This is a genomic window from Limnohabitans sp. Jir72 (assembly GCF_003063575.1).
GTDB lineage: Bacteria > Pseudomonadota > Gammaproteobacteria > Burkholderiales > Burkholderiaceae_C > Limnohabitans_A.
On sequence record NZ_NESC01000001.1, the window covers coordinates 461,374 to 516,924 of the forward strand.

Annotated in this window: 58 protein-coding genes, 1 other RNA gene and 1 riboswitch (2 of these 60 cut by a window edge); of the genes, 24 read left to right on the forward strand and 35 right to left on the reverse strand. The window is 60.8% G+C overall.

The window, feature by feature from the left end; genetic code table 11:
* Positions 1-1,411, forward strand: partial view of a DUF3857 domain-containing protein gene (locus B9Z52_RS01895; protein WP_158270492.1) — the 3' portion only. 485 nt of this gene lie to the left of the window's left edge; only the last 1,411 of its 1,896 coding nucleotides appear in the window; its start codon lies off the left edge, out of view; its stop codon occupies positions 1,409-1,411.
* Positions 1,412-1,438: 27 nt separating this feature from the next.
* Here the strand turns inward: B9Z52_RS01895 and ispF are convergent, their stop codons facing one another.
* Complete coding sequence (gene ispF / locus B9Z52_RS01900; protein ID WP_108412345.1) at positions 1,439-1,918, reverse strand: 2-C-methyl-D-erythritol 2,4-cyclodiphosphate synthase; 480 nt, start codon at positions 1,916-1,918, stop codon at positions 1,439-1,441.
* Positions 1,919-1,926: 8 nt separating this feature from the next.
* Positions 1,927-2,640 (reverse strand): 2-C-methyl-D-erythritol 4-phosphate cytidylyltransferase, encoded by a 714-nt coding sequence (ispD, locus tag B9Z52_RS01905; protein ID WP_108412156.1) that lies wholly within the window; start codon positions 2,638-2,640, stop codon positions 1,927-1,929.
* 325 nt (positions 2,641-2,965) lie between these two features.
* On the opposite strand from ispD, the gene mfd reads away from it, so the two are divergent.
* The 10 genes from mfd (at position 2,966) to B9Z52_RS01955 (ending at position 12,326) form a co-directional block, all read left to right on the forward strand.
* The gene (mfd, locus tag B9Z52_RS01915) at positions 2,966-6,472 is read left to right on the forward strand and encodes a transcription-repair coupling factor (protein ID WP_108412158.1); all 3,507 of its coding nucleotides are present in this window, start codon (positions 2,966-2,968) and stop codon (positions 6,470-6,472) included.
* Positions 6,473-6,503: 31 nt separating this feature from the next.
* Positions 6,504-7,244: a phosphoserine phosphatase SerB gene (gene serB / locus B9Z52_RS01920; protein ID WP_108412159.1), complete on the forward strand. Its 741-nt coding sequence runs from the start codon at positions 6,504-6,506 to the stop codon at positions 7,242-7,244.
* Positions 7,245-7,407: 163 nt separating this feature from the next.
* Entirely contained in the window at positions 7,408-7,728 is a 321-nt protein-coding gene (locus B9Z52_RS18060) for a twin-arginine translocation signal domain-containing protein (protein ID WP_233251768.1), read from the forward strand.
* Positions 7,691-8,035, forward strand: a complete 345-nt coding sequence (locus B9Z52_RS18065) for a hypothetical protein (protein ID WP_233251769.1) — start codon at positions 7,691-7,693, stop codon at positions 8,033-8,035. The genes B9Z52_RS18060 and B9Z52_RS18065 overlap by 38 nt, the downstream gene beginning before the upstream one ends.
* 48 nt (positions 8,036-8,083) lie before the next feature.
* On the forward strand, positions 8,084-9,652 hold the full coding sequence (locus tag B9Z52_RS01930; RefSeq protein WP_108412160.1) for a GMC family oxidoreductase: 1,569 nt from the start codon (positions 8,084-8,086) through the stop codon (positions 9,650-9,652).
* Between the two features lie 53 nt (positions 9,653-9,705).
* A complete protein-coding gene (locus tag B9Z52_RS01935; protein ID WP_108412161.1) occupies positions 9,706-10,080 on the forward strand; it encodes a ribbon-helix-helix domain-containing protein in 375 nt (124 codons plus the stop codon).
* 116 nt (positions 10,081-10,196) lie between these two features.
* Positions 10,197-10,730 (forward strand): lactoylglutathione lyase, encoded by a 534-nt coding sequence (gloA, locus tag B9Z52_RS01940; protein ID WP_108412346.1) that lies wholly within the window; start codon positions 10,197-10,199, stop codon positions 10,728-10,730.
* Positions 10,731-11,033: a c-type cytochrome gene (locus B9Z52_RS01945; RefSeq protein ID WP_108412162.1), complete on the forward strand. Its 303-nt coding sequence runs from the start codon at positions 10,731-10,733 to the stop codon at positions 11,031-11,033. It begins immediately after the preceding gene.
* 16 nt (positions 11,034-11,049) lie between these two features.
* Positions 11,050-11,469, forward strand: coding sequence for a VOC family protein (locus tag B9Z52_RS01950; RefSeq protein WP_233251770.1), 420 nt, complete (start codon positions 11,050-11,052; stop codon positions 11,467-11,469).
* A 32-nt stretch (positions 11,470-11,501) separates the two neighbouring features.
* The gene (locus B9Z52_RS01955; protein ID WP_108412164.1) at positions 11,502-12,326 is read left to right on the forward strand and encodes a 2OG-Fe(II) oxygenase; all 825 of its coding nucleotides are present in this window, start codon (positions 11,502-11,504) and stop codon (positions 12,324-12,326) included.
* Positions 12,327-12,332: 6 nt separating this feature from the next.
* Here B9Z52_RS01955 and B9Z52_RS01960 read toward each other — a convergent pair whose 3' ends face one another.
* The 3 genes from B9Z52_RS01960 to B9Z52_RS01970 all read right to left on the reverse strand — a co-directional run bounded on the left by B9Z52_RS01960 (position 12,333) and on the right by B9Z52_RS01970 (position 14,765).
* On the reverse strand, positions 12,333-12,548 hold the full coding sequence (locus B9Z52_RS01960) for a DUF3820 family protein (RefSeq protein WP_108373537.1): 216 nt from the start codon (positions 12,546-12,548) through the stop codon (positions 12,333-12,335).
* Positions 12,549-12,582: 34 nt separating this feature from the next.
* On the reverse strand, positions 12,583-13,380 hold the full coding sequence (locus B9Z52_RS01965; protein WP_108412165.1) for an alpha/beta fold hydrolase: 798 nt from the start codon (positions 13,378-13,380) through the stop codon (positions 12,583-12,585).
* 188 nt (positions 13,381-13,568) lie between these two features.
* The gene (locus B9Z52_RS01970) at positions 13,569-14,765 is read right to left on the reverse strand and encodes a PLP-dependent aminotransferase family protein (protein ID WP_108412166.1); all 1,197 of its coding nucleotides are present in this window, start codon (positions 14,763-14,765) and stop codon (positions 13,569-13,571) included.
* Positions 14,766-14,831: 66 nt separating this feature from the next.
* Between B9Z52_RS01970 and nth the strand changes: the two genes are divergently transcribed.
* The 5 genes from nth to B9Z52_RS01995 all read left to right on the forward strand — a co-directional run bounded on the left by nth (position 14,832) and on the right by B9Z52_RS01995 (position 19,916).
* Positions 14,832-15,464 (forward strand): endonuclease III, encoded by a 633-nt coding sequence (gene nth / locus B9Z52_RS01975; protein ID WP_108412167.1) that lies wholly within the window; start codon positions 14,832-14,834, stop codon positions 15,462-15,464.
* Between the two features lie 93 nt (positions 15,465-15,557).
* On the forward strand, positions 15,558-16,466 hold the full coding sequence (locus B9Z52_RS01980; protein ID WP_233251771.1) for a DUF3348 family protein: 909 nt from the start codon (positions 15,558-15,560) through the stop codon (positions 16,464-16,466).
* Positions 16,463-18,631 carry a DUF802 domain-containing protein gene (locus B9Z52_RS01985; RefSeq protein ID WP_233251772.1) on the forward strand — a complete coding sequence of 723 codons (2,169 nt, stop codon included), beginning with the start codon at positions 16,463-16,465 and terminating at the stop codon, positions 18,629-18,631. Before B9Z52_RS01980 ends, B9Z52_RS01985 begins: the two co-directional genes overlap by 4 nt.
* Positions 18,631-19,266 carry an OmpA family protein gene (locus B9Z52_RS01990; protein ID WP_108412168.1) on the forward strand — a complete coding sequence of 212 codons (636 nt, stop codon included), beginning with the start codon at positions 18,631-18,633 and terminating at the stop codon, positions 19,264-19,266. The genes B9Z52_RS01985 and B9Z52_RS01990 overlap by 1 nt, the downstream gene beginning before the upstream one ends.
* On the forward strand, positions 19,263-19,916 hold the full coding sequence (locus B9Z52_RS01995) for a DUF2894 domain-containing protein (RefSeq protein WP_108412169.1): 654 nt from the start codon (positions 19,263-19,265) through the stop codon (positions 19,914-19,916). Before B9Z52_RS01990 ends, B9Z52_RS01995 begins: the two co-directional genes overlap by 4 nt.
* A gap of 3 nt (positions 19,917-19,919) precedes the next feature.
* Here B9Z52_RS01995 and B9Z52_RS02000 read toward each other — a convergent pair whose 3' ends face one another.
* Genes B9Z52_RS02000 through B9Z52_RS02025 form a run of 6 tightly spaced genes read right to left on the reverse strand, consistent with a single transcriptional unit; the run spans position 19,920 to position 25,541 of the window.
* Positions 19,920-20,162, reverse strand: coding sequence for a glutaredoxin (locus B9Z52_RS02000; protein ID WP_108412170.1), 243 nt, complete (start codon positions 20,160-20,162; stop codon positions 19,920-19,922).
* A 21-nt stretch (positions 20,163-20,183) separates the two neighbouring features.
* Positions 20,184-20,972, reverse strand: a complete 789-nt coding sequence (locus B9Z52_RS02005; RefSeq protein WP_108412171.1) for an ABC transporter ATP-binding protein — start codon at positions 20,970-20,972, stop codon at positions 20,184-20,186.
* Positions 20,969-21,967: an iron ABC transporter permease gene (locus B9Z52_RS02010; protein WP_108412172.1), complete on the reverse strand. Its 999-nt coding sequence runs from the start codon at positions 21,965-21,967 to the stop codon at positions 20,969-20,971. The genes B9Z52_RS02005 and B9Z52_RS02010 overlap by 4 nt, the downstream gene beginning before the upstream one ends.
* Positions 21,964-22,863, reverse strand: a complete 900-nt coding sequence (locus B9Z52_RS02015) for an ABC transporter substrate-binding protein (RefSeq protein ID WP_108412173.1) — start codon at positions 22,861-22,863, stop codon at positions 21,964-21,966. The genes B9Z52_RS02010 and B9Z52_RS02015 overlap by 4 nt, the downstream gene beginning before the upstream one ends.
* Positions 22,856-23,659, reverse strand: a complete 804-nt coding sequence (locus tag B9Z52_RS02020; protein ID WP_108412174.1) for a cobalamin-binding protein — start codon at positions 23,657-23,659, stop codon at positions 22,856-22,858. Before B9Z52_RS02020 ends, B9Z52_RS02015 begins: the two co-directional genes overlap by 8 nt.
* A 19-nt stretch (positions 23,660-23,678) precedes the next feature.
* Entirely contained in the window at positions 23,679-25,541 is a 1,863-nt protein-coding gene (locus B9Z52_RS02025) for a TonB-dependent receptor domain-containing protein (RefSeq protein WP_108412175.1), read from the reverse strand.
* 68 nt (positions 25,542-25,609) lie between these two features.
* Positions 25,610-25,857, reverse strand: a riboswitch (cobalamin riboswitch).
* Positions 25,858-25,930: 73 nt separating this feature from the next.
* Here B9Z52_RS02025 and B9Z52_RS02030 point away from each other — a divergent pair.
* The 4 genes from B9Z52_RS02030 (at position 25,931) to B9Z52_RS02045 (ending at position 27,541) form a co-directional block, all read left to right on the forward strand.
* On the forward strand, positions 25,931-26,161 hold the full coding sequence (locus B9Z52_RS02030; RefSeq protein ID WP_108412349.1) for a DUF904 domain-containing protein: 231 nt from the start codon (positions 25,931-25,933) through the stop codon (positions 26,159-26,161).
* Positions 26,158-26,487: a cell division protein ZapA gene (locus tag B9Z52_RS02035; RefSeq protein ID WP_108412176.1), complete on the forward strand. Its 330-nt coding sequence runs from the start codon at positions 26,158-26,160 to the stop codon at positions 26,485-26,487. Before B9Z52_RS02030 ends, B9Z52_RS02035 begins: the two co-directional genes overlap by 4 nt.
* 34 nt (positions 26,488-26,521) lie before the next feature.
* Positions 26,522-26,702, forward strand: a non-coding RNA gene (gene ssrS, locus B9Z52_RS02040) — 6S RNA.
* A gap of 23 nt (positions 26,703-26,725) precedes the next feature.
* Complete coding sequence (locus tag B9Z52_RS02045) at positions 26,726-27,541, forward strand: sulfite exporter TauE/SafE family protein (RefSeq protein WP_108412177.1); 816 nt, start codon at positions 26,726-26,728, stop codon at positions 27,539-27,541.
* Positions 27,542-27,559: 18 nt separating this feature from the next.
* On the opposite strand, the gene B9Z52_RS02050 is transcribed toward B9Z52_RS02045, so the two are convergent.
* The 3 genes from B9Z52_RS02050 to hemN form a co-directional block, all read right to left on the reverse strand.
* On the reverse strand, positions 27,560-28,285 hold the full coding sequence (locus B9Z52_RS02050) for an SIMPL domain-containing protein (protein ID WP_108412178.1): 726 nt from the start codon (positions 28,283-28,285) through the stop codon (positions 27,560-27,562).
* Positions 28,286-28,363: 78 nt separating this feature from the next.
* Positions 28,364-29,041, reverse strand: coding sequence for a sulfite exporter TauE/SafE family protein (locus tag B9Z52_RS02055; RefSeq protein ID WP_108412179.1), 678 nt, complete (start codon positions 29,039-29,041; stop codon positions 28,364-28,366).
* Positions 29,042-29,088: 47 nt separating this feature from the next.
* The gene (gene hemN, locus B9Z52_RS02060; RefSeq protein ID WP_108412180.1) at positions 29,089-30,471 is read right to left on the reverse strand and encodes an oxygen-independent coproporphyrinogen III oxidase; all 1,383 of its coding nucleotides are present in this window, start codon (positions 30,469-30,471) and stop codon (positions 29,089-29,091) included.
* Positions 30,472-30,679: 208 nt separating this feature from the next.
* On the opposite strand from hemN, the gene fnr reads away from it, so the two are divergent.
* Entirely contained in the window at positions 30,680-31,402 is a 723-nt protein-coding gene (gene fnr / locus B9Z52_RS02065) for a fumarate/nitrate reduction transcriptional regulator Fnr (RefSeq protein ID WP_108412181.1), read from the forward strand.
* Between the two features lie 28 nt (positions 31,403-31,430).
* Here the strand turns inward: fnr and B9Z52_RS02070 are convergent, their stop codons facing one another.
* The 9 genes from B9Z52_RS02070 to B9Z52_RS02110 form a co-directional block, all read right to left on the reverse strand.
* Positions 31,431-31,727, reverse strand: a complete 297-nt coding sequence (locus tag B9Z52_RS02070; RefSeq protein ID WP_108412182.1) for a hypothetical protein — start codon at positions 31,725-31,727, stop codon at positions 31,431-31,433.
* A 21-nt stretch (positions 31,728-31,748) separates the two neighbouring features.
* Complete coding sequence (locus B9Z52_RS02075; protein WP_108412183.1) at positions 31,749-32,015, reverse strand: nitrogen fixation protein FixH; 267 nt, start codon at positions 32,013-32,015, stop codon at positions 31,749-31,751.
* 22 nt (positions 32,016-32,037) lie between these two features.
* Complete coding sequence (ccoG, locus tag B9Z52_RS02080) at positions 32,038-33,504, reverse strand: cytochrome c oxidase accessory protein CcoG (protein ID WP_108412184.1); 1,467 nt, start codon at positions 33,502-33,504, stop codon at positions 32,038-32,040.
* Between the two features lie 58 nt (positions 33,505-33,562).
* Entirely contained in the window at positions 33,563-34,477 is a 915-nt protein-coding gene (gene ccoP / locus B9Z52_RS02085; protein ID WP_108412185.1) for a cytochrome-c oxidase, cbb3-type subunit III, read from the reverse strand.
* 36 nt (positions 34,478-34,513) lie between these two features.
* A complete protein-coding gene (locus B9Z52_RS02090) occupies positions 34,514-34,654 on the reverse strand; it encodes a cbb3-type cytochrome c oxidase subunit 3 (protein ID WP_108412186.1) in 141 nt (46 codons plus the stop codon).
* 12 nt (positions 34,655-34,666) lie between these two features.
* The gene (ccoO, locus tag B9Z52_RS02095) at positions 34,667-35,293 is read right to left on the reverse strand and encodes a cytochrome-c oxidase, cbb3-type subunit II (RefSeq protein WP_108412187.1); all 627 of its coding nucleotides are present in this window, start codon (positions 35,291-35,293) and stop codon (positions 34,667-34,669) included.
* 13 nt (positions 35,294-35,306) lie between these two features.
* Positions 35,307-36,743, reverse strand: a complete 1,437-nt coding sequence (gene ccoN / locus B9Z52_RS02100) for a cytochrome-c oxidase, cbb3-type subunit I (protein WP_108412188.1) — start codon at positions 36,741-36,743, stop codon at positions 35,307-35,309.
* Between the two features lie 71 nt (positions 36,744-36,814).
* Complete coding sequence (gene ccoS / locus B9Z52_RS02105; RefSeq protein ID WP_089960903.1) at positions 36,815-36,952, reverse strand: cbb3-type cytochrome oxidase assembly protein CcoS; 138 nt, start codon at positions 36,950-36,952, stop codon at positions 36,815-36,817.
* A 10-nt stretch (positions 36,953-36,962) separates the two neighbouring features.
* The gene (locus B9Z52_RS02110) at positions 36,963-39,359 is read right to left on the reverse strand and encodes a cation-translocating P-type ATPase (RefSeq protein WP_233251774.1); all 2,397 of its coding nucleotides are present in this window, start codon (positions 39,357-39,359) and stop codon (positions 36,963-36,965) included.
* A gap of 61 nt (positions 39,360-39,420) precedes the next feature.
* On the opposite strand from B9Z52_RS02110, the gene B9Z52_RS02115 reads away from it, so the two are divergent.
* Complete coding sequence (locus B9Z52_RS02115) at positions 39,421-39,864, forward strand: universal stress protein (protein WP_108412189.1); 444 nt, start codon at positions 39,421-39,423, stop codon at positions 39,862-39,864.
* Positions 39,865-39,958: 94 nt separating this feature from the next.
* Positions 39,959-41,266: an ABC transporter substrate-binding protein gene (locus tag B9Z52_RS02120; RefSeq protein WP_108412190.1), complete on the forward strand. Its 1,308-nt coding sequence runs from the start codon at positions 39,959-39,961 to the stop codon at positions 41,264-41,266.
* A 64-nt stretch (positions 41,267-41,330) separates the two neighbouring features.
* Here B9Z52_RS02120 and B9Z52_RS02125 read toward each other — a convergent pair whose 3' ends face one another.
* The 12 genes from B9Z52_RS02125 to B9Z52_RS02180 all read right to left on the reverse strand — a co-directional run bounded on the left by B9Z52_RS02125 (position 41,331) and on the right by B9Z52_RS02180 (position 54,753).
* Positions 41,331-42,893, reverse strand: coding sequence for a malonyl-CoA synthase (locus B9Z52_RS02125; protein ID WP_108412191.1), 1,563 nt, complete (start codon positions 42,891-42,893; stop codon positions 41,331-41,333).
* Between the two features lie 65 nt (positions 42,894-42,958).
* Positions 42,959-43,954 carry a tripartite tricarboxylate transporter substrate binding protein gene (locus B9Z52_RS02130; RefSeq protein WP_108412192.1) on the reverse strand — a complete coding sequence of 332 codons (996 nt, stop codon included), beginning with the start codon at positions 43,952-43,954 and terminating at the stop codon, positions 42,959-42,961.
* Positions 43,955-43,998: 44 nt separating this feature from the next.
* On the reverse strand, positions 43,999-45,483 hold the full coding sequence (locus tag B9Z52_RS02135) for a malonyl-CoA decarboxylase (RefSeq protein ID WP_108412193.1): 1,485 nt from the start codon (positions 45,481-45,483) through the stop codon (positions 43,999-44,001).
* The gene (locus B9Z52_RS02140) at positions 45,480-46,184 is read right to left on the reverse strand and encodes a GntR family transcriptional regulator (protein WP_108412194.1); all 705 of its coding nucleotides are present in this window, start codon (positions 46,182-46,184) and stop codon (positions 45,480-45,482) included. The genes B9Z52_RS02135 and B9Z52_RS02140 overlap by 4 nt, the downstream gene beginning before the upstream one ends.
* A gap of 118 nt (positions 46,185-46,302) precedes the next feature.
* Positions 46,303-46,959 carry an HAD-IA family hydrolase gene (locus tag B9Z52_RS02145; RefSeq protein WP_108412195.1) on the reverse strand — a complete coding sequence of 219 codons (657 nt, stop codon included), beginning with the start codon at positions 46,957-46,959 and terminating at the stop codon, positions 46,303-46,305.
* Positions 46,956-48,197 carry a Tm-1-like ATP-binding domain-containing protein gene (locus B9Z52_RS02150; protein WP_108412196.1) on the reverse strand — a complete coding sequence of 414 codons (1,242 nt, stop codon included), beginning with the start codon at positions 48,195-48,197 and terminating at the stop codon, positions 46,956-46,958. Before B9Z52_RS02150 ends, B9Z52_RS02145 begins: the two co-directional genes overlap by 4 nt.
* Positions 48,194-49,558, reverse strand: a complete 1,365-nt coding sequence (locus B9Z52_RS02155) for an aminotransferase class III-fold pyridoxal phosphate-dependent enzyme (RefSeq protein ID WP_108412197.1) — start codon at positions 49,556-49,558, stop codon at positions 48,194-48,196. The genes B9Z52_RS02150 and B9Z52_RS02155 overlap by 4 nt, the downstream gene beginning before the upstream one ends.
* Before the next feature lie 19 nt (positions 49,559-49,577).
* A complete protein-coding gene (locus B9Z52_RS02160) occupies positions 49,578-51,062 on the reverse strand; it encodes an aldehyde dehydrogenase (protein ID WP_108412198.1) in 1,485 nt (494 codons plus the stop codon).
* A gap of 42 nt (positions 51,063-51,104) precedes the next feature.
* Positions 51,105-51,419, reverse strand: a complete 315-nt coding sequence (locus B9Z52_RS02165; protein ID WP_108412199.1) for a 2Fe-2S iron-sulfur cluster-binding protein — start codon at positions 51,417-51,419, stop codon at positions 51,105-51,107.
* Between the two features lie 18 nt (positions 51,420-51,437).
* Positions 51,438-52,730: a glutamine synthetase family protein gene (locus B9Z52_RS02170; protein ID WP_108412200.1), complete on the reverse strand. Its 1,293-nt coding sequence runs from the start codon at positions 52,728-52,730 to the stop codon at positions 51,438-51,440.
* Positions 52,731-52,753: 23 nt separating this feature from the next.
* On the reverse strand, positions 52,754-54,019 hold the full coding sequence (locus B9Z52_RS02175) for a cytochrome P450 (protein WP_108412201.1): 1,266 nt from the start codon (positions 54,017-54,019) through the stop codon (positions 52,754-52,756).
* A complete protein-coding gene (locus B9Z52_RS02180; protein WP_108412202.1) occupies positions 54,016-54,753 on the reverse strand; it encodes a type 1 glutamine amidotransferase in 738 nt (245 codons plus the stop codon). The genes B9Z52_RS02175 and B9Z52_RS02180 overlap by 4 nt, the downstream gene beginning before the upstream one ends.
* Before the next feature lie 155 nt (positions 54,754-54,908).
* On the opposite strand from B9Z52_RS02180, the gene B9Z52_RS02185 reads away from it, so the two are divergent.
* Positions 54,909-55,551, forward strand: partial view of a helix-turn-helix domain-containing protein gene (locus tag B9Z52_RS02185; protein ID WP_158270493.1) — the 5' portion only. Its footprint extends 335 nt past the window's final position; only the first 643 of its 978 coding nucleotides appear in the window; the start codon lies at positions 54,909-54,911; the stop codon falls past the right edge of the window.

Consider the following 55,551-nt stretch of genomic DNA (forward strand, 5'->3'; position numbering starts at 1 on the left):
TCACTTTGATTATTTGGGTAACGCAATCGACATCCTGTCTTACAAGGTCCAGCTGTCAGCCCCTATAGAGATGCCGCTTGAACTCTCAAGCCAAGGGCTGAAGCAGCAAGTATCGATTGAAAATGGCCGCAAGCATTGGCTGCTTGAAGGCAGTAGTTCAAGCACCAGCGATGAACCCCAAATGGCCAACGGGCTCAAACGCTTGCCTTATTGGATGTATTCCACCCTGCCCTCACGTCTGGCATTGGGCGACGCATTCACGCAAGCCACACGGCAAAAAATGGTGATCACCCCGGACATACAAACCTTAGCCAATCAGATCACAAAAGGACTGAATCAGGATTTTGACAAAGCGCAAGCCATTGCCCGCTGGATCGCCAAAGAAATGCGCTATGTGGCCATCTTTGTGGGTGCTGGCGGCTTCATACCCAACGATTTACCCCACATCCTGAAAAATCGCTATGGCGATTGCAAGGACCACACACTGCTCATGATGAGTTTGCTCAAGGCCGTGAACATTGATTCGGCACCTGCGCTGATCAACACTGCCAACGCAGACTGGGTGCCACCCGTTGCTGCCGCCGTCTATAACCATGTGCTGGTTTACATACCCAGTCTGCAACTGTTTTACGACCCCACGGCCTCACAAATCCCATTTGGCAGATTGCCTTGGTCTGACAGCGCCAAACCCGTGGTGGTTGGCTTGTCCAATGGCAGTCAAGACATGCACACACCCGCCTTTGATGCCAAGGACAACCGGGTTCAAATTCGATCGATATGGCGTCTGGATGCCCAAGGCCATGCACAAGCCGACCTCAAGGTTGACACTTGGGGTGAAGCTGCAACCACCATGCAAAATCAACTGTCACAAATTCCGGCGGGATTGTCTGGCGCTGCCGTTCAGCACTTTCTCAGACAAGCAGGCCTCAAAGGCAAGGGCTTTGTCCAATATCCGCCTGTTCAAAGACAGACCCAAGAACAAAGCTTCAGCACGCAAATCGAACTGCCCCATTTTTTAGCGACACCGGAGGCCGCCAGCGTGAACCCACACCCCATGATTTCAAGCTTGCCCATGTATGTGCTGAACAACATTGGACCGCAATTGGACAAAGATCGCCGCTTCGACATGCTTTGCACCCCGATCAGCGTTGAAGAAAGCTTTGAATTGCACCTGCCCAAAGACGCTCAAGTGTTGTCCATCCCCAAAGACACCGTGCAAAACCAGTCAGGCATCACCTACCGCAGCAGTTACAGCCATGAAGGCACCAGCATCGTGGGACAACGCCACTTTGAACGCGCACCCAGCGCTTCGGGGCACATTTGTACAGTTGCGGAGTTGGAAAAAAGGCGTGATGCGCTTGAAGCCGTGCGCAAAGATGTACGCAGTACCGTCCTGTTCAAACTGCCCTGACATCTTTCAGGAGCAGCCCGGTCCCATTCACAGTTGCCGTAACAAAGCCACCGCCCGCGCTTCCATGCTCTGGCCCATGCCCACGGGACCGAGCTTTTCGGCCGTTTTGGCTTTCACATTGACCTGATCGGCTTGCACGCCCAGCGCTTTGGCCACCGAGGCATTGATGGCGGCCATGTGCGGGGCCAGTTTGGGGGCTTGGGCCACGATGGTGCTGTCCACGTTCACCAGTTCCCAGCCTTTGGCACGCACGCGGCGCATGGCCTCGGTCAGCAACACCGACGAATCGGCGCCCTTGAACTGCGCATCGGTGTCCGGGAAGTGCCGCCCGATGTCGCCCAGGCCTGCCGCGCCAAGCACCGCGTCGGTGATGGCGTGCAACAACACATCGGCGTCTGAATGGCCGAGCAGGCCCGAGGTGTGGGCAATCTCGATGCCGCCCAAAATCAGCTTGCGCCCGGGCACCAGGGCATGGACGTCCCAGCCTTCACCGATTCTGAAATTCATGCCAGCGCTCATGTTCTGCTCCTGATGATGGCCTCGGCCAGCGCGAAATCGGCCGGGTAAGTGACTTTGAAATTTTGCGCCGAGCCCTCGATCAGGCGCGGCTTGAGACCCAGCCGTTCGATGGCACTGGCCTCGTCGGTGATGCCCGCAAAGCCACTGCCCGCCACATCGGCCAGCGCATCGTGCAGCATCTGCAATCGGAACATCTGCGGGGTTTGCGCGAGCCATTTGTGTTCACGCGGTACGGTGGCCGCCACGCGCCCACCCTCTTCGGTTTTGAGCGTGTCGGGCAAAGGCAGGGCCAGCAGGCCGCCCACTGCATCGTGCTGGCAGGTGTCGATCAAGCGGCTCACCGACTCGGGCGACACCAAACAACGCGCCGCGTCGTGCACCAGCACCCAGTCTTGCGGGTCAAGGCCTGCGGCCAGCATGGCTTGCAGGCCGTTGAACACGCTCTCGGCACGGCTGGCACCACCACAGGCCAGGCGCTTGAAACGCTGGGGCCAGCCTTGCTCGACCCAGACATGGTCATCTCCGGGCGACAAAATCACCCAACCACTGGCCAGTTGAGGCACCTGCGCCAAAGCCTGCAGCGTGTGCATGACCATGGGTTGTCCGGCCACCTGTTGGTATTGCTTGGGTTGTACCGTGCCCGCACGGCTGCCCGTGCCCGCACAGGGGATGAGGACATGGAAACATGTTGAGATGCTGCGGTCGGTCATAGGCTGAGATTGTAGTTTTGCAAGTCGGGGGCTTCGGCCTCGGCATTGCCCACTGCGCCACAGGCCGCATGTCGGGGCTTAAGCCACCGACCTACCAATACCGTGGCTCGTCGTCGGCAGCTTCAGCTCCGACATCACACGGTGCGCCACAGGCCCGGTGACGCGGCCCAATCCGACCCACCGACGACTGTGCTTAACGACCACCATCGGCCTGCCCAAGGTCACAAAGACTCTAAAATCACCTCCGACTTCCATTTCCACACCCCCCTCCATTTCGGCAGGGGGTGTTTTGCTTTTTTCATCGCCATTGCCCAGCGCACACACCATGCAACTGCCCAGCCTGATTTCCGGCAAACGATTCACCCTGCCCCGCCCCGCCGGATCGGCCGATGCTGTGCTGCTGGCCCAACTGGCCGAACGCGAGAAAAAAGCAGGCAAGCTCACCGCCATCGTCACCAGTGACGCGGCCGACGCCCAGCGCCTGATGGACGAGCTGGTGTTTTTTGCGCCCGATCTGCGCTGCGTGATGTTTCCGGACTGGGAAACCCTGCCGTATGACACCTTCTCGCCGCACCAAGACTTGATCTCTGAGCGCTTGGCCACGTTGTGGCGCATCAAGCAACGCAACCATGCCGAGAGCGCCGACGTGGTGCTGGTGCCCGCCACCACGGCGCTGTACCGGCTGGCGCCGCCGTCTTTTTTGGCGGGCTACACCTTCGAGTTCAAGGTCAAGCAAAAGCTGGACGAAGCCCAGCTCAAGGCCCAGCTCACGTTGGCGGGCTACTCGCACGTCAGCCAGGTGGTCAGCCCCGGCGAATATGCGGTGCGCGGCGGCTTGATCGACCTCTTCCCCATGGGCTCGCTGGTGCCTTACCGGGTGGACCTGTTCGACGACGAGATCGACAGCATCCGCACCTTCGACCCCGACAGCCAGCGCAGCCTCTACCCCGTGCCCGAGGTGCGTTTGCTGCCCGGGCGCGAGTTCCCGATGGACGAGGCGGCCCGTGCGCGCTTTCGCAGCCGCTGGCGCGAACTGCTGGAGGGCGACCCCACCAAAAGCCGCATTTACAAGGACATGGGCAACGGCGTGGCCACGGCGGGCATCGAGTACTACCTGCCGCTGTTTTTTGAAGAAACCGCCACGGTGTTTGATTACCTGGGCGCTGGCCCGAATGCGTCACAAAGCGATGCGGCCACCGTGGTGCTGCATGGCGATCTGGAACCTGCCTTCCAGCGTTTTTGGCAAGACACCCGCGACCGCTACCGCCTGGTACAAGGCGACCCTGAGCGGCCCGTGCTGCCGCCCGATGCCCTGTTTTTGAGTGCCGAGCAGTTCTACACCCTGACCAACGGCCACGCCCAACTGGCCCTGCGCGCAGGCACCAGCGATGTTTCTGACAACACCCTGGCCCAGCCCCTGCCCGAGCTGACGGTGGTGCGCGGTGCCGAAGACCCGTTGTCACGCTTGCAAGCGCACATCCGCAGCAGTGCCAGCCGGGTGCTCATCTTGGCCGAGAGCGATGGCCGCCGCGAAAGCCTGCTCGACTTCGTGCGCTCCAGCGGCCTCACGCCACCCGTCTTTGACAGCCTCGAAGATTTTTTGACCAGCGACGAAAAAGTCGGCATGGCCACCGCTGCACTGGTCAGCGGTTTCCATTGGTTCGAGCACAACATCGACCTGGTCACCGAAACCGAACTCTTCGCGGCCGGGGCGGTCACCCGCCGCCGCAAGAAGCAGGAACAGGTCAGCGACGTCGAAGCGCTGATCAAAGACCTGAGCGAGCTGAATGTGGGCGACCCGGTGGTGCACAGCGCGCACGGCATCGGCCGCTACCGGGGTCTGGTCAACATGGACATGGGCCAGAAAAACGAAGACGGCACGCCCGCCCTGCAAGAGTTTTTGCACCTGGAATACGCCGACAAAGCCACGCTCTATGTACCCGTGAGCCAGCTGCAACTGATTGGCCGCTACACAGGCGTGAGCGCTGACGAAGCGCCGCTGCACAAGCTGGGCTCGGGCCAGTGGGAAAAAGCCAAACGACGCGCCGCCGAGCAGGTGCGCGACGCCGCCGCCGAGTTGCTTAATATCTACGCCCGCCGCGCCGCGCGCGAGGGCCACCCTTTCCGCTACAGCCCGCAAGACTACGAAACCTTTGCCAACGACTTCGGATTTGAAGAAACCGCCGACCAAAAGGCCGCCATCCACTGCGTCATTCAAGACATGATCAGCCCCCGCCCCATGGACCGCTTGGTCTGTGGCGATGTGGGTTTTGGCAAGACCGAGGTCGCGCTGCGGGCTGCTTTTGTGGCCGTCACGGGGGGAAAGCAAGTCGCCATTCTGGCCCCCACCACACTGTTGGCTGAGCAGCATTACCAAACGCTCAAAGACCGCTTTGCCAAATGGCCCGTCAAGGTGGCCGAAGTCTCGCGCTTCAGGTCAGGCAAAGAAGTCACCGCCGCCCTCAAAGGCATTGCCGACGGCACGGTGGACATCGTGGTGGGCACGCACAAGCTGCTGAGCGAATCCACCAAATTCCACGACCTGGGCCTGCTCATCATCGACGAGGAACACCGCTTTGGTGTGCGCCACAAAGAGGCCATGAAAGGCCTGCGGGCCGAGGTCGATGTGCTCACACTCACCGCCACCCCCATCCCCCGCACCATGGGCATGGCGCTGGAGGGCCTGCGCGATCTGAGCGTGATTGCCACCGCGCCGCAACGCCGCTTGGCCATCAAAACCTTTGTGCGCAACGAAGGCACGGGCGTGATCCGCGAGGCGGTGCTGCGCGAACTCAAGCGAGGCGGCCAGTGCTACTTTTTGCACAACGAGGTCGAGACCATCGAGAACCGCAAGCAAAAGCTCGAAGAAATCCTGCCCGAAGCCCGCATCGCCGTGGCCCACGGCCAAATGCCCGAGCGCGAGCTGGAGCGAGTCATGCGCGACTTTGTGGCCCAGCGCTACAACATCTTGCTGTGCTCGACCATCATCGAGACCGGCATCGACGTGCCCACGGCCAACACCATCGTCATCAGCCGCGCCGACAAGTTCGGCCTGGCCCAGCTGCACCAGCTGCGCGGGCGCGTGGGCCGCTCACACCACCAAGCCTATGCCTATTTGATGGTGCCCGAGATCGAAGGCCTGACCAAACAGGCCGCTCAGCGGCTCGACGCGATCCAGCAAATGGAAGAGTTGGGCAGCGGCTTTTACTTGGCCATGCACGACCTGGAAATTCGTGGCGCGGGCGAGGTGCTGGGCGAAAACCAGAGCGGCAACATGCTCGAAGTGGGTTTTCAGCTCTACAACGAAATGCTGTCCGAAGCGGTGCGCAGCCTCAAAGCAGGCAAAGAGCCCGACTTGCTCAACCCACTCACGGCCACCACCGACATCAACCTGCACGCCCCCGCCCTGCTGCCCAACGACTATTGCGGCGACGTGCACCTTCGCCTGAGCTTTTACAAAAAATTGGCCACCGCCAAAACCAGCGACCAGATCGACGCCCTGCTCGAAGAACTGGTGGACCGCTTTGGCAAACTGCCCCCGCAGGCGCAGACCCTGGTCGACGTGCACCGCCTGCGCGTGCTGACGCAGCCCTATGGCGTCATCAAGGTCGACGCCGCACCGGGTGTCATCCAGATCACATTCAAGCCCAACCCACCGGTGGACCCGATGGCCATCATTGGCCTGATCCAAAAGAACAAACACATCAAGCTGGCGGGCAACGACAAAATCCGCATCGAGCGCGAACTGCCCGACCCCAAGGCGCGGGCACAGATGGTGCGGGATGTGCTGCGGAGTTTGGGGCAGCCCAAAACCGAAACGGCCCCTGCCTGAATCCGTCAACGATCTTCGATAATCCTGAATCATGACCAACGCCAACGCCAACGCCAACGCCAACGCCACAGAATTTGCCCCCGGCCTCGCCATTCAGGGCTTTGCCGCCCCGCTGTCTTTGTCAAAGTTCAAGTTGATCGCGTTTGACATGGACTCCACGCTCATCAGCATCGAGTGCATCGACGAGATCGCCGATGCCGTGGGCCGCAAAGCCGAGGTGGCGGCCATCACCGAGGCCGCCATGCGCGGCGAGATCACCGACTTCAAAGAAAGCTTGCGCCGCCGCCTGGCCCTGCTCAAGGGCGTGACGCTGGCCGACATGGAACGTGTCTACACCGAGCGCCTGAAGATCAACCCCGGCGCGGCCGAGCTGATTGCCGCTTACCAGAAAGCGGGCATGAAGGTGTTGCTGGTGTCCGGCGGTTTCACCTTCTTTGCCGACCGCGTCAAAGCCCGCCTGAACATCGACTTCGCCCGCTCCAACCGGCTTGAGATCGTCAATGGCGAACTCACGGGCGGCCTGGTCATGCAAAGCTGGGGCGACATCTGCGACGGTGCAGAAAAGCGCCGCACCTTGCTCGAAGTGGCTTCGCTGATGGGCATTGAGCCCCACGAGTGCATCGCCATGGGCGACGGCGCCAACGACCTGCCGATGATGGGTGCCGCGGGTTTGTCGGTGGCCTACCACGCCAAACCCAAGGTGCGCGAGCAGGCCATGGTCGCCATCAACGAAGGCGGTCTGGACCGCTTGCTGGAAGTCGTTAAGCCCTGATCAACCCCAAAATCAGTCATGCAAGTGACTGATTCTCCGTGTAAACCCTGAGGGTTTGGCGCTTTGTAAGTAGCCAGCTATCACCCGCTGATGGGCCTCCGCTGAAATACTGGACCTGTACTTTGCAAACCATGCAAAGACATCCACATCAACGGAGACTTTCATGCGCGTCATACCCATCACCCAGAATGTCGAAGCCGCTGGCTGCGACGAAGAAAGCGGCGTTGTCCGCAAAGTCAACATGCCTTTGGCCCGCCGCGATTTCCTCAAAGGGTCCGGCCTGCTGTTTGGCAGCCTCGCTTCGGGCACCATGCTCGCAGCTTTGGCCCCGTCCACCGCCTGGGCGCTGGAGCTGAAAAAACTCTCCACCGCCGAGGGCCAGACCCTGATGGCCATGGGCCGGGTGTTGTTCCCCCCACAAAAAACTGCCCGATGCAGTCTATGCCTTGCTGTCCAAAGACCTGGACGCCAAGGCCGCTGGTGACGCAGGCGCGGCCAAGATGCTTCAGGACGGCGTGGCATACCTGAACAAATCCACCGGTGGCAACTTTGGCAAGGCCAGCGCCAAGCAGCAATACGAGCTGGTGTTGAGCATGGAAGGCACGGCGTTTTTTGCCACCGTGCGCGGCCAGTGCGTCACGTCCCTTTATGACAACGACATGGCCTATGCGGTGTTCGGCTACCCCGGCTCGGCCTGGGAAAAAGGCGGCTACATCACCCGCGGATTTCAGGACCTGAAATGGTTGCCCGCCCCGTCCAAAGAAGCCAGCCCACCACCCTACATGGGCTGATCCCGGCTGCACATCGCATTTATCCCCCACCGAATACAGAGGATTGACATGGCTAAATTTGATTTCAATGACGACTCCGTGGTCGTCATCATTGGTTCAGGCGCAGGCGGCGGCACATTGGCCAACGAACTGTGCCAAAAAGGCATCAAGGTGGTGTCGCTCGAAGCGGGCGCACGCCAATCGCAAGAATCGTTCATCAACGACGAATGGAAGTCGTTCAGCCAGCTGGCCTGGCTGGACGCCCGCACCACTTCGGGCTCCTGGCGCGTGGCCAAAGACTTTGCAGGTCTGCCCGCCTGGATCTGCAAAACCGTGGGCGGCACCACCACCCACTGGGCCGGTGCCTCGCTGCGCTTTCAAGAGCACGAATTCCGCACCAAAACCGTCTACGGCAATGTGACTGGCGCCAACCTGCTCGACTGGCCCGTGACACTGGACGAGCTGGCGCCTTACTACGCCAAAGCCGAAAACAAAATGGGCGTGACCCGCACCAACGGCATCCCCGGCCTGCCCGGCAACAACAACTTCAAGGTCATGCACGCCGGTGCCACCAAGCTCGGCTACAAGGAAGTGCACACCGGCAACATGGCCATCAACAGCCAGCCCCGCGATGGTCGCGGGCGCTGCATGCAGCTGGGCTTTTGCTTCCAGGGCTGCAAGAGCGGTGCCAAATGGTCCACGCTGTACACCGAGATTCCCAAGGCTGAAGCCACGGGCAATTTTGAGCTGCGCCCCCAATCGCACGTCACCCGCATCGAGCACAACGCCGCAGGCAAAGTGACCGGCGTGGTGTATTTCGACAAGGACGGCAAGGAACAGCGCCAAAAAGCCCGTGTGGTCTGCGTGGCTGGTAACGCCATCGAAACGCCTCGCCTGTTGTTGATGTCCGAGTCCAGCAAGTTCAAGGACGGCCTGGCCAACTCTTCGGGCCAAGTTGGCCGCAACTACATGCGCCACATGACCGGCTCGGTGTATGCAGCTTTCAAGAATCCGGTCCACATGTACCGGGGCACCACCATGGCCGGTATCGTGCGCGACGAAGCACACCACAACCCCAGCCGCGGTTTCGTAGGCGGTTACGAGCTGGAAACCCTGTCGCTGGGTATCCCCTTCATGGCCGCCTTCCTGAACCCCGGTGGCTGGGGCCCTGAATTTGCCTGGTGGATGGACCACTACACCAACCTGGCCGGTATGTGGCTGGTGGGTGAAGACATGCCCCGCGAAACCAACCGCGTCACGCTCAACAAGAACGTCAAGGACCAGTACGGCAACTACGCGCCCAACGTCCACTTTGATGACCATGACAACGACATCGCCATGCGCAACCATGCCTTCACACAGGCCGAACGCATTTACGGCGCGGCCGGGGCCATCAAGACTTTCCGCACGCCACCCTACCCGTCCACCCACAACATGGGTACTTGTCGCATGAGCGCCAGACCCGAAGACGGGGTGGTCAACAAATGGGGACAATCGCATGACATCAGCAACCTGTTTGTCAGCGACGGCAGCCAGTTCACCACTGGCGGCGCAGAAAACCCCACTTTGACGATCGTGACGCTGGCCATCCGCCAGGCCGATCAGATCGCCAAATTGATGACCGAAAAAGCGCTTTGAGCTGAAAGCGCCACCCAAGATGTCCCAGATTGCTGTAGTCACAGGAGCGCACCATGTGTGAATATTTTGTCAAAGCTGACCCCATCCAGTATGAGCAACGCTCACGCACGGTGCGCATCAAAAACGTGCTGACCAGCATCCGGCTGGAAAACATGGTCTGGGACATCCTGGCCGAAATGGCCGAAGAAGAAGGCTGCACCACCAATGCCCTGATTGCCAAATTTCACGAAGAAATCATGGCGCACCGGGGCGAGGTGCCCAACTTCGCCTCTTTCCTGCGGGTGACCAGCATGCGGTACCTGCACCGCTCGATGATGAACCTGGAAAAGCAGCTCCAACCCCCACAGCAGCAAAGCGTTGCCAACTTGCACCCGCGCATTGAGGAGGCTCATTTGCCCCCAAAGATGCTCGCGGCAGTGGGCAGGTAATTCATCTCATCACTGCACTGACCTGGCGATCGGAGCGATTGCCAGATGCCTTGCCACGCGCCGTGCGCGGCGAGTCTGTCAGCCATCCCATTCCTTATTTCATCCATCCTTTTGCCATGACCTTTCGCACAGAAAACCTGCCCGGCGTGAGTCCCACCACCCCCGAACAGACACGCGGCTTTGTGTTCAACCACTCGATGCTGCGCATCAAGGACCCGCAGGTCAGCCTCGACTTTTACACCCGCATCATGGGCATGCTGGTGCTGCGCAAGCTGGATTTTCCCGAGATGAAGTTCTCGCTGTATTTTCTGCACCGCCAAAGCGGCGACACCCCACCCAGCGACGAAGGTGAGCGCACCGCCTGGACCTTCAGCCAGCGCGGCATCCTGGAGTTGACCCACAACTGGGGCACCGAAAGCGACCCGGACTTCAAATACCACGACGGCAACGCCCAGCCCCAAGGCTTTGGCCACATCTGCTTTTCTGTGCCTGACTTGGCTGCGGCCGTGTCCTGGTTTGACGAAAACCAGGTGAGCTATGTGAAACGCCCCGACCAAGGCAAGATGAAAGACGTCGCCTTCATCAAGGACCCCGACGGTTACTGGATCGAAATCGTCCAGCCCGATTTGCTCAAAAACCTGGGGCGTTGAATGAAAACCGCATTCCTTTTGACCGCTGGCTTGCTGCTGGGCAGCCACAGCTGGGCCAATGAAGCGCTGGCCAAGAAAAACGGCTGCACGGGCTGCCACGCCATGGCCAGCGCCCTGGTCGGACCGGCATTCAAGGATGTGGCCGCCAAATACGCAGACCAAGCCGACGCCAAAGACCAGCTGATCCAGAGCATTCGCCAAGGCAGCAAGGGCAAGTGGGGTCAGATGGCCATGCCGCCCCAAAGCCAACTGTCCGCAGGCGATGCCCAAAAGCTGGCCCTGTGGGTGCTCAAAACCAAGTGATCGGCAGACCCAAGCCATGAAATACCTGCACACCATGGTCCGGGTCGCAGACCTCGACGCATCGCTGCGCTTTTACCGGGATGCGCTGGGGCTGCAATTGCTGCGGCAATTCGATGTGCCCAGTGGCCGCTTCACGCTGGCTTTTCTGGCCACCCCCGGCGACAGCCAGGCGCAAATCGAGCTGACCCACAACTGGGACGAATCGTCCTACACACAAGGCCGCAACTTCGGTCATGTGGCCTACGCCGTGGACGACATTTATGCCACCTGCCAACGGCTGCAAGACCACGGCGTGCAGATCGTGCGGCCGCCCCGTGATGGCTATATGGCCTTTGTGCGCTCACCCGACCACATTTCCATTGAGCTGCTGCAAAGCGGCGCCCCCCTGCCTCCGGCCGAGCCCTGGGTGTCCATGCCCAACATCGGCCAGTGGTAAATCACCCTCACCCTGACTCACCCGCCACGGCCATGAACTGCACCGTATCCCCCACACTCGACACCATCAGCCACGACCACGAGGCCCAGCAAGACTGGCCGCCCCATTGGGCCGTGGCCTACATGCCCGGCTCCTTGCCCATGGGCGGCGTGGTGCCCATGACGCCGATTCATGCCTTCAGCAGCAGCCCCCGTGCGCTGCAACTGAAAACGCAAACCAGCCTGAAATCGGTCCGCCACGACATTGAACTCGGTGGCTTGCTGGCGTTTGAGATTTCAGAGTTGATCACGCCCGAAGAAGCCGATGCCATCGTCACCGCCAGCGAACTGCTGGGCTACCGCGACGAAGCCCCCGGCATCCAGACGCCCCCGGGCATGCGCATGAACAAATCGGTGCATTGGGTGGCCGACGACCGGTTGCTCGACCCTTTGATGAGCCGCATGCGGCACCTGCTGCCCCCCAGCATCGATGGCCAACCCCTTTACGGCTTGCTCAGCCAGCGCCTGAACATGTACCGCTACGACGCCAACGACGTGTTCAACCGCCATGTGGACGGCGAATGGCCCGGCTATAGCCTGAGCGAAGACCGCCGAGACATGTTGCAATGGGGCAACAGCGTGCGCTCGGGCCTGACCATGATTCTTTACCTCAATGGCCCGGAAGACGGCGTGAGCTGTGGTTGCACCCGGCTGTTCAGGCCCGATGGCAGCGGGGTCGATGTGTTGCCCCGCAAGGGCTCTGCCCTGTTCTTTCGCCACGGCTTTGGCCCCCATTCGGTGGTGCACGAAGGCCGTCAGGTGGGTGCCGGGGCGTCCAAATACGTGGCCCGCATCAACATCATGTACGGGCAGGAGTGATCAGGCTCACCGTGGGGTACGCAGGGGCTTGAGCAAATCGCTCAGGCCGTTGTGGTCGATCTCTTGCATAAGCCGCAACAACTGGCCGACCTCGCCTTTGGGAAAGCCTTCCCGCGCAAACCAGTTGAGGTAGTGACCGGGCAAGTCGGCGATCAACGTGCCCTTGTGTTTGCCAAAGGGCATGGGCGTACTGACCAGCTTCATCAGATCGTCGGGTTTCATGCTTGCGCCCTCACTTCACGCCTCACGCCTCGCTTCACAACTCGGCCCAAAGCCAAGCCCGCACACGCGCATGAAATGCTTCGGGCCGTGAAATCATGACCCAATGCCCGCAGGGCAAGCCCTGCACCGCACTGCCGGGCGTGGCGGCAATTTTTTCAAGCCATTGGGCGGAATGGAACATGAAGGGCTTGCGCTCACCATAGACAAACAGGAGCGGCATGGGCAACTGAATTTGAGCCGCGCCTTTGAATCCACCCGCTGTGCCGAACCACTGCATGGCGTAGGGGTAGTTCATCTTGTGGGTGATGCGCTCTGGGTCGGTCGGGCAACGCAGCCAGCGCGCCATGGCGCGGGTCATTCGGGTGCCCAAGTTACCACCTAACTTCCACGCCAGGGCCAGCCAGACCTGGTAGCCCATCACAGACAGTTTTTCCTTGGTGCCCCAGCTGCGCAGCAAGGCGCCTGAATTGTGGTCCCCCACATCCACCGCCACCACGCGGGCCACTCGCTCTGCGTGGCGCATGGCGAACTCATAACCAAAAATGCAACCCCAGTCGTGCAGCATCAGGGTCACGGCTTTGCCAGGGCTGATCCGGTCCACGATCTGGCGCAGCAGCTGGCACATGTCATCCAAGCTGGTGGCAGAGGGGCCGGTTTCAAAACCCGGCAGCGTCAGGCGGGCGCAGGTGGCGCGGTCTTGCAAAGCGGCCACGGTGCCGTCCCAAAGCGCACGGGTGTCGGGCCAGCCGTGCAGCATGAGGATGACTACGTCGCCCTGCCCCTGGAGCCAGACTTCGGTGCCATTGACGGTGATACACAGTTCGTTGTTCATGGTGTTTCAGGGTTGACCACAGCCCAAGCTCTTGGGCAATGCCTTGGGGCCGCTGGCGCTGACCGCCCACGGGGTGGGCTCCTACGAGGCCAATGCTGGTTTTTGTAGGAGCCCACCCCGTGGGCGATTGCATGGTGTGTCGGTGTGCTCAAAATCGCCCACGGGGGTGGGCTCCTACAAGACCAAGCTCACAGCGCTTTGGCCAGGCGGGATACGCCCTCCAGGATCTTGTCTTCGCCCACGGTGGCAAAGCTCAGGCGGAAGGTGGCATGGTCGGGATTGGCGCAGAAGAATGGCGTGCCCGGCACGAAGGCCACGCCTTGCTCGATGGCGCGTTTGGCAAACACATTGCCGTCAGCCACCTTGCCACCTGCGCCCGTCAGGCGTGCCCAAACGAACAGGCCGCCTTGGGGCTGCACAAACTCGACCGCATCGCCCAATTCGCGGCGCAGCGCGTCGCCCATGGTTTGGGCGCGTTGGGCATAAACGGCACGCACTTTGTCCAGCGTGGCCGGCATGCGACCCGCCAACAGGTATTGCGCGGCCGTGGCCTGGGCAAAGGTGCTGGTATGGGCGTCACTGAACTGTTTGCACATGGTGGCGCGGGCCAGCAATTCGGCGGGGGCCACCATCCAGCCCACACGCAGGCCAGGCGACAGCACTTTGGACAGAGACCCGCAATGCACCAGCAGCTCACGGCTGCCGGGCACCGATGCGCTCATGGCCAGCAGACTGGGTGGTGGTGCTTCGCCAAAATACAAATCACCATAAGGGTCGTCTTCGACGATCAGGGTCTGGTGCTTGACGGCCATTTCCAGCACCTGTTGGCGGCGCTCGGCGCTGAGCAAGGCACCGCTGGGGTTGCCAAAGGTGGGGATCAAATACACAAACTTCGGTTGGTGCTCGGCGATCAGCTTTTCCAGCTCGTCGGTCTTCACACCCTGGCCGTCCACCGGGGCGCTGATGAGTTCGGCCCCATACAAACGGAAGCACTGAATGGTGGCGAGGAATGTCGGGCCTTCCACGATCACCTTGTCACCGGGGCTGATCATGGTTTTGCCGATCAAGTCCAGCGCCTGCTGGCTGCCGGTGGTCACGATCAGCTGGTCGGCGGCCACGTCTTTCGCGCCCTTTTGGCCCATGAAGTGGGCCAGTTGCTCGCGCAGGGGGCCAAAGCCTTCTGTTGCGCCGTATTGCAGGGCTGCGCCGGGGTCTTGGCTCAGGGCGGCATTGCTGGCTTCGCGGATGCCCTCCACGTCAAACATGGCGCTGTCAGGAAAGCCCCCGGCAAAGCTGATGATGCCGGGCTTGCCCAAAAGCTTGAACAGCTCACGGATGGCGGAGGTTTCGACGTTGTTCAGGCGGTCTGCGAACTGCAAAGGCATGGTGTATCTTCCCGTGTTGACTTGGCCGACATTTTGCCAACATCTGCACACCTACTTTTGACCCTCATGAAACCCGCACAGATTGAAAGCTTCTTTGCCACCCTGCAAGCCGCCAACCCCATGCCCGTGACCGAGCTGGAATACACCAGCGTGTTCGAGTTGCTGGCGGCCGTGTTGCTCTCGGCACAGGCCACCGACGTGGGGGTGAACAAGGCCACGCGCAAATTGTTCCCTGTGGCGGGCACGCCTCAAAAAATCCTGGACCTGGGGCTGGCCGGTTTGGAGAGTTACATCAAGACCATTGGCCTTTTCCACAGCAAAGCCAAGCACCTGTTGGAGACCTGCCGCATTCTGGTGGAGCAGCACGACGGCCAAGTGCCCCGCACCCGTGAAGCCTTGGAAGCCCTGCCCGGCGTGGGCCGCAAAACGGCCAATGTGGTGCTCAATTCGGCTTTTGGCGAGCCGACCATGGCGGTGGACACGCACATCTTTCGTCTGGGCAACCGCACTGGGCTGGCCCCAGGCAAAACGCCTTTGGCGGTAGAGCTCAAATTGCTCAAACGCATTCCCGCCAAGTATTTGGTGGATGCGCACCACTGGTTGATCCTGCACGGTCGCTATGTGTGCCAAGCGCGCAAACCGCTATGCACGCAATGCGCGGTGGCGGCTTGCTGCGATTTCAAGCCCAAAACGACTTGAAACCAGCTCGCCTTTCAGCGTACTTTGGAACTCGAATGGAGCCCTTGGGTGGCTCTGTCGGCGGGTAAAATCACCACCCATAACAGGGTCGCTTTGAGCGACCCGTGCCCTGACCGGCACACCCCCTTCCGCTTGCAAGACCGTCACCTGACGCGGGCACACCGGCCCATCTTCTTGAAAGCGCCCAGCTTTGCCATCCAACGCCAACCCGACACGTCCATGACGCGAGCCCTGCCGCGTGCCCACATCCACAGTTCCAAGCTTGTGCATTTTCTGAGTGAAAACGCCATGCTCGATGCTGTCCAGGTCACGGAGGATGTCGGCCAGAAACTGGGCGACTGGCTGGACTTTCGCCAGGCGATTGCCCTGCACGGCTTGCTCAACCCCGAGCCACATGCTGAGCAGCCCTTGGCTGCACACCAGCGCCGCGCGGGGGTGATGACGCAGGAGGCCTTGACACGGCACTTCGACAAAGTCAAAGCTGCGCTGGAACAATCCATCGCACAAGGCGCGCCCTCGGGTACGGGCCTGGCGCGCATCGAGATGCCACCGGCCAAACTGGACGAGCCGCTGGAGCCCAAGATCGCGTTTGAGCCCTACCGGCGGTTTTACACGGCGCACCAGCGCCAGATGGAAACCCAAGTGCGCACCCTGCGCGCGCAAATGCGCGGGCAACTGGCCAAAAGCACAACGGCCTTGCAGCAACTGGCGGCACTGGACGCCAGCTTTGAAAACATCCTCAGCGAACGCGAAGCGATGCTCTTGGGCAAAGTGCCCAAGCTGCTTGAAAAACGCTTTGCGCTAGCCCTCAAACAACACCTCAAAAAGCAGTCCGAAGCCAGCGCCGAAGACGCCAACGCGCCGCCCCTCAAGCCCGATGCCTGGCTCTTGCCGTGGCGCCAGCAACTGCGCACCGCCTTGCTGGCCGAGCTGGACACCCGGCTGCAACCGGCCCTGGGCCTGCTTGAAGCATTCAACCAAGAAAGTACGTCTCCCCCATGAACCGTCTGAGCCGACATTCGTTCCTGATCGCCTTCGGGCTTGGCGCACTGGCCGTCCTGTGGGTCGCGGCCGCTGTGGCCAGCAGCCACTTTTTGGTGCTGGTGATGACCGCCGTCATTGGCGCGGTCTATGTGTTTGCCGCACTGGAGCTGCGCCATTACCGCGATGCCACCCGCGCACTGAACCAGGCACTGAGCGACATCCCTGCCGACTTGCAAAACCTGAGCGACTGGCTGATCACCCTGCCCGCCAGCTTGCAAAACGCCGTGCGCCAACGCATTGAAGGCGAACGCCAAGGCTTGCCCGGACCGGCGCTCACGCCCTATCTGGTGGGCCTGCTGGTCATGCTCGGCATGCTGGGCACTTTTTTGGGCATGGTGGTCACGCTCAATGGCGCGGTCTTCGCCCTGGAAGGCTCCAGCAACGTGGCGGGCATCCGCGCTGCATTCTCCGAGCCCATCAAAGGCCTGGGCCTGGCCTTTGGCACCTCGGTGGCCGGTGTGGCCACCTCGGCCATGCTCGGCCTGATGAGCAGCCTGGCCCGCCGCGAACGCGCCCAAGCGAGCCAAACGCTGGACAGCTGCATCACCAGCAGCCTGCGCGGCTTCTCGCTCACGCACCAGCGGCAGGAAACCTTCAAGGCCTTGCAGCAACAATCGCAAGCCTTGCCCCAAGTGGTCACGCAGCTGCAGGCCATGATGGTGCAGATGGCCCAGACCAGCGAGCAGATCAATGAACGCTTGATGGCCAATCAAAAAAGCTTCCACCAAGAAGTGCACACGGCCTACACGGGCCTGGCGCAATCGGTGGACCAATCGCTGCGCACCAGCCTGAGCCAGAGCATGCAAGTGGCCAGCGACGGCATCCGCCCCGTGGTGCAAGCGACCATGACGCAGATGGCCGAGCAGGCGCAGCACATGAACCAGCAGCTCCTGCAAAACACCCAGCAACAGCTGGCCGAGCTCAACGCACAGTTCAGCGCCACCGCTGCGGGCGTGGCGCAGACCTACAGCACCGCCCTGGCCCAACACGAAACCAGCAGCACCGGCATGCTCGAGCGCGTGGGCCAGACGCTTGACGGCTTCAGCCAGACCTTTGCGCAACGCAGCCAATCGCTGCTGGCCCAAATGCAAACCGCCCAGGCCGAGCAGCAAAGCCAGCAAGGCAGCGCCGACCAGCAGCGCCTGGAGGCATGGAAAGCCTCGCTCGAACAGATGGCCGCATCGCTGAGCAGCCAGTGGCAAGCCTCGGGCAGCCAAACCCTGGCGCAGCAGCAAGCCATCTGCGACACCTTGGCCCAGACCGCGCAAGCGATCACCACCCACACCCAGACGCAGGCCACGCAAACCCTGGCCGAGGTCACCCGCCTCATGGCCAGCAGCGAAGAGTTGATGCGTGCGCGCATCGACTCGGAAGCGCAATGGGCGGCGCAGCACACGCAGCGCTCGGAAGAGCTCAGCGCATTGCTGCGCACCGAGCTGTCGGCCCTGCGCGAGGCCGAAGACGCGCGCGGCCAAGCCGCCGTGGCCCGCTTGAGCGAGTTGCAAACCACCGTGACCGCGCACCTGAGCACTTTGGGCACGGCGCTGGAAGACCCCATCACCCGCCTGATCGAAACCGCTTCGCAAGCGCCCAAGGCCGCCGCCGAAGTCATTGGCCAGCTGCGCCAAGAAATCTCGGTCAGCGTGGCACGCGACAACGCCCTGCTCGAAGAGCGCACCCGCATCCTGGACACGCTCAGCCATTTGCTGGATGCGATCAACCATGCATCGACCGAACAACGCAGCGTGATCGACAACCTGGTCAGCTCATCGGCCGCCACCTTGAACCAAGCCAACAGCCAGTTCATCGCCCACGTGAGCAGCGAGTCGGCCAAGCTGGGCGATATCGCCGCGCAAGTGACCGCCAGCGCGGTGGACGTGGCCAGCTTGGGCGAGACCTTCGCCTTTGCGGTGCGCTCGTTCAACGAGAGCAACGAAAAGCTCATGGGCAACCTGCAGCGCATCGAACAAGCGATCGACAAGTCCATGACCCGCAGCGACGAGCAACTGGCCTACTACGTGGCCCAAGCCCGCGAGATCATCGACCTGAGCATCACCTCGCAAAAAGACGTGCTGGAAACGCTGCAAGCCCGCGCTGCCCAGGCCCATGAGGGAGCCGCTTGATGCTGGACAACGACGCAGACGTCGAGTCCACCTCGCCGGTCTGGATCTCGTTTGCCGATCTGATGACCGGCCTGCTGGGCGCCTTTGTGCTCTTGCTGGTGGGCGTCATGGCCGCGCAGCTGGACATGGCTACACGCCTAGAAGCCGAGGTTGAAAAACGCCAGGTCGAGGAACAAAAACGCCTGACCCTGGAAAAAGCCTTGGCCGTTCCGCTGGCCAGTGGGCGCATCACTTTGAACAATGGCCGCATCGGCATCAGCGGCAAGCTCTTGTTTGAACTGAACTCCGACAAGCTCGAACCCGAGGGCCGCAAGCTGCTCAAAAGCTTGGTGGTGCCGCTGCGCAGTTACCTTCAAACGCGTGACGAAATGCTGATGGTCAGCGGCTTCACCGATGACCAGTCCATCAAGAGCCGCAACCGCCAATTCGAAGACAACTGGGAGCTGTCGGCCCAACGTGCTTTGACGGTGACGCGCACCCTGATCGAAGAAGGCATGCCCTCATCCATGCTGTTTGCCGCAGCCTTTGGGCAAGAACAGCCACTGGTGGCCAACAGCAACGAGAAAACCCGCGCCCAGAATCGGCGTGTGGAAATGGCCCCGGTGCCCAAATCAACGAACGCCAGCAAGCCATGAACCCAGCCTGGTCCGAGCTGTCAGCCCCCAACGTTGCCCCCATGGCCCTGCTGGAGTCGCTTCGGGTGGCCGGGGCTGCGCGCTTTGATGCGGTTGGCTGGCATTACATCGAGGCACTGGCCAAACGCTCTGGCGGACACAGCGGGCCAGCGCAAGCGCTGCTGAACGAGAAATTGAACAAGGCTTTGGTGCAATTCAAGCGCAGACTGGACGCGGCCCCCCAACCGTCCAGCACGGCGCGGCAAGCGCCCTCGCCTTCGCCTTCGCCTTCACCCTTTGCGGCCTTGCTCAGCGACATGGCCCGACATGCCCCCGCGGTGCAAGGCAGCTTGGCCGCACCCGCAGGGCCTGTCCTGAAAACCAACGCTTGGCGTGCAGAAAGCCCCAAGGTCCAGCAGTTCAAAAAACAGCTGAGCCAAATCAGCGTGCAAAAACAGGTCAGGCAAGCCATTGCCCAAGCGCCACAAAACGCGGGCCCCATCAACTCGCACATGTTGGTCTTGCGCTCACTGGGCTTGATGCGCGATGCCTCAGCGGACTACCTCAGCCGCTTCATGGCCCATGTGGACACTTTGATGTGTCTGGAAGAAACAGGCAAGGCCAGCGCACCGGCCAAGAAAGCCGCTTCGCCAGCCAAACCCAAAAAGTAAGGCTCAGCGGCCGAGCTGCGCCAAGGCCGCCTGCAAGCCGGCCAAACCACCCACGCGTTGATCGTTGATGAAGATCTGGGGCATCTGGCGCACCGACGGACCGCATTTTTCGTAGAACGCCATGCGCTCTTCTTCGCTGTCGATTTTGACTTCTTCAAAAGCCAGCGACTTGGTTTTGAGCACCATTTTGGCGGACTCACATTGGGGGCATGCGGACTTGGAGTAAACGACGATTTTGAGTTCCATGGATCAGATTCTAGCGGCCAGTCAATGAGCGACCCTGTGCGGCAAAACAAGCCATTGGCCGTCCAGCGCTCGGATGCGGATGCGGCGGTTGAACACCGATTCGATGGCCGCATGGGTGACCGGGTCGCTGCAAGCGCCGTGGTGAAGCACGCGGCCTTGGTCCAGAACAATGACTTCGTCGGCATGCAAGGCCATGCCGATCTCGTGCAACACGCTCACCACCGTGGTGCCTTGGGCGATCAGGCAATGGACCTGCTCCAGCCAGTCCACCTGGTGCGGCGGGTCGAGGTTGGCCAGGGGTTCGTCCATCAGCATCACCGGCGCATTGCCAGCCATGGCGCGGGCCAGCAGCACGCGCTGGCGCTCGCCACCCGACAGTTCACCCAACGTGCGCTCACGCCAGTCCCAAGCCTGTGTGGCCTTGAGGGCGGCCTCGACCATCTGGGCGTCTTTGTCGGTGGGCGCGCCCAGCCAAGCTTGGTGCGGCAGGCGGCCCAACATGGCCACATCCCACACGCGCAAATCCATCGTGCTGGCTTCGCCTTGGCCCAACCAAGACAGTTGCAGCGCACGTTCGCGGCCCGACAGCGTCTCAAGCGCCTGCCCTTGCCAATGCACCTGACCGGTGTGCGGCAGCAGGCCCGCCAGTGCCTTGAGCAAGGTGGACTTGCCCGCGCCATTGGGGCCGACCACACAAGTCCAGCGCCCGGTCTGGATCTGCAAGTCGATGCCGTTCAGCACAGGGCGACCACCGAGCTGCACACGCAGGTCACGAGTTTGCAAAGCAGGGTTGAGGGGCAAGGCGTTCATCGCGCGCCCCCCGAACCTCGGTAAACCCGCCACAGCAGGTAAGCACCACCCAAGACCGCCGTCAGCATGCCCACAGGCAATTCTTGTGGGGCAAACAGAACGCGGGCCATCACATCGGCCAAGGCCAGCAAGGCCCCGCCCACGAGGGCTGCCAAGCACACATGCCACGCGTGGGTGCTGCGCACCAAGGTGCGCACCAGGTGCGGTGCAGCCAGCCCCACAAAGGCCACCAGACCGATGTGCGCCACGGCAGCCCCTGTGGCCAGCGAAATCACGCCCACCAGCACCATGCGCGCCCAGCGCAAGGGCACGCCCAGGCTTTGCGCCGTGGCTTCGCCCAGCGTCAAAGCGTCCAGCACGCGGGCAAACGCCCAGGCCAGCACCACGCCCACCACCAACACCGAGGCCATGGTGGCGCAGGCCGCCCAGCTCACAAAAGCGGTGGAGCCCAGCATGAAGCCCTGCATGGCCTGCTGCACCTGAGGCTGCAGCAAAGACATCATCGACGTCACGGCGCCCAGCACCACGCCGACCACCACCCCCGCCAACAGCAGGCGCAAGGTCTGCTGCACGCCACGCGCCAAGAGCAAGGTCAAGAGCACCGCCAACACCGCGCCCACGAAGGCTGCGCCGGTCAGGCCCAACCCCATCCATCCGTTCATGGCCCAGGCACTGCCACCCCACAAGCTCCAATAGGTGCCCACGCCCAGCGAAGCACCCGAAGCACTGCCCAACAAATACGGATCGGCCAGCGGGTTGCGAAACAGCCCTTGCGCCACCGCCCCGGCCAGCCCCAGCAAGCACCCTCCCAGCCAAGCCCCCAGGCTGCGCGGCAAACGAATGTCCAACACGATCTGCTGCGAGACGGCATCGCCCCCCGACAGCCACCAAGCCTGCCAACCCTCACTGCCCGCTGCTGTGCCCAGCAGCACCGTGGCCGCACCCAGCACCATCAAAATGCCAGCCCAGCGCAGTGCGTGCGTAGAAGGGTTCATCGCAAGGCCCCTTGGCTTGCGCCTGCGGCGCGGTTCAGGCAGTCGGCCATGAGCCGGGCGCCTTCGGCCATGCGGGGACCAGCACGCACCAGCATGTCGGCTTCGCCCGGTTTGAACACGCAAATGCGCTGCGCCTGAATCGCGCGCAGGGCCGCCCACCCCGGACGCTGAACCATGCTGGCTCGGCTGCTGTCGCCCGCCATGATCACATCGGGTTGCGCACGCACCACGAATTCGGGGTTGACCTGCGGAAACGGGCCCAACGAGGCCGGCAAGATGTTGCCCACCCCCATGCGCGTGAGGGTCTCGCCAATGAAGGACGATGCGCTGGCCCCGTAAGGTGCGGGGCTGACTTCAAAATACACTTTTTGTTGCCGCGCCTGCGCACTGAGCGACTGCACCGCCGCTTGCACACCGGCCTGCATCTCGCGCCAGACCCTCTGACTGTCGGCCTCTGGCAGGAACAAGGCCTCGGCCACGGTGCGCAAGACCCGCTGCACATCGGCATGGGTGCGGGGCTCCAAGCGCAGGACTTTCAGACCCAGCGCCTCCAGACGCTCAACGCCTCGGGTGGACCCTGCGGCCAGCACCAAATCGGGTTTGAGGGCCACGATGCTTTCGATGTTGGGGTCCAGGCCGCCGCCCACACGGGGCAAGGACTGGAGTGATTCGGGCCAGTTGGAATAACGGTCCAGACCCACCAAGCGCGGGCAGGCACCCAATGCACAGACGGTTTCCGTCAAGGAGGGCAAGAGGCTGACGATGCGTTGGGGCGCCACTGCGATCTCGACTTTTTGCAGGCCATCGCCTTGCACCGTGCGTGCATGGGCCTGAAAGGCCAGCCCGCACACCAGCAGCAGTAGCAGCAGCACTAGGCCACGAAGGGCATCACGCATATTGCGCCTCCCAATGGCTGATGATGCGGTGCAACTGCGCCACGCCATCGGTCAGCGCTGCGGGGCCCGGTTGCAAAATATCGGCCGACTTGATTTCAAACACCTGCCCGTTGCGCACCGCAGGCACGTCTTGCCAGCCAGGGCGTGCTGCGACTTTTTCGGGTCGGAATTTCTTGCCACACCAAGAGCCAATGATGATGTCCGGTGCACGGTCGATGATGGTTTGGCTGTCGGCAATGATGCGGTCACGGCCCATGGCTTGCACCGCCAGCTCGGGGAACACATCGTCACCGCCAGCGATGCCCATCAACTCCGACACCCATCGGATGCCGCTGATGTGGGGTTCGTCCCACTCTTCAAAAAACACTTTCGGTCGGCGCTTGAAACCCGCCGCCTTGTGCGCAATGGCGTCCAGTTCTGCGCGCATGGCGGCCAGCCTTTGCAGGCCCTGCTCGGTCTCCCCGACCATCGCGGCCACTTGGTAGAGCATCGAGAAAATCTCATCGACGCTGCGCTGGTTGAAGATGGTGACCTGAACGCCGGCCTTGATGAGCAAAGCCGCAATGTCGGCCTGCAGGTCCGAAAAACCAAAAACACAATCGGGCTTGAGCGCCAGGATCTTGTCGATCTTGGCGCTCAAAAAAGCACTGACCTTGGGCTTTTCCTCCCGGGCCCGGCGCGGCCGCACCGTGTAGCCCGAGATGCCCACAATGCGCGCCTCCTGCCCCAAGAGGTAAAGCCACTCCGTGGCCTCTTCGGTGAGGCAGACGATGCGTTGGGGCAGCAAGTCGTGCATATTCAAGTCCGATTTGCGATCAAGATTTGAATTTCCAACTCAGACCCACATAGGTGGTTCTGGGCAGTTGGTTGTAGCCATAAGCCGTCTGATAGTGGCTGTCGGTGGCGTTCTCCACACGACCAAACAAGGTCCAATCGCGGGTTAAAGCATACCGAGCTGTCAAGTCCAACAAAACATAGCTGGGCAACTGTGGCTTGCCATCGATGTCGGGGCGAGCCCCCGTATAACGGACGCTACCGCCCAAGGTGAGCAAACCCATCGCTTGCGACACAGATGCAGACGCCAAGGTTCTGGCCCTGCGCACCAGTTGCTGCCCCGTGGATTCGTTGATCGGGTCCTGTACGGTCAAGCTGGCGCGCAGGTCTGTGGCATGGATGCGGCCGCTGTAACTGGTCTCAAGGCCCTGGTTTTTAACGCTGCTGACATTACTGAATTGCCAAGTGCTCATGTCATAGAGTAACAAGTCCTTTGTTCGCGTATCGAACAAGGTCGAACGCAGGCGATGCACCCCATTGGCCCACTGCACACCCACTTCATTGGTGGAAGCACTTTCAGGGCGCAGGCCGGGATTGCCGCTGTAGGGGTCAAACAGGTAGCCCAAGGGAGGCACATTGAATGCGGTGGCATGGCTTGCAATCAGTTTCCATTGCGTATTCAGGTCATAGCCGTAGCCCAGATAGACCGAGTCCTTGCTGACTAATCCCTGCACACGGTCATGCCGTAGATTGAACTGCGCACTGTGGGCTGCGCGCGTGTAAACAAGCCCTCCAAAAACCGCATTGGCATTGCGTTGGCGCGTCAACTCATTGACCCCATCCGTTCCTGCATCAATGCCTTGAATTTGATGATCCACGCCACCTGAAAGAATCAGGTCCGGCAAACTGACCTGATGTGTCCAGGACAGCAAGCGGGTGCGGGTTTCAGCCTGCGTGGTGAAAGAGTAACCGCCGACGGTGTCGGTTGTGTTGCGCTCCTTAGCGTCAGAATAATTCAGTCGACTGGTCCAGATCGGGCTAAGCTTGCCTGACCAATAGACGGTGTTGCTGTCAATGAGGGTAGTGCCCTTGTGCACATCGGTGGGTGCGGCATAACTGCCGGTCACATCGTAGTCAAAGCGGCCATTGAAATGTGTAGAGCGCAAGCCGATTTTATGGTCCGCACCCAAGTCATAGCTCAGGTGTACGCTGTGGCTGTCATTTCGATAACCGTCGGTGTCAGGGTTGGCATTTTGGGTTTGCGACAGGTTGGCGGCATTGATGCCCCGAGTCGACAAAGTGCCCAGAGAGACGGCATAAGCGAAATCGCCCTGCTTGCCCTGGGTGCCCAAATTCAGTCGCGAGGTGCGCAGCGAACCCGCTTCAGCCGTAACAAAAGCTGACTGGCCTGTTTGACCTTGTCGCGTGAAAACCTGGATCACACCACCCACAGCACCGCTGCCGTGGATGGCTGAAACGTTGCCGCGCACAATTTCAATGCGGTCCACCTGGTCGAGCATGATGTGCTCTAAGCTGACCGCGCCTGTGGTGTCCTGCTTCGTCATGGGCACGCCATCGACAAGCACCAGGACTTGCAGGGAAGCGGCACCGCGCAAGAACGCTGTGGACTGGCTGCCGCGACCGCCTGACTGCGTGAATTGGAAACCCGCCTCGCGGGCAAGCAAACTGGACAGATCTGTCAATTGGGATTGCTCAATTGCATCGCGTCCAAGTACCGTGGTGTGAGGCAAGACGTCGGTGAGAATTTGCTCGGTACGACTGGCCGTGACCACAACTTGGTTCGTTTGGGCCTGAGCCCAAACAGCCGAACACGTCAAAGTCAAAAAGGAAATTGCAGGCACAGCAGAGCGAAGAGCGTGCGCACGAAAAGTACTGATTTTCATGAAAAACTAACAAGTCAAAACGCCCTCACCGCCTTCCCCGACAGTGCATGGGCTTTACAACCTGTCTTGCGACAAGTCACCTTGTTGGCCGGTATCCGGGCTGACAGAGCGACCTTCATCACCTTCCCGGCGGCCTGTTTCAGGGTCACCAGTGGTTTGAGATGAAAGCGGAGTCTTCACGCGAGTGGAGACCCGTCTGCTTACCGTTGCGGGGGCAGCGCAGGTTAGGTCGGCCGTGGTGGCTTGTCCCTCCTGCTTCCCGTTGAACTGCGGGCCGTGAACCGGCTTCGCGAGCACCAACTGCAGGCTATTTTAGGCGGCAAGCTGTCAGCCAGCCTACAGGGGTGGTCAAGGCCTACAATGGCATTAATTTTGTTAACTTGATTGCCATGGCCCAACCCGACACCATCGATCAGATTGCCGAGCGTGTGGATCACTTGTTGCTTCGTCATGAAGAGTTGCAACGCACACATGTTTTGCTGACCCAGCAAGTTCATGCGCTCACGCTGGAGCGCGATCAGCTCAAGTCCCGCTTGTCGGCTGCACGGGCCCGGGTGGACTCCCTGATCGAGCGCTTGCCGCAGGCATCTGCTTCCGCTACGCCAGAGGCTTCCCAATGAGCGCCAAACAAATCGAAGTCCAGATCATGGGCCAAAGCTACATCCTGGGCTGCCCCGAGGGCGGTGAGATGCGTCTGCAATCAGCTGTGCAAAAAGTGGATGCGGCCATGTGCAAGATTCGCGATGCCGGCAAGATCAAGGCCCGTGACCGCATTGCCGTGTTGGCCGCCCTCAATCTGGCATTTGACCAAGGTGAAAGCGCCGCTGCTGCCCCCAGTGCGGCGGCCACACCGACCGACACCACCACGCCCGAAAGCCAGGACCGCCTGAGCCAACTGTTGCAAAGGCTGGACCGGGCGATCGAATCCGACGGTCAATTGCTCTGAGCTCCGCACGCAGGCCTTCAAGGGCCTACAATCCGGCTGTCTGCGGTGCGCGCCGGGCTTTATATTTCCTTGAACCAATGCTCATAGAGCACGGGCTTGGTACATTGGCTGGTGAGCGTGATCGTCTCGCGTCAGATGAACCCAACGCCAGTCTGCCCTCGCCCACCTGAACCCCCGGTTCAGGATGACGGTCCGGTGGCACTCGCAGACACCTTATTCACTCGCTCCGACTTTCATCATGATCATTGAACCAACGCTGCTGGCCGAACTGGCCGTTCTGGGCCTTTGCACAGGTTTTCTGGCCGGTCTGCTCGGCATTGGTGGCGGCATGATCATGGTGCCCTTCCTCACCTATTTGCTCGGACAGCGCGGCGTGGGTCCTGACCTGGCCGTGAAGATGGCCATTGCCACCTCGATGGCGACCATCATCTTCACTTCGGTGTCGAGCGTGCGGGCTCACCACAAGAAAAAAGCTGTGCGCTGGGATCTGGTCAAAGGTCTGGCACCGGGCATCGTGATCGGCAGCCTGATCGGGAGCATGGGCATTTTTGCATTCGTCAAAGGCGCGTCGCTGGCCTTGTTCTTTGCCGCATTCGTGGGTTTCTCTGCCACGCAAATGTTTCTGGACAAAAAACCTGCACCTACCCGCCAAATGCCTGGTTTTACCGGTCAATTGGGGGCCGGCGGCTTGATAGGTTTGTTGTCGGGTCTGGTTGGTGCCGGTGGCGGCTTCATCAGCGTGCCCTTCATGACCTGGTGCAATGTGGCCATTCACAACGCGGTGGCCACCAGTGCAGCCTTGGGCTTTCCGATTGCCCTGGCCAACGTGGCAGGCTACATCGTCAGCGGTCAGAACGTGCAGAACCTGCCTGACTCTTCGTTTGGCTACCTGTGGCTGCCAGCGCTGGTGGTCATTGCCGTGTGCAGCGTGACCATGGCCCCTGTGGGTGCGGCCACGGCACACAAACTGCCCGTCAAACAGCTCAAGCGCGTGTTCGCCACCATCTTGTATGTGCTGGCTGCCTACATGCTCTACAAAGGCCTGAGCGCCTGATCCGCTTGGCGTCTGCGCTCATTTGAGCTGGATGCTGCCCGCAACATTGACCACCACACGGGATTGCCCTGCCTGCGCAGGAACGGGCGTTGGGGAAGGTGCCGCGTCCATCTGCATCGAGGCCATGCGCACCTGAGGCGGCTCAGCCGATGTCTCCTGATTGGTGACATGCACTTCGCGCAGACCGTAAGTGCCAAAGCCAAAGCTGGAGGCCAATGCACTGGCCTGCGCTTGGAATTGCGCCACAGCCTGGCCCTGAATGCGGCTTTCGGTCTGGCGCTTGAGTTCAGGACTGACTTCCCAATGCATTTGGCTGACAGTCAGGCCCTGCACGCGCCCGGCCACAGCGGTGATGCGCTCCACATCGCGGCCCTGCAACAGCAATTCAGCCACGCCCGTCCAGCCATTGGTTTTGCCATCGCGCCCATAACGCGGAGAAATAGACAATTGGCCCGTGCTGACGTCCAGCAAACCCGCTTGAGCAGAACCTTGCGCCAAGGCCAATGCCGACGCTAACTGCGTTTTGATCTGCTTTTGAACGGCGGCGGCATCGGTCCCTTCTTTTTGCACAGCCAAGGTCATGACCAGCCAATCTTGTGTGACTTGCGCTGAAGCCGATGCGCTCAAATGCACAATTTGAGAAGAACCCGCAGGTACATCCTTGGTCACTGCATTTTGTGCCTGGGCTGTGATGCTGGACAACGCCACAATGATTGCGGCAGACAAACTGTTGAAATTTCGCATGAACACCTCGATGAAATGAGGTGGCCATTGTCAGCGCCCAGTGGCTGTCAACGGGCCATCAGACACTTCGACGTCGTATCAGGGTGTAACGCACCATGGCGCTTGGTCGTGTACCAAGCCCATCCACAAAGCCCAAAAGGACAAGCCCACCAGGGCCAGACCGGCCACGCGCACACCCCACGCGCCATCACCAAGGGATTGCAGGCGCAGCAACAACCAGGGCCCTGTCCACAAACTCAAGCTCGAACCCAAGGCGAAAAGAGCCATGCTGCTCGCGCCATTCAAAGGATCGCCCGCCAAAGCGGCGACCATCAAGGCGGAATAGAGCAAGCCGCAAGGCATCAGTGCCCACAAAAGTCCGACCAGCAATGGCGCGACTGCGCCCGAGCGCTGATGAAAAGCACGAACACGCGCCCACAGTCTGCGGGCCCCTGCTTCGAGCCACACCGGCTGGCGCGCTTGCACCACCAACACCAACCCCAAAGCGATTGCCGACAGATGCAGCAAAGTCCACAGGGGGCGCAAAGCGGCAGACTGTGTGGTGAGCCAGCCCAGGCCTTGCACGCTGTATGCCGCCGCTGCCCCGAGCAGCGAATACCCCATCCAACGGCCCACCTGAAAAGCCCAAAGCGCACGCAAGCGATGCTCACCTGCCGCCTGACCCAATCCTGCGCAAGCAGCACCACACATGGCCACGCAGTGAGGGCCACCCAAAACGCCCATCATCAAGGCCGTGATGGCCAGAGAACTTTGCATGCGTATTCCTTGTGCACACCTGTGCAAATCACAAGGCCGATCCTAGCTCAGATGATTTTGGAAAAGCGGGCCCGATTGCGGTCGGCTTGCAGGTAGCGGTCAAACACCATGGCCACGCCGCGCACGAAGAACCAGCCCATGGCGGTGACCTGGATGCCCGCATCGTTCAACTGCACCAAGCCCTGGTCCTGCATGCCCTGCAGTTGCGACAACTCAGCAGCAAAGTATTTCCTGAAATCCACCAACCAAGCCAAATTGATGGACTCGAACTGCAACTGCCCTTGACACATCAAGGCCATGATCACGGCGCGGCGGATCAGGTCGTCACGCGTCAGCGCCAGGCCACGGACCACGGGCAAATGCCCTTGGTCGAGCAAATCGCAATACTCTTCCATGGTCTTGGCGTTTTGGCTGTAAGTGGCACCCACGCGCCCGATCGAAGACACCCCCAAAGCGATCAGATCGCAATCGGCTTGGGTGCTGTAGCCCTGGAAGTTGCGGTGCAGCCGGCCTTGCCGCTTGGCCACAGCCAAAGCATCGTCGGGCAAGGCAAAGTGGTCCATGCCGATGTAGACATAGCCGGCCTCGGTGAAAGCATCCAGTGAGCGTGACAGCATGGCCACTTTGGCGCCGCCAGAAGGCAGTTCGGCGGGGTGGATGCGCCGCTGTGGCTTGAAGCGCTCGGGCAAATGCGCATAGGCATACAAAGCGATGCGGTCCGGGCGCAATTCGTTGACCTGCGCCAAGGTGCGTTCAAACGACTCTGGCGTCTGCAAGGGCAAGCCATAAATCAAGTCGACGTTCACCGATTCAAAACCCATTCGGCGCGCAGCGGCCACCAGGTCAAACACCTGCTGAGCGGGTTGCACGCGGTGCACCGCTTTTTGCACAGCCGGATCAAAGTCCTGCACGCCAAAGCTCAGCCGGTTAAAGCCCAGCTCGGCCAACACGGCCAAGCGTTGTTCATCGACGGTGCGAGGGTCGACTTCGACCGAATACTCGCCACCGGGCACAAACTCAAAATGCCGACGCAGCATGTGCATCAATTCACGCAACTCGTCATCGCTCAAAAAGGTGGGCGTGCCACCCCCCAAGTGCAGCTGACTGACCGACTGGCCCGTGCCCAGGTGGGCCGTGTGCAACGCCACTTCACGCGTGAGGTAACGCAGATAGGTGGCCGCCCTGTTTTTGTGCTTGGTGATGATCTTGTTGCAGGCGCAGTAGTAGCAAAGCGACTCGCAAAACGGGATGTGCACATACAAAGACAAAGGCGTGGCCTTGCCCATTGAACCGTTCTTGCGCTGGTCCAGTGCTTGCAAATAATCGGCTTCGCCAAAGGCCTCCACAAAGCGATCAGCCGTGGGGTAGGAGGTGTAGCGAGGCCCCGGGACATCAAATCGTGTCAACAAATCAGGCGTGATGAGGGACATGAGCCCACCCTTTAATCAAATCGTGTACAGAACGTTGCGTACTTTGCCTGCAAGCGTTGCACCAAGTATTGACGGAGGTCAATCTTTCTAATGGTTAACTGTGATTCTTGACCGTTTCCGGGTACACCGCTGTGAGCAGCATAAATTTCGTATTAAGCTCAAGACTTGATCCAAGGCAAGAACCGTTTTTCCTCAACGAGATAGCACCATGAATCCCCAAGCCATCAAAGTCGCCTGCTCCAACTGCAACCTTCGCGAGTTGTGCATGCCCGTTGGCTTGACCGATCAGGACCTGACCCGACTTGATGATCTGGTCGCGGTGCGGCGAAAAATCAAACGCGGCGACACCTTGTTCACCAATGGCGAAAAGTTCACGTCCTTGTATGCCATCCGCACCGGTTTTTTCAAAACCTGCCTGGCCACTGAAGATGGACGCGACCAAGTCACTGGTTTTCAAATGGCTGGCGAGATCATCGGCTTGGACGGCATCGTGAATGACCAACACACCTGCGATGCGGTGGCGCTGGAAGATGCCGAGGTCTGCGTCATGCCCTTCGACCGGATCGAAGAGCTGTCACGCGAAATCAATGCCCTGCAGCACCATGTGCACAAGATCATGAGCCGAGAAATTGTGCGTGAACACGGCGTGATGCTGCTCTTGGGCAGCATGCGGGCTGAAGAACGCTTGGCGGCTTTCTTGCTCAACCTGGTCCAACGTCTGCACGCTCGGGGGTTTTCGCAGTCAGAACTGGTCTTGCGCATGACGCGCGAAGAAATCGGCAGCTACCTGGGCCTGAAGCTGGAGACCGTCAGCCGCACATTCTCCAAGTTTGTGGAAGAAGAGATTGTGGAAGTCAAACAGCGCCATGTGCGCATCTTGAGCACCGAAGGTCTTCAGCGCCTGGTCAATCACCAAGCGCATTGCGAATAAGCAGACCTGCCGCAGCGGCAAGCTCAGATCAACAGCAACCGGAGCCGCCTTGAGCGCAATCAGCAGGACGCTGATCAGGCTCCACCGGGCACCGGTTGACCTCAAATGGCGACATCGACAGCAAGGTCGTGAGGCCACTGGAGACCATGGTGAGCGCCCAAAAAGCAAAGAAGGACAAGGTGTATACCCCTTGACGTGAGAGCGCCAAGGGGTGGCCAAACCACTCTAGGCTTTGTGGGTCGACCATCCCGAACACCAGCACTTCAAAAAGGCCCGCCACCAAAAAAGCGGGCCACGCGATCCACATCATTCTTTTTGCCAACATGTTTGTTTCCTGCAGTGCCCTTCAGGGCTTGTTCGTTGATTTGGCAGCGGGCAACTCACCCGTGGCGGCATGGTTGCGCGCTTGAATCGCTGGTGCCAGCGCATTGCCTGCACCCGACTCAGACTCAGACGCCTGCGAATGGGTCAGCACCGGATCTTGCCCGTTTGCGGCCAGATAAAAGGTCACAAAGCTGGCGATCACCACCAGCAAAGGGCCGGCAATGACCATCCAAACGTGGCCATACGACCACCACTGGCGGCCCGTCATTTGAGAAGATTGTGTTGTCATGATTTAAGCCTTTACTCCAGCATCAACGAGGGACCAGGAAAACAGATTTTTCCTTCAATTGACTGACCGACTGTCCTTGTTCATCCGATGCCTGGATGTCGAATTCAATGGGATGCGAGCCTGGCTCGGCTGCGTCGTAGGGCAACTGCACCCGCACCGACACCCAAAGGGATTCGGTGGATTTGACCAGCACATCATGCTCTGTGGCCAATTCAAGGCCATGCAGACCTTCCACACTGAGGCGGTAGTTCATGGGCTTTTCAGCCGCATTCATGATTTGCAAGCGGTAAACGTTCTCGATCTTGCCCCCGGCCACAATGCGTGCCAACGAAGCTCGGTCACGCACCACGTCCACCTTGAAAGGTTTGCGCAAACCCAAACTGGTCAGCAAGGCCACCACCACCAAGGTCAAAATGCCGATGTACAAGATCACGCGCGGACGGAACACATGGCGAAGGGTTTGTTCCTTGGTCCATTTGTTTTTCATCGCGTGTTCGGTGGAGTACTTCACCAAGCCACGGGGGTAACCCACTTTGTCCATCACGGTGTCGCACACATCGGCGCAAGCGCCACAGCCGATGCATTCGTATTGCAGCCCTTTGCGAATATCGATCCCGGTCGGGCACACCTGCACGCACAAGGTGCAATCGACACAAGCGCCCAGGCCCAGGGCGGCCGGATCGGCTTTTTTGGAGCGGGCACCACGGGGCTCACCGCGCTCGGCGTCATAAGTGACGATCAGGGTGTCCTTGTCGAACATGGCACTTTGAAAGCGGGCATAAGGGCACATGTATTTGCAGACCTGCTCACGCATGAAGCCTGCATTGCCGTAGGTGGCAAAGCTGTAGAAGAAGACCCAGAAAATCTCCCAGGACCCCATATTGCCCAGGAAGAACTCCATGCCCAGTTCCTTGATGGGCGTGAAGTAGCCCACAAAGGTGAAACCCGTCCAGATCGACAAACCCAGCCAGACGATGTGCTTGTAGATTTTCTTGACCAGCTTTTCGAGCGACATCGGCGCCGCATCGAGTTTCATGCGGGCGCTGCGGTCGCCCTCCACCTTGCGCTCGATCCACAAGAAAATTTCGCTGTACACCGTCTGCGGGCAGGCATAACCACACCACAAACGCCCGGCAATGGCCGTGAACAGGAACAGCGAGAACGCCGAGATCACCAAGATCGCGGTCAGGTAAATGAAGTCCTGCGGATAGAGGACCAAACCAAAAATATAAAAACGGCGTGCCCCCAAATCGAAAAGCACCGCCTGACGTTGACCCCACTCGATCCAGGGCAAGCCATAAAAAACCAGCTGCGTGAGAAACACCATCGCCCAGCGCCACTTGGCAAAAATGCCTTGCACGCTGCGGGGATAGATTTTCTGGGTCGCGGCATACAGCGACACCATCTGCACGTCATCCTCCGCACCCGAAGACTCGTTCACCGGAACGATGGGCACCACCTTGCGGGGAGGGTTTTCTTGAGTGTCCAAAACACGTACCTTCAAAAAACAAGACACCCACTGGGGGTGCCTTGGTTCAGTTCACAGCTTATTTGGTTGCAGCTGGCTTGTTGGACAAGCCCCACACATAAGAAGCCAACACATGGATCTGACCTTCGGTCAGCTTGGAAGCCTGGGCAGGCATCTGGTTGACCTTGCCGTTGTTGATCATGTTGACGATGGCGTTTTCGCCCCAACCGTGCAACCAGATGTCATCGGTCAGGTTGGGCGCGCCCAGGGCTTGGTTGCCTTTGCCATCCATGCCATGGCAGGCTGCGCAAGCACCGAACTTGGATTTACCCAGCGATGCACGCAGTGAATCATGGGGGCTGCCCGACAGGCTGAGCACATAGTGGGCCACATTGCGCACATCTTCAGGCGTGCCCACCGCTGCGGCCATTGGAGGCATCTGACCGATGCGACCTTGCACCAAGGTTTCCTTGATTTTCTCGGGTGCGCCGCCATGCAACCAATCTGAATCGGTCAGGTTGGGGAACCCCTTGCTGCCGCGAGCATCAGAGCCGTGGCACTGTGCGCAGTTGTTCATGAACAAGCGGTCACCGATGGCCATGGCCTGAGGGTCTTTGGACACTTCTTCTGCAGGCAGACCTGCAAATTTGGCGTACAAAGGCGCTACTTCGGCGTTGGCTTTGGCCACCTCAGCGTCGTACTGACCGGCAGAGGTCCAGCCGAACTTGCCAGCGTTGTGACCCGCGCCGGGGTACATGGCCAAATACACAAAAGCAAAAACGATGGTGATGATGAACAGGCCCACCCACCAGCGTGGCAAGGGGTTGTTCATTTCTCGCAAATCACCATCCCAGACATGGCCGGTGGTGTTGTCGTTGGCCGTCATGGCCTTGGCTTTGCCACTGAACCACAGAAGGATCAGACAGGCAATGATGCTGACCAGCGTGATGCCGGCCACATACAAGTGCCAGAAATTGCTGATGAAGTCACTCATTTCGATTCCTTTAATTTGTTATGTGCTGAGGACAATTCAGTCTTCCTGACGAAACGGCAGTTGTGCGGCTTCGTCAAAATCGGCTTGGTTACGGCGTGACATGGCCCACCAGATGATGCCCAGGAAGATGGCAAAAGTGAGCACAGTCACGATGGCGCGCAGAGTATTGATGTCCATGGCTTGCTCCGTTTACTTGCGGTGGATGCCCATGCCCTGCAGGTAGGCGATCACGGCATCGAGTTCAGTCTTGCCTTTGACGTCGTCTGTGGCCTTGGCGATTTCCTCGTCGCTGTAAGGCGCGCCCAATGTGCGCAGACCTTTCATGTGAGCGGGCAAGCTGGCTCCGTCCACAGGGTTCTTTTCGAGCCATGAGTAGGCGGGCATGTTCGATTCAGGCACCACGTCACGCGGGTTGTTCAAGTGGATGCGGTGCCATTCGTCGCTGTAACGGCCGCCCACACGCGCCAGGTCAGGACCTGTGCGCTTGGAGCCCCACTGGAAGGGGTGGTCGTAGACAAACTCGCCAGCCGTGGAGTAAGGGCCATAGCGCAGCGTTTCAGCACGGAATGGGCGAATCATCTGCGAGTGGCAGTTGTAGCAACCTTCACGCACATACACGTCACGACCGGCCACTTGCAGCGCGGTGTAGGGTTTGAGGCCCTCCACAGGCTGGGTGGTCGACTTCTGGAAGAACAGGGGCACGATTTCCACCATGCCACCGAACAGCAACACGATGAGGATCAGCACGATCATCAAGAAGTTGTTGGTCTCAATTTTTTCGTGGGAGAGACCGCCCGATTTTTGGTTTTCAGACATGTTTCATTTCTCCTCAGGCGTGGGCTGTCAAGCTAGGAATCTGGACTTCGACGGAACGACCTTGTGTGGCCGTCTTGATCGTGTTCCACAACATGATCACCATGCCACCCAAGTACAACAAACCGCCCACCAAACGCAAGACATAGAACGGGAAGGTGGCTTTGACCGACTCGACGAAGGTGTAGGTCAAGGTGCCGTCGGCGTTGACAGCGCGCCACATCAAGCCCTGCATCACACCGGCAATCCACATGGCCGCGATGTAGATCACGATACCGATGGTGGCGGTCCAGAAGTGGATCTCAATGGCTTTGACGCTGTACATCTTTTTCTGGCCAAACAAACGGGGAATCAGGTAGTACATAGAACCCATGGTCACCAGACCCACCCAACCCAAAGCACCCGAGTGCACGTGGCCCACGGTCCAGTCGGTGTAGTGGCTCAGCGCGTTGACGGTCTTGATGGACATCATCGGGCCTTCGAAAGTCGACATGCCGTAGAACGACAAGGACACGATCAGGAAACGCAGGATCGGGTCGTCACGCAGTTTGTGCCATGCGCCGGACAAGGTCATGATGCCGTTGATCATGCCGCCCCAGCTGGGTGCCAAGAGGATCAGGGAGAAGACCATGCCGATCGACTGGGTCCAGTCGGGCAAGGCGGTGTAGTGCAGGTGGTGAGGACCGGCCCACATGTAAGTGAAAATCAGCGCCCAAAAGTGCACGATCGACAGGCGATACGAGTACACGGGACGCTCAGCTTGCTTGGGGATGAAGTAATACATCATGCCCAGGAAGCCTGCGGTCAAGAAAAAGCCCACCGCGTTGTGGCCATACCACCACTGCACCATGGCGTCCTGCACACCGGCATAGGCCGAGTAGGACTTCATCATGCCCACAGGCAGTGCAGCACTGTTGACCAGGTGCAGCAGGGCCACAGCGATGATGAAGGCACCAAAGAACCAGTTGGCCACATAGATGTGACGCACCTTGCGGGTGCCCACCGTGCCAAAAAACACCACAGCAAAGGCCACCCAGACCAAGGTGATCAGAATGTCAATCGGCCACTCCAGCTCGGCGTATTCCTTGCCGCTGGTGTAACCCAAAGGCAAGGTGATGGCCGCCAGCAAGATGACCAGTTGCCAGCCCCAAAAGGTGAAAGCGGCCAATTTGTCGCTGAACAGGCGGACGTTGCAGGTGCGCTGCACCACGTAGTAGGCCGCTGCGAACAAGCCACAACCGCCAAACGCAAAAATCACCGCATTGGTGTGCAGTGGGCGCAAGCGGCCATAACTGAGCCATGGAATACCCAGATTCAACTCTGGCCAGGTCAGCTGGGCCGCGATGATCACGCCCACCAGCATGCCCACCACACCCCAAACCACCGTCATGATGGCGAACTGACGCACAACGGTGTCGTTGTACGTCGTCGCCTGCATATTGGCAAATTTCATTTTCACCTCTTCTTTTTTAAAAACTTCGTTGCGAGTTTGCCCGGGTGTATACCTATAGGACTTGATCAATATCAATCGTTTCGCAAAATCCGCTCACCCTCGGCCTCAATGTCTTCAAATTGACCCCGGTGGATGGCCCACCACAGCCCGGCCAAGATGAAAAACACCAAACCGACCGACAGGGGGATCAACAAATACAGGATGTCCATGGTTGTTCTTTCATGCTGCTGGCGTACTGGACGCCAAATCTTGGGACAAACGCAGGGCATTGAGCACGACCAGCAAGGAGCTCAGCGCCATGCCCAAGCCCGCCGCCCAGGCTGGCAGCCAGCCCATCAGGGCCAAGGGAATGCACGCCGCGTTGTACACGGCGGCCCACACCAAGTTTTGCTTGACGACCCGCAGGGTCTGACGGCTGCGCAAAAGGGTTGGCAACAAAACCTGCAGCTGCCCCCCCATGAGCACAAAATCGGCTTTGGACTGCGCCAAAGGGACTGCCTGACCCAAGGCAAATGACACATCAGCCCCCGCCAGCACCGGACCATCGTTCAGGCCATCGCCCACCATGGCCACCTTGTGACCCAGGGCTTGCCAGGCCTGCACGGCCTGCAATTTGTCTTGTGGACTGCAAGCACCACGGGCATCGTCGATGCCCACCTGCGATGCCACCTGGGCGACGGCGCTTTGGGCATCCCCCGAGAGCACCTTGAGCTGCAAACCCAGTTGCTTCAAAGCCGCAACGACCGCAGGGGCTTCTGGCCGGACTTCCTCCACCAATTCAAATGTCGCGATCCAGCCGACATCGTCGGCCAAACTGACCTGCAAATGCGTGCCTTCATAAACAGGCGCCTGGCAATGAGCGGCCGAGCCCAAACGCAAATTCAGAACTTGGCCCGAAACGGTCAGCACCCCAGACACGCCCTGCCCGGCTTTCTCGGACACTGCCTGGGCGGTCTCTGACTCCAGAGCAGAGAGGCGGTCTTCGGCCAATGCACGGCGACGGGCTTCGGACCACAAGGCCCGGGAAACCGGGTGCAGAGAATGGCGGGCCAAACTGGCCGCCCATTGCAAGGCCTGGCCTTGTGACAAGCCTTCGCGGGTGTGGATGCCCGCCACTTCAAACGCATCACGGGTCAGCGTGCCCGTCTTGTCAAAAATAACGGTGTCGATGGTCGCCAAATTTTGCAAAGCCTCAAGGCGGCGCACCAACACCCCACTGCGCGCCAACGCACCGGCCGAAGCCAACATGGCCGCCGGTGTGGCCAAAGACAAGGCACAGGGACAGGTCACGATCAACACGGCCACCGCCACCATCACGGCATGGGCAGGATCTGTCGGCCACCAGTAAACGGCCGAAGCCAAAGACGCCAGCAGAACAGCCATCAGAAATGGCTTGGCCCAGCGGTCCACCAACAAAGCCATGGAAGGCTTGGACAGCGAGGCGCCCTCCATCAAGGACACGATCTGGGCATAGCGCGTGGCCGCCCCCACTTGCTCGATCTGCACCTCGATCGTGCCGCTCAGGTTGTGGCTGCCCGCGATCACGCGATCACCCGCCTGCCGCGCCAGTGGGATCGACTCGCCCGTGAGCAAGGCTTCATCGACCTGTGTTTGTCCGGCCAGCACCAAGCCATCGCCGGCCAAAGCCTCGCCGGGCAAGACCTCAATCACATCGCCCACAGCCAGGCGGCGAATCGAAATCACATCCCATTGCCCGCCGGGCAGTCGCTTGCGCACCCTGTCGGGCAGGCGGTTGAGCACCGCCTCCAGCGCACCCGCGGTGCGGTCACGCATGCGCAGCTCCAGCCAGCGGCCCATCAGCAAGAAGAAGACAAACATGGTCAGCGAGTCGAAATAGACCTCGGCACCAAAAGGCCCGGTGGGCTCAAAGGTGCCGATGCTGCTGACCACAAAAGTGACCACCATGCCCAAGGCCACGGGCAAATCCATGCTGACTTGCCGGTGTCTCAAGTCGCGCCAGGCACTGCGCAAAAACGGGGTGCACGAGAAAAAGACCACGGGCAAGGACAAAACCCAGGACGCCCAGCGCAGCAAATGCACCATCTCGGGCGTGATGCCGCCGGGCTCGGTCACATAGACCGGGGTCGCGTACATCATCACCTGCATCATGCACAGCGCGGCCACGGCCAGGCGCCAGACCATGCGCCGAGCTTCCTGGCGGCGTCTTTCGTGGGCATGGGCGTCGTTGGCGGGGATGGCCTTGTAGCCAAAGCGCTCCACCGAACGCATCCACTCCGATGGACGGGTCAGCTCCGGCGACCACACAATGCGGCCGCGGTGGCTGGCGGCATTGATTTGCACCGCATCCACACCCGGCACCGAACGCAAGGCATCTTCCAAGGTGATGGCACACGCGGCGCAGTGCATGCCTTCAAACACCACGCTGGAGCTCCAGCAACCGGCCTGGTTCTTTTCGGGAAGGCTAAAGGCCGCCCATTCCTGCGGATCGTCCAGCAATTTCAGACGTTGCTCGTCTTTCACGGCATCTTCCACGGCTTCCTCATGCACGGCTTCGAGAGGCAGGGACGGCAAAACATTGACTTCGGTCATGTCTGAACGATAAGCCAAGGCCCTGACACGAAGCTTGATGTGCATCAAGAAGCAGGCCAGCGCAGCGATTTAAGCTGAAGTTTTCAACAACGCTGAGGAGCACCTTATGTACAAACGCATTCTTGTGGCCACCGATGGTTCCACCCTGTCCAAAAAAGCCGTGACCCATGCGATCCAGTTGGCTGCCACGTGCGGCGCCGAACTGGTCGCCCTGAAAGTCGTGCCCCGCTACCCCCAAGCCTACTTTGAAGGCAGCATCCCCTTGGCTGCCTCTGAAGTCAGCCGCATCGAAGGCCAATGGAGCGAAGCGGCCAAAGCCGCTCTGGAAGCGGTGCAAAAAACCGCCCAAGCCAAGGGCGTGGTCACCAAGGCCGTGACGGTGAAATCCGACGTGGTCTCGGACGCCATCATTGCCGCCGCCAAGAAACACCAGGCCGACCTGATCGTGATGGCCTCGCATGGCCGCAAAGGCATCAAGCGCCTGCTCTTGGGCAGCGAAACGCAACAAGTGCTGACCCACTCGCACATCCCTGTGCTGGTTTTGCGCTGACTGGAACAGGAGCCCCTCGGGGCTCCTGTGGGTGACTGGCTGCATTTGTATATAACAATAAAATAGTATTCAAATCAACGCAGCCAGCACCACTTTGAAAACAGACACACACCCCGTCGCACGCCTGCAGGCGCTCGGCAAGACATTGAAATGCGCATGGGCCCTGTGCATGGTCGGCTTGAGCTTCATGGCGGCGTGCGTCCACGCACAAGAGCTCGTGATCGAAAGCTGGCGCAAGGACGACCAAATCTTCTGGGACAAAGTGCTGATCCCGGCTTTTCAAAGAAAGCACCCGGGCATTCGCCTGAAATTTGCGCCCGAAGAAGCCCTCAGCTACGACCCCCGCTTGGACGCTCGCCTGTCCACCCGACGCGCGGGCGATCTGGTGTTTTGCCGCCCTTTTGACGGGGGCATGCGTCTGCATGCCAAAGGCTACTTGCAGCCCCTGACCGAGACTCAGCTTCAAAATTTTGACCACAACGCCCGCCGCGCCTGGACTTCGGACGATGGCAAAACAACGTATTGCATGCCCGTGGCCTATGTGATCCACGGTGTTCTTTACAACAAACAAATCTTCAAGGACCTGCAACTGGTGCCGCCCGACACCGTTGCCGAATGGATGGCCCTGCTCCAAAAAGTGTCCGACGCAGGCAAAGTCACCCCATTGGCCTTGGGCACCGCAGACATGTGGGAAACGAACCAGGTGATCTTCACGGGCTTGGGGCCGAACTTCTGGGAAGGTGAAAAATCACGGTTGGCCCTGATTCAGGGCCGCAAGAAGTTCACCGATCCGGAGTTCATCAAGGCGTGGCGCATGATGGGCCAACTCAAGCCCTACATGCACCCCCAACAAAGCGAAATGTCCAACAGCGACATCCAGATCTTGTTTGCCACAGGCCTGGCAGCCGTCTATCCCACAGGCTCATGGGACATCGATTTCCTGCGCAACACCAGCTTTGCCTACAAAAAGAAAATCGACATGGGGGTGTTCAAGCCCCCGGTGGAGACCGCAGGCCAACGCTGCCACCTGTCGGTGCACCCAGACTTTGGCATCGGCATCAACAAAAGCACCAAACACCCCGAAGCAGCCAAACTGTTCGTCGACTGGCTGGGCTCTGCAGAATTCGCCCAGTTGCTGACAGACACCCTGAGTGGTTTCTTTTCATTGTCCAAGCACAAGGTCATGGTCAATGACCCGTTGAGCCAGGAGATGTTGGACTGGCGCAAAAGCTGCGACGACACCATCCGCTTGAATGCAGAAAAGCTCAACCGGGTCTGGCCCTCGCTGGAAGAAGAACTCTGGTATGTCAACGTGAAAGTCATCAACGAAGAAATGAGCGCCGAGCAAGCTGCAGAGCACATCCAGCGCATTCATGAAAAGAACGCCTACCTGAGAAAATGATGGCGCTTGCCCCACAAAAAAGACCGCCCTCAGGCGGTCTTTTTTGTGGGGCAGTGGCCTGGCCTCAGGCAAACAGGCCCTTGTACTGGTCGCGCAGCAAGTTCTTCTGAACCTTGCTCATGGTGTTGCGTGGCAGCTCGGTCACCACAAAGCATTTCTTAGGGATCTTGAAATTGGCCAGCTTGGCTTTGAGCTCGGCGATGATGGCATCGGGCTGCACAGCAGCGCCTGGCTTGGCAATCACCACAGCCACACCCACCTCGCCAAAGTCAGGGTGCGGCACACCCACCACGGCGCTTTCGGCCACGCCCTTCATCTCGTTGATGTAGCCCTCGATCTCGGCGGGGTACACGTTGTAGCCGCCGCTGATGATCAGGTCCTTGCTGCGGCCCACAATGGTCACGTAACCGCGTTCATCGACCTTGCCCACGTCGCCGGTCTTGAAATAACCGTCTGCGGTGAACTCTTCGGCCGTCTTCTCGGGCATGCGCCAATAGCCTTTGAACACATTGGGCCCTTGGACCTGGATGCCGCCGATCTCGCCCACCGGCAAATCCACACCATCGTCGCCGCGCACGCGCAATTGCACGCCGGGCAAAGGAAAGCCCACCGTACCGCCTCGGCGCTCGGACTGCTGTCCATAGCGCTTATCTGCAGCGTAGGGGTTGGACGTCAGCATGGCGGTCTCGCTCATGCCGTAGCGCTCCAAGATGGTCTGCCCCGTGCGCTCTTGCCACTCGGTGAAGGTCTCGATCAACAAAGGGGCTGATCCCGCGATGAACAGGCGCATGTGCTTGACCGCCGCCTTGTTCAAGGCAGGCTCGGCCAGCATGCGCACATACAGCGTGGGCACGCCCATGAACACGGTGGCCTTGGCCATATAGCCAATGGCGCGTTTGGGGTCGAACTTGGCCATCCAGATCATCTTGCTGCCGTTGATCAGGGCGCCATGGATGGCCACAAACAAGCCATGCACATGGAAGATCGGCAAGGCATGGATCAGCACATCGCCATGGCCATCTGGCCCGCCGGTCGTCTTCCAGCCCCAATAGTCCTTGAGCGTCAGCGCATTGCTGAGCATGTTGCCGTGTGTGAGCATGGCGCCTTTGCTGCGCCCGGTGGTGCCGCTGGTGTAGAGGATGGCGGCCAAGTCATCGGCCTGGCGCGGCACTGGCTGGTGCTGATCGCTGTGGGTCGCCGCACGGTCAATCAAACTGCCAGTGCGGTCATCGTTCAAGGTGAACACGTGCTGCGTGCCCGCCTTGAAAGCGATCTTGCTGACCCAACCGAAGTTGGCACCACTGCACACCACCACGGCGGGCTCGGCATTGCCGATGAAGTACTCGATCTCGGCACTTTGGTATGCCGTGTTGAGTGGCAAGAACACATAGCCAGCACGCAAGGTGGCCAGGTACAGCATCATGGCCTCGACCGATTTCTCCACCTGCACCGCCACGCGACTGCCTTCGGGCAAGTCGAGCGACTGGAGCAAATTGGCCATCATGGCTGTGGCACGGTCCAGGTCGGCCCAGCTGTAATTGAGGCCTTCGTCGGTCTCGACCGCCGTGGCATTCAGGTCAGCAGGAAAAGCGGCACGCAAGGCCGAAAACAAATTGTGAGAGCTCATGGTTGTGATTCACATGCAAAAAATAAGAGATCCTGATCGCAGGTCCATGGCGGACAAAGACCCACTCAGTCGAGCTTGGCGCCAGAGGCTTTCACCACCTGTGACCACTTGGCCAATTCTTTCTTGATGAAACCATCGAACTGCGCACCGGTCAGGTTGGGGAATTCAGCGCCCTGCCCAGCCCAAACGGCCTTGGCTTCGTCAGACTGGCAGGCCCGGCGCACCTCTTCGACCATGTGTGTTTGTGCATCAGCCGGCGCGCCTTTGGGTGCCCAAATGCCGTACCAGGTAGACACGGTGTAGTCGGGCAAGCCCAGTTCGGTGGAACACGGCACATCCGGAAATGCGGGGTTGCGTTTGGTACCCGAGACCATCAAGGCTTTGAGGCGACCGCTCTTGATGTGCGTGGCCGAAGAACCCAAACCATCGAACAGCATGTCGATGTTGCCAGCGATCAGGTCTTGCAAAGCCGGGCCTGCACCGCGGTAAGGGATGTGCGTGATGAAAGTCTTGGTTTGCAGCTTGAACAACTCGCCCGCCAGATGGTGCGAAGTGCCGCCACCGGCCGAGCCGTAGTTGAAGCGTCCGGGGCTTTTCTTGACTTGGTCCAAGAAAGCCTTGAAGTCGGTGTTCTGGAATTTTTTCGGATTGACCACCAGGACTTGCGGCACGTTGGCCACCAAGATCAAGGGCACCAAATCACGCTCGAGGTCGTAGTCCAGTTTGGGGTACATGAAGGGTGCGATGGTGTGGTGCACCGCCCCCATGAAATAGTTGTAGCCATCGGGTGCCGACTTGGCCGCCACACCTGCGCCCAAGGTGCCGCCCGCGCCGCCCCGGTTGTCAATGATCAGCTGCTTGCCGGTCAGCTTGGAAAACTGTGCCGACATGGGCCGGGCAAAAGCATCGGTGCCGCCACCCGCAGGAAACGGCACGATCAGGGTCACGGGCTTGGTCGGCCATGTGCTTTGGGCCTGAGCGCCGCTCATCCCAGCCGCAGCGGCGGAGGCGGCCCATTTGAGAACGCCGCGGCGATCCATTTGAAAATTGAAAGTGCTCATGTGGGTCTCCTCTTTATGAATGGTTCACACCGAAAATTCAGGTCTCAGAAATACAGGTCCGACACCGCGTCCGACACCGGCACGCGGCCTTGCGCCAAAGCCTGGCGGTGACGGTCAATTTTGCGTAAATCGTACAGGTAATTGACCATCAGGCCATACGACTGTTTGACGCCTTTGCCGGACATGTCGGCCGCCCAGTTGATCTGCTCGACACGTGCGCCGTTGCCCAAATGGAAACGGGCCACCGGGTCGATGGGGCGCTCTTGGCTGAGTTCCTTGCCCAAGTAATGCGCTGCGCAACCGTGCAACCACTGGCGCAGAACCGATTTTTCGGGCAGGGTGGGCATCGACTCCAATGCAGACAGCACATGCTCAGCACCAGCGGGCTCAAAACTCACCGCACGGCTGAGCTGAGCCCGCATTTTCTCGGGCGTGGCATCCAGCATGCGGCCCGCATTTTTCTGCAGCCAGCCCCGAAAGCCAGGGATGGGCGACAAGGTGGCAAAGGTTTTGAGCTTGGGGAAATCCGCACGCAAAGTCTCGACCACCCGCTTGATGAGCGAGTCGCCAAAACTCACGCCCTTGAGGCCGGGCTGCGTGTTGCTGATGGAGTAAAAAATAGCGGTGGTGGCTTTGCTCAGGTCCACGGCCTCGGCCGACTCGTCCAGCAAAGGACTGATGTTGGCGGCGATCTCATGCATGAAGGCCACCTCCACAAAAATCAGCGGCTCGTCGGGCAAGCTTGGGTGGAAAAATCCGTAACAACGGCGGTCCGAATCCAGGCGGTTTTTCACATCGCCCCAGCTCTTGATGTCGTGCACCGCTTCGTACTTGATCAGTTTTTCCACCAAGCTGGCGGGCGAATCCCAGCTGATGCGCCGCAGCTCCAGAAAAGCCACATCGAACCAGGTGGTGAACAGGTTCTCCAGCTCAGCTTCCAGCGCCAGCAAGCGTTTGTTCGACTTGAGCGCGGGCATCAAGGCCTGGCGCAAGTCCACCAGAAAACGCATGCCCTCCGGGAACACCGCAAAACGTTGCAACAAGCGCGTGCGTGGCGACACCAAGGCCTTGCGCAAGCGGATTTCGGCCACGCCTTCATCCGGAGAGCCCACGGCAGCTTCGTACTGTTCGCGAGCGGCCTTCACTTTGCTGGCATCGGGTGCAAATTGCTCGCTCATCAGCAGCCAACAGTCCTGGCGCTGTTCGGGTGTGGCTTTGCTGTACCACTGAGCCACGCCCCGGGCCCGCTTGCCGCCTTCGACCTCGCTGACACTCGGGTCCACGATGGCTTGCAACTCGGTCAAGGTCCGGCGCAGCACGCGGGGCGACAAGGCTTCTTCCTTTTGGCGCAGCGTGGCGTTGAGTCGCTCACGTGAAGATCGGATCTGCCCCTCCTTGGCCGCCGCAGGTTTGGCGGTACGGGTCTCTGGCCGGCCCTCTTGTGGTGAAGCCGTGGGCTTGCCTGCTGGCGTCTTGCCTGCCGGCAGCCAGCCGGCCACTTTGCGGCCGATCCACTCAGATGTGCTCATGTTGCGTCCCCCCACTTATGGTGGTCTGTCTTAAACGCCGCGATGCGGCTTTTGCTCTGGCGGGCCAGCTGGCGCAAGGCCTCACGCTGGCGCGTCAAATGGGTCCGCATGGCCACTTCGGCACCTTCGGCATCGCGCGCTTTCAGCGCGGCAAAAATCGCCATGTGTTCGGCCAGCGACTGCGCCAGTCGCCCGGGCGCATTGAGCTGTTGCAAGCGGGCGAGTTTGAGGATCTTGCGCAAATCACCGATCACTTGAGCCAGCCATTTGTTGCCCGCGATGGCGATGACGGCCTCATGGATGGCGTAATTGGCAGCATAGTAATCAGGGATGCGGCCTTGCGCCGCGCTGTCCTTCAGTTGCTGGTGCAAAGCTTCCAGCGCCAGGATATCGGCATCGCTTGCATGCAAAGCGGCTTCGTGGGCGCAGCGGCCTTCCAGCAAAGCGATCACAGGAAAGATGTCATCCAGGTCCTGCTCGGTCACTTCGTTCACAAAGCACCCACGGCGTGGCTCATGCCGAATGAGTCCTTCTGCGGTCAAGACCTTCAAGGCTTCGCGCAAGGGGGTGCGCGAGATGGACAGCTGTTCGCACAAGCGGGTCTCGTCCACAAACGCACCGGGCGACAAATCACCCGCAAAAATCAGGTTTCGCAGCCCCTGTGCCACCTGTTCGTGCAATGAATTGACGTGTCCTGCCATGGGTCTGTTCGGGTAATTTTGTGTAATTACCTGCAATTACAACCGAAACAAGCGGTCCTTGTCGACAGGGCAAACCCCTCAAAACATCAGGAAAAACCCTGGACCCGCAAGAGAAAATTCAAATTTCCAGCAGGGCCAGCGCCCGGGCATACGACATGGCCGGATCCGTCACATCAAATTGCACGGTCTTCCAACCCAGCTTGATGGCCCCCAACACATTGCGGCTTTGGTCGTCGACAAACACGCAGTCTGCGGCCGAGACACCCAGGGCCTCCGAACACATCTCGTAAGCACGCCTATCCGGCTTGAGGATGCCCGTGTAGGTCGCGTCGATGATCACGTCAAACAGTTGCAGCAAAGGCAGCCGCTCGCGAAAACTCGCGCCGTAAAACAGGTCCAGTTCGTTGGACAGCACCGCCAGCTTGCAGCCTGCCGCCTTGGCCTGATGAACGGCGGCAAGCGCTTCGGGCCGTATGACGGCGGCCACATCGGCGCCCCGCGCCCGCTGCACGAAGGTCTGCATGTCCGTCCACTCTTCCCCCACCAGACGGCCGACACTTTGGGTGCGGGCCATCCAGTATTCGCGCTCGGTGATGTGGTCCGCCTGCATGGCCTGCCACAGCGCATCGGTCTCAGGATCAAAGGGGCCGCGCCAGGTCAGCGTGCCTGGGGGCAGGCCCAAAGCGGCTTCGCTCAAGTCGTGGGTTTCAAACAGGGTGCGGCTGATGACCCCGCCAAAGTCCAGCACCAGAGCTTTGGAAGATGGCGCGTTCATGGCGCGTCCTTTTTCACCAGCCCACGGGCCAGCCAGTCGTCAAACACCGCCAGCACCTGCTGCACAAACGCCGCATCGTTGATGTGCGCGTCGATGCGCGAGACCTCAGCCCTGCCCCAATCGCATTGGCTGCATTCATCCATCAAAGCCGCCAAGCCTTCGGCATCGTGCAGCGGCGCACCGGGGCGGTCCCACTCTTCGATACCTTGCAAGGGCAAGACCAAGTGCACCGGACCAGAAGCCTGACGCAAGCGGCTGGCCAGCTCACGGGCGAATTCGCGGCGCATGTCGGCGTCGATGCCCACCGAGGCGATCAAGCGGTTGTGGTCGTGCGAGGGTCGCCCGGCAAAGCGCTCGGGCATCTGACCCCAGGCGGGGTAATCCACCAAATCGGTGGCCCCCGGCGCGACGATCATCGGCACGCCTTGGCGACCCGCGCCCATCAAGCGGTCCGGCCCGGCGCTCACCACCGAGCCGCCCATCTGGTTGACCATCTCCTGCAGGCTGAAGTCCATCACGCAGGCAAACTGACCTTGCGCGGCCAGCGATTCAAACGCCCGCCCTCCCATGCCTGTGGTGTGAAACACCGCCAGGTCAAATCCGCGTTTATCCAGCTCAGGCTGCAGCTGCACCATGTATTTCAGGCAGCTCGAGCCCAAAGAGGTCATGCCGACCACGGGCCGCTCGAAACGCGGCACGCGCGCCACGCGGCAGGCCCCGACCACCGCGCCTGCGGCTTGGGCCAGCGCCGACTGGCACAGGCTGTTGAGGCCGTACAAGCCCCCGGCCCACAGCACCATCATCAAATCGGGCGGCATGCGCTCGGGCGGCAAGAGCGGCGAAAACGCCACCGTGGACAGCACCACCTTGGGCACGCCCAGCGGCAAGCTGCTGGCGACATCGAGCGCCAAATCGGTACCCATGGTGCCGCCCAGCACCAGCAGGCCATCCACCTGCCCTTCGCGGTGCATCTCGGCGGCCAGCATGCTCGCGCCTTGGGCCATCAGGGCCATGGCGCTGTTTTCGTCGCCGCTGTCCATCACCTGCTGCAGCGTCACGCCCGCCGCCGCCGCCACATCGGTGTTGGCGATGTCCGGGACCACACGCCCTTTGGCCAGCACCCCCACGTCCATGACCAGCGCCTGGCCGCCTGCGGCCAGCACCTGCTCGCGCATGAAGCCGATCTCGTCGCTCTTGGTGTCGACCGTGCCGACAATCAGGATGACCGGGCTCTTCATGCGCGGCCCTCCTGCACGGCGGCAAAGGCGGCTTCGAGCACGTCGCACATGAAATCGACCTCCTCGCGGGTGATGACCAGCGGCGGCGACAGGATCAGGTTGGGCCCGGAGATGCGCACCATCAGGCCCGCCTTGTAAGCCGCCTTGGCCACCCGCGCCGGGATGTCGCTGCTGCGGGTCATGGGGGTGCGTTTGGCCTTGTCGCTCACCATCTCGATGCCCAGCATCAAGCCCACCCCACGCACATCGCCCACAAAACTGCAGGTGTCTACGAGCTTGCGCAAACGGGTCTGCAGGTGCGCGCCCACGCGAGCGGCGTTGCCGGGGATGTCCAGCGCCTCGATCTGGTCGAGCGTGGCCAGCGCCGCAGCGGCTGCCACCGGGTGCGCGCTGTAGGTGTAGCCGTGCGAGACCGATGCCGTGCCCGTGGTGTCGGCGTCAAACACGTCGGCAATGCGGCGGTTGATGGCCGTGGCCCCGAGCGGGATGTAGCCCGAAGAAATGCCCTTGGCCAGGCACCACATGTCGGCGTTCACACCCCACAGGCGCGTGCCAAACAGCTCACCGCTGCGGCCAAAGCCGGTCACCACCTCGTCGGCGATCAAGAGCACACCGTACTTGTCGCAAATCTGGCGCACCAGCGGCCAGTAGTTGGGCGGCGGCACGATCACCCCACCCGCGCCCTGCACCGGTTCGGCAATGAAAGCCGCCACCGTGTCCGGCCCCTGGAACACGATTTCGCGCTCGAGCAACTCGGCGCAAATTTCGCCCAGTCGGATAGGGTCATCGGTGTAGGGGTTGTGGTAAGCCCAAGGCGTGTCGATGTGGAAGCACCCGGGCAGCAACGGTTCGTAGGCGCGGCGGAAATTGGTGTTGCCGTTCACGCTCATGCCGCCAAAGTGCACGCCGTGGTAGCCCTGGCGCAGGCTGATGAATTTGAAGCGGTCGGCCTGGCCCTTGAGCTTCCAATATTGGCGGGCAATCTTCAATGCGCCCTCCACCGCGTCCGAGCCGCCATTGCTGAACATCACCGTGGCCACATCCTCGGGCTGCATCATTTGCACCAGGCGTTTGGACAGCTCGATCGCCCGCACATGGGTGGTGCCACGGAACACGTTGTAGAACGGCAGCTCGTCCATCTGCGCCACGATGGCGTCGCGCACGGGTTTGTTGCTGTGGCCCAGATTGCAGGCCCACAGGCCGCCCACGCCGTCGAGCATCTTGTGGCCGTCCACGTCCCAGATCCAGCAGCCCTCGCCTTTGGCGATGATGTCGGGGGTGGACTTTTTCATCGCCCCCGGGTGGGCCATGGGGTGCCACAGGTATTGGGCGTTGTCGGCCTTGAGCTGGTCGTGGTTCATTGTTTTCCCTTTGTATTTTTTACAGCTGAATCCAGGCCGTTTTCAGGTCCAGGTATTTGTCCAGGGCATGCATCGATTTGTCGTGCCCATTGCCCGACTGGCGCACGCCGCCCAGCGGCACGGTGATGTCGGGGCCGCCATAGGTGTTGACGTGCACCAGCCCGGCCTTGATGGCGCGCACCATGCGATGCGCCCGCGAGAGGCTGCCCGTCCACACCCCTGCGGCCAGGCCGTATTCGGTGCCATTGGCCAGTCGCACCGCCTCGGCCTCGTCGTCAAACGGCATCACGGCCAGCACCGGGCCAAAAACTTCCTGTCGGGCAATCTCCATCTCGGGCTGAACGCCATCCAGCACGGCGGGGCTCATGTACTGGCCGCCGGGCACAGGCGCGATCACCTGACCCCCGGTGCGCAGACGCGCGCCCTGCTCTAAAGCACGCGCCAGCATGCTCTGGTTGCGGGCCAGCTGACGGGCGTTGCTGACGGCACCGATGTCCATCGTCACATCGAGCGGATCACCCACGCGCAAGCTGGCGGCGATGTTTTGCAGGCGCTCCACGAATTCGTCGTGCACCGAGCGCTGCACCAAGAGGCGCGAGCCCGCCACACACACCTGACCGCTGTTGCGGAAGATGCCCATGGCCGAAACCTTGGCCGCCTGCGCCAGATCGGGCGCATCCTCAAACACCACATTGGGCGACTTGCCACCCAGCTCCAGATAAACCCGCTTGAGGTTGGACTCGGCCGAAGCCTTGAGCAGCAAACGTCCCACCGGGCCGGAGCCGGTGAAGGTCAAGATGTCCACATCCATGTGCCGCGCCAGCGCTTCGCCCGCCTCTGCGCCTGTGCCGGTCACGACATTGAGCACGCCAGACGGCAAGCCCGCATCCAGGCACAGCTGCGACAGGCGAAGCAAAGACAACGACGCGTCTTCGGACGGTTTGAGCACCACCGAATTGCCCGCCGCGAGGGCCGGGGCGATCTTCCAAGCACCGATCATCAACGGGAAGTTCCAGGGCACGATGGCCCCGACCACGCCGATCGCTTCCTTGTGGATCAGCCCCAGCGTGCCTTCTGGCGTGGGCGCGATCTCGCCGTTGACCTTGTCCACACACTCGGCGTAATAACGGAAGGTGCCCGCCGCACTGCCCGGCTCGGCCTTCCAGGCCATGGCAATCTCGGTGCCGTTGTCGCGCACCCCCAGCACCGCCAGTTCGGCATGATTCGCCTCGATGCGGTCGGCGATGCGATGCAGCACCTTCTTGCGCTCGGCAGGCGCCATGCGCGACCACACGCCTTGCTCGAAACTGCGGCGGGCCGCTTGGACGGCGCGGTCGACATCGGCCTGTCCGGCTGCTGCAATGGAGCACAGCGTCTGCCCGTCGATGGGCGAGACCACGGGCAAGGTCTGGCCAGATGCTGCGGGCTGCCACTGTCCGTCGATCAGCAGGCCTTGGTGGGCAATGGGCAGGTGACGCAGCGCGTCGATGTGTTCTTGTTTCATGATTTCTCCCTACGTTCAATGGATCAGTGGTCCGAAAAATTTTCAATCCGGCACATGCAGCACAATGCCGTTCAGCGCAGCAGAGGCCATCAGCTGACAGCTCAAGCGGCTGCCGCTTTGGCGTGGCGCTATGACGATGTCGAGCATGGCGTTTTCCACCTCGTCCATGGGTGGGCAGGCGGCCAGCCAGGCTTCATCGACATAAACATGGCAGGTGGCGCACGACAGGCAGCCACCGCATTCGCCCGCGACGCCGGGGATGCCGTTCATCTGCGCGGCGTCCATCAGGTTGGTGCCGTCGTTCACGTCGTCGCTCACGCGGTCGCCGTTGCTCATGATCCAGTGCACTTGGGGCATGGGGTGGGTTCTTTCAGGTCAGATGAATCGGATGTAGTGGTCGCGCAGCGCGTCGCCTTCCAGGCCTGCGGTGCGTTCGATCTCGTGGCGCTTGATGCCCACATGGTTGGCCACCAGACCTTCGCCCAGCGCTTGCGTGAGCGCCGTGTCGGCTTCGAGCGCATCCAAGGCACCCGCCAAGGTGCCCGGCACGCTGTGGGTGGCGTCCTTGTTTTCCAGGCAATCGCTGGTTTCGGCGGGCTGCAGCTTGTAAGCATTGGCCACGCCCAAACGAGCGGCCTGCAGCACGGCGGCGGTGTGGGTGTAGGGGTTGGCGGCAGCGTCGCCCATGCGGTGCTCGATGCGCGCACCGGGGCCACTTTCAGCCGACAGCCGCACCGTGACGCCCCGGTGGTCCACTGCCCAGTTTTGCCAAAAGCCAGAGAGGCTGGCCGGTTGCAGACGCTGGTAAGAGTTGGCGCTGGGGGCCAGCAGGCCCGCCAGCGCCTGGTGGTGGTGCATCAGTCCGGCAGTGCAGCCCAGTGTCAAGGCGTTGAACTGGCTGGCATCGTGCCCACCCGAAATCGCGTTGTGGCCTTGGCCGTCACGCAAGCTGAAGTTGATGTGCACCCCGCTGCCGCCTACCGTCAGGATGGGCTTTGGCATGAAGGTCAGCACGATGCCGTGCTGGAAAGCGACTTCGCGGGCCAGCAGGCGGAACAAAAAGATGTCGTCCACCGCCTTCACGGCGCGGTCGTAGGTGAGCGTGAACTCGAACTGCGGCGCGTCGTATTCGGTGTTCATGCTGTCGATGCGAAAACCCGCGGCCGTGGCCTTTTCCCACAGGGCGTCGGTGAAGCCCCTCGGGTCGGAGAATGGACCGGTTGAATACACATGGGCCGCAGGCGTGTCGTAGGGTTTGAGCGAGCCGTCCGGCTCGATCTGGAAGGCAAAGGCTTCGAGCTCAATGCCCACCATCGGGTCGTAGCCCATGGCCTGCCAGTCGGCCACGGCGCGCTTCAAGGCGCTGCGCCCGCACATGGGCAGCGGTGTGCCGTCGTTGGCTTTGAGGTCACCAATGGCCACCTTCGTGAACGGCTGCCAGCCCGGGCGGATGTCGTCTGCGGTGTAGGCCGCCTCCATGTCGGGCAGGCCTTCCATGACCATGGCGCCGGGCGCGGGGATCAGCTCTTTTTCATACGTTACGCCAAAGGTGCCACGGCAAAAGCGGGCACCGCCGCCTTGCCCGGGTTGGAGCGTGACGTACTTGCCCCGCGCAATGGCCAGGTGGTCGCAAAACAGCACACGCAGGCGTTCTTGAACATTGGACATGGTGATTCCTTTCAACCCTAGGTTCAGATGAGGTGCATGCGCACCGGCAGGCGTTTGATGCCACAAACAAAATTCGAACGCAAAAAGGCGTGTTCGCCCGTTTGCTCAATGCGATCGACACGTTGGATCAACTCTTGCAACAAGACCCGCAGCTCCAGCCGCGCCAGCCACATGCCCAGACAGGCATGCGCCCCGCCCTGCCCGAACGCCAAATGGCGGTTCACGCCCCGGCTGAGGTTGACGGTGAAAGGCTGCTCAAAAGCACGCTCGTCGCGGTTGCCCGAGATGAACCACAAGAGCACCTTGTCGCCCGCCTTCACTTGCTTGCCGTGGAACTCGAAGTCCTCGGTGGCGGTGCGGCGGAAATGCGTCGCGGGCGAGGCCCAGCGGATGAACTCGTCGGCCACGCCCTCCCAAGCGGCCTCGCCCTGCACCGCCTTGAGCTGCGCCATGAGGCCCGGTTGGTTGGCCAGCGCGTGCAAAGCCGCCGCAATCGAATACCGGGTGGTGTCGTTGCCCGCAGCCACCAGCAGGCAAAAGAAGTTGCGAAATTCGGTGTCGCTGATGACATTGCCCTGGGCGTCGGGCTGGGTGATCAGGTGCAGCACGCCGCTGGTGTCGCCCGCTGCGCGTTTGCGCTCCATCATCTGGGCCGCGTAGTCGAACAGGTCGGCCCCTGCAGGCGAGCGAAACGGCATGAAGCGGTAGGCCTCGGTGTCCATTTTGTCGACCACATGGCTGGTGAAATCGCTGTCGGTGTTGGCCATGAGCGCGTCGCCCTTGTCCACCAGCCAGTCCAGGTCTTCTTCGGGCAGGCCCGCGATGCGCCCGAGCATGCGCATGGGCAGCTGGCGGGCGATCTGGTGCGTGGCGTCAAACTCGCCCAGCCCCAGCGCTTGGTCAAGGATGCCCACACAGAGCTCGCGGATCTGGTCTTCGTACAGCGCCATCATGGGTTTGGAAAAAGCCTTGGCCACCAGCATGCGGGTGCGGGTGTGCTCGGGCGGGTCGGTCTCCTGGAAGGTGCGCCGCGCCATGTACTCCTCATGCGTCTGGTCTTCCATTCGGATGCCTTGGGCAGAACTCAAGCGCTGGTGGTTGCGGTTGAGCTCCAAAATATCAGCATGCCGCGTGACCGACCAAAAGCCCTTGCCATCGGCCCAGTGACACCAGGCCATCGGGTCTTCATCGCGCAGGCGCTGGAAGGTGTTGTGCGGCGTGCCGTTCACATAGCTGTCGTGGTCCGCCAAGTCGGCGTGGCCATCGTCGGTGGGGTGCCAGACGGTCATGGGTGGGTGTTCCTTGCGTGTTCAATGAATTGCGCCATCCACTGGCCAAACAGCGGCACATCGGCGGCCTGCTGCAAGCTGGCGTGGGCGCGGGCCAGGGTGTCGGTGTCGAGCTTGTCGGCCAGGTAGCCCAGCAGCGCCTGCATAAAAACCTGCGGCATTTCGGGGTGGTACTGCGTGGTCCAGATGTGCTGGCCGATCTGCATCGAGCCAATGGGGCAAAAATCACTGCCGCCCAGGCACTCGGCACCCTCGGGCATGCGGGTGACCTGTTCGTTGTGGGCGGCCATCAAGGTGGTGGTGCTTTGCGCGGGCTGCATCCATGGGCGTTCGGCCTGCCAATGCGTAGGGGCGGTGCCAAAGCCCCAGCCAGCCGCGTTGCACGCCACCTGCCCGCCCAGCGCCCGGGCCACGGCCTGGTGGCCAAAGCACAGGCCAATCAGCGGCTGGCGGGCCGCATCGACGGCGCGGATGAACTCCAGCAACGACCCCACCCAGGGCAGGCTGTCATCGTTGACCGAAGCCGGACTGCCGGTGATGACGTAACCATCAAAAGCCTGCGGGCCACTGGGCAGCACACCGTCCTTGACCGGTAGCACTTCAAAAGCCCAGTTTGGCCGCAGGGGTTGCAGCAACTGCACCACCTTTTGCCCGTCGTTCGGGAAATGCGCGGCAAACGGCGAGCTGTCGTCGTTGGTCAGCAAAACGGCGATATGCAGGTTCGGCAGGTTCATCCGGTGTCTTTCAATCTGTTGCCCATGCTATGCACAAGGCGCGCCTAGCACTATCAAGTTTGGGCACCGCACACCCCGGGTTTTCACGAAAAAGCCCGCACTTTGGAAGCAGGCACACTCAAGGGCATGTATTTGCGCCGCGTTTTTTGCCTTTGATGAGCACCCCTGCCTCCCATCACGCCCCCGATTCGCCCTGGGTCCAGGTGCTGGACACCCAGGACATGGACCAGCACGCCTTGGCCCAGCAGGGCTGGGCGCTGCAGTACGAACAGCTCTCGCCTGGCCAGTTCAAGGGCCGTATCCAACAGGTGCAGCTGCCCGAGGTGACGCTGCTGCGCGAGGACACCAGCATCGCCTTGCGCCAGCGGGGTCGGCTCGACGACAGCGTGTACGGCTTTGCCATGGCACTGCAGGACTCCCCCGATCTGTTTTTCAACGGCCAAAGGGTGCCAGCCCACGCCATCATGTGCGGCAAGGGCGACGAGGTGGACCTGACCACCCCGCCCCACTTCACCCTGATCGCCGTGGTCGTCAACCGCAGCTTGCTCAACCCGCTGTGGGAGCGCATGTACCAAAAACCCTTGGCGCATTGGCTTGAAAAGCAGCTGGTGCTGCAAACCACCGACGTCAAGGCACAAAACCTGCGGGACCTGCAACTGACTTTGCTCGACCAAGCCAGCGCCTTGGCGCACCGCCAGCACGACCCGCAAGCCTTGCGCCAGCTGCGCGACGAGATCCTGATGGAATGGCTCGAAGCCCTGCCCGCCCAAGTGGACACCTCGGAGCTGCCTACGCTGG

Bases quoted from the DNA above. Each gene is read 5' to 3' on its own strand.
- B9Z52_RS02000 (WP_108412170.1), bottom strand. From the start codon at position 20,162: ATGGAACTCAAAATCGTCGTTTACTCCAAGTCCGCATGCCCCCAATGT.
- B9Z52_RS02090 (WP_108412186.1), bottom strand. From the start codon at position 34,654: ATGGACATCAATACTCTGCGCGCCATCGTGACTGTGCTCACTTTTGCC.
- B9Z52_RS01945 (WP_108412162.1), top strand. From the start codon at position 10,731: ATGAAAACCGCATTCCTTTTGACCGCTGGCTTGCTGCTGGGCAGCCAC.
- B9Z52_RS02115 (WP_108412189.1), top strand. From the start codon at position 39,421: ATGTACAAACGCATTCTTGTGGCCACCGATGGTTCCACCCTGTCCAAA.
- B9Z52_RS01995 (WP_108412169.1), top strand. From the start codon at position 19,263: ATGAACCCAGCCTGGTCCGAGCTGTCAGCCCCCAACGTTGCCCCCATG.
- ispD (WP_108412156.1), bottom strand. From the start codon at position 2,640: ATGACCGACCGCAGCATCTCAACATGTTTCCATGTCCTCATCCCCTGT.
- ispF (WP_108412345.1), bottom strand. From the start codon at position 1,918: ATGAATTTCAGAATCGGTGAAGGCTGGGACGTCCATGCCCTGGTGCCC.
- B9Z52_RS02145 (WP_108412195.1), bottom strand. From the start codon at position 46,959: ATGAACGCGCCATCTTCCAAAGCTCTGGTGCTGGACTTTGGCGGGGTC.
- B9Z52_RS02140 (WP_108412194.1), bottom strand. From the start codon at position 46,184: ATGGCAGGACACGTCAATTCATTGCACGAACAGGTGGCACAGGGGCTG.
- B9Z52_RS01990 (WP_108412168.1), top strand. From the start codon at position 18,631: ATGCTGGACAACGACGCAGACGTCGAGTCCACCTCGCCGGTCTGGATC.
- B9Z52_RS01965 (WP_108412165.1), bottom strand. From the start codon at position 13,380: ATGAACAACGAACTGTGTATCACCGTCAATGGCACCGAAGTCTGGCTC.
- B9Z52_RS02110 (WP_233251774.1), bottom strand. From the start codon at position 39,359: ATGCACATCAAGCTTCGTGTCAGGGCCTTGGCTTATCGTTCAGACATG.
- B9Z52_RS02010 (WP_108412172.1), bottom strand. From the start codon at position 21,967: ATGAACCCTTCTACGCACGCACTGCGCTGGGCTGGCATTTTGATGGTG.
- ccoO (WP_108412187.1), bottom strand. From the start codon at position 35,293: ATGTCTGAAAACCAAAAATCGGGCGGTCTCTCCCACGAAAAAATTGAG.
- B9Z52_RS02075 (WP_108412183.1), bottom strand. From the start codon at position 32,015: ATGACAACACAATCTTCTCAAATGACGGGCCGCCAGTGGTGGTCGTAT.
- nth (WP_108412167.1), top strand. From the start codon at position 14,832: ATGAAACCCGCACAGATTGAAAGCTTCTTTGCCACCCTGCAAGCCGCC.
- B9Z52_RS01930 (WP_108412160.1), top strand. From the start codon at position 8,084: ATGGCTAAATTTGATTTCAATGACGACTCCGTGGTCGTCATCATTGGT.
- B9Z52_RS02055 (WP_108412179.1), bottom strand. From the start codon at position 29,041: ATGCAAAGTTCTCTGGCCATCACGGCCTTGATGATGGGCGTTTTGGGT.
- B9Z52_RS02045 (WP_108412177.1), top strand. From the start codon at position 26,726: ATGATCATTGAACCAACGCTGCTGGCCGAACTGGCCGTTCTGGGCCTT.
- B9Z52_RS02175 (WP_108412201.1), bottom strand. From the start codon at position 54,019: ATGACCGTCTGGCACCCCACCGACGATGGCCACGCCGACTTGGCGGAC.
- B9Z52_RS02005 (WP_108412171.1), bottom strand. From the start codon at position 20,972: ATGAACGCCTTGCCCCTCAACCCTGCTTTGCAAACTCGTGACCTGCGT.
- serB (WP_108412159.1), top strand. From the start codon at position 6,504: ATGACCAACGCCAACGCCAACGCCAACGCCAACGCCACAGAATTTGCC.
- B9Z52_RS01950 (WP_233251770.1), top strand. From the start codon at position 11,050: ATGAAATACCTGCACACCATGGTCCGGGTCGCAGACCTCGACGCATCG.
- B9Z52_RS02130 (WP_108412192.1), bottom strand. From the start codon at position 43,954: ATGAGCACTTTCAATTTTCAAATGGATCGCCGCGGCGTTCTCAAATGG.
- ccoP (WP_108412185.1), bottom strand. From the start codon at position 34,477: ATGAGTGACTTCATCAGCAATTTCTGGCACTTGTATGTGGCCGGCATC.
- B9Z52_RS02150 (WP_108412196.1), bottom strand. From the start codon at position 48,197: ATGAAGAGCCCGGTCATCCTGATTGTCGGCACGGTCGACACCAAGAGC.
- B9Z52_RS02155 (WP_108412197.1), bottom strand. From the start codon at position 49,558: ATGAACCACGACCAGCTCAAGGCCGACAACGCCCAATACCTGTGGCAC.
- B9Z52_RS02165 (WP_108412199.1), bottom strand. From the start codon at position 51,419: ATGCCCCAAGTGCACTGGATCATGAGCAACGGCGACCGCGTGAGCGAC.
- B9Z52_RS02020 (WP_108412174.1), bottom strand. From the start codon at position 23,659: ATGCACGACTTGCTGCCCCAACGCATCGTCTGCCTCACCGAAGAGGCC.
- B9Z52_RS02135 (WP_108412193.1), bottom strand. From the start codon at position 45,483: ATGAGCACATCTGAGTGGATCGGCCGCAAAGTGGCCGGCTGGCTGCCG.
- B9Z52_RS01970 (WP_108412166.1), bottom strand. From the start codon at position 14,765: ATGCCTTTGCAGTTCGCAGACCGCCTGAACAACGTCGAAACCTCCGCC.
- B9Z52_RS02030 (WP_108412349.1), top strand. From the start codon at position 25,931: ATGGCCCAACCCGACACCATCGATCAGATTGCCGAGCGTGTGGATCAC.
- mfd (WP_108412158.1), top strand. From the start codon at position 2,966: ATGCAACTGCCCAGCCTGATTTCCGGCAAACGATTCACCCTGCCCCGC.
- B9Z52_RS02180 (WP_108412202.1), bottom strand. From the start codon at position 54,753: ATGAACCTGCCGAACCTGCATATCGCCGTTTTGCTGACCAACGACGAC.
- B9Z52_RS01960 (WP_108373537.1), bottom strand. From the start codon at position 12,548: ATGAAACCCGACGATCTGATGAAGCTGGTCAGTACGCCCATGCCCTTT.
- fnr (WP_108412181.1), top strand. From the start codon at position 30,680: ATGAATCCCCAAGCCATCAAAGTCGCCTGCTCCAACTGCAACCTTCGC.
- B9Z52_RS02015 (WP_108412173.1), bottom strand. From the start codon at position 22,863: ATGCGTGATGCCCTTCGTGGCCTAGTGCTGCTGCTACTGCTGCTGGTG.
- B9Z52_RS01985 (WP_233251772.1), top strand. From the start codon at position 16,463: ATGAACCGTCTGAGCCGACATTCGTTCCTGATCGCCTTCGGGCTTGGC.
- hemN (WP_108412180.1), bottom strand. From the start codon at position 30,471: ATGTCCCTCATCACGCCTGATTTGTTGACACGATTTGATGTCCCGGGG.
- ccoS (WP_089960903.1), bottom strand. From the start codon at position 36,952: ATGGACATCCTGTATTTGTTGATCCCCCTGTCGGTCGGTTTGGTGTTT.
- B9Z52_RS02170 (WP_108412200.1), bottom strand. From the start codon at position 52,730: ATGTCCAATGTTCAAGAACGCCTGCGTGTGCTGTTTTGCGACCACCTG.
- B9Z52_RS02125 (WP_108412191.1), bottom strand. From the start codon at position 42,893: ATGAGCTCTCACAATTTGTTTTCGGCCTTGCGTGCCGCTTTTCCTGCT.
- B9Z52_RS02050 (WP_108412178.1), bottom strand. From the start codon at position 28,285: ATGCGAAATTTCAACAGTTTGTCTGCCGCAATCATTGTGGCGTTGTCC.
- B9Z52_RS02160 (WP_108412198.1), bottom strand. From the start codon at position 51,062: ATGAAACAAGAACACATCGACGCGCTGCGTCACCTGCCCATTGCCCAC.
- gloA (WP_108412346.1), top strand. From the start codon at position 10,197: ATGACCTTTCGCACAGAAAACCTGCCCGGCGTGAGTCCCACCACCCCC.
- B9Z52_RS02035 (WP_108412176.1), top strand. From the start codon at position 26,158: ATGAGCGCCAAACAAATCGAAGTCCAGATCATGGGCCAAAGCTACATC.
- ccoN (WP_108412188.1), bottom strand. From the start codon at position 36,743: ATGAAATTTGCCAATATGCAGGCGACGACGTACAACGACACCGTTGTG.
- B9Z52_RS18060 (WP_233251768.1), top strand. From the start codon at position 7,408: ATGCGCGTCATACCCATCACCCAGAATGTCGAAGCCGCTGGCTGCGAC.
- B9Z52_RS01955 (WP_108412164.1), top strand. From the start codon at position 11,502: ATGAACTGCACCGTATCCCCCACACTCGACACCATCAGCCACGACCAC.
- B9Z52_RS02070 (WP_108412182.1), bottom strand. From the start codon at position 31,727: ATGTTGGCAAAAAGAATGATGTGGATCGCGTGGCCCGCTTTTTTGGTG.
- B9Z52_RS01935 (WP_108412161.1), top strand. From the start codon at position 9,706: ATGTGTGAATATTTTGTCAAAGCTGACCCCATCCAGTATGAGCAACGC.
- B9Z52_RS02025 (WP_108412175.1), bottom strand. From the start codon at position 25,541: ATGAAAATCAGTACTTTTCGTGCGCACGCTCTTCGCTCTGCTGTGCCT.